The sequence below is a fragment of the Myxococcus sp. CA056 genome (genome assembly GCF_013336715.1).
Classification (GTDB): Bacteria; Myxococcota; Myxococcia; order Myxococcales; family Myxococcaceae; genus Myxococcus; species Myxococcus llanfairpwllgwyngyllgogerychwyrndrobwllllantysiliogogogochensis.
In genome coordinates, this window is sequence record NZ_JABUMT010000014.1 from 1 (window position 1) to 56078 (window position 56078).

Consider the following 56078-nt stretch of genomic DNA (forward strand, 5'->3'; position numbering starts at 1 on the left):
CTATGTCGGAGGGGTCACACCCGTTCCCATCCCGAACACGGAAGTTAAGCCCTCCAGAGCCGATGGTACTCCGCGGGAAACCGCGTGGGAGAGTAGGTCGCTGCCGGATTCTTTTTGAGAGAAGCCCTCGTCGCCTCGTGTGACGGGGGCTTTTCGCTTTTGTGCGTCTGGAGTTTCCGACGCCGCGAGGAGGCCCCGTGCCCGCTTCAGCCACCAGGGCGTCCGCGGGCTTGCGGCCTGCAGCCACCCTCGAGGCCTGACGGCCCGCGCGACTTCAGGGCACTCGCAGCACCACCTTGCCCACCGTCGCGCGCGACTCCAACCGCTGGTGGGCTTGCGCGGCTTCCTCCAGCCCCACCACCAGCCCCAGCTTCACGCGCAGCTGCCCCCCCGCCAGTGCGCTTCCCAGCGCCTCGCGTGCCCGCCGCTGCAGCGCGGCCGGGTGTGGAGTGCGCAGCCAGTACACGCTGACTTTCAGCGACTTCGCGTACAGCGTCTCCACCTCCACCGCCGCAGGGGGCCCGCTCGCGCTCCCGTACGCCACCAGGTGCCCGAAGGCCGCCAGCGACTCCAGGCTGCTTGCCCATGTGCTGGCACCCACGGAGTCCAGCACCACCTCCACTCCAGCTCTACCGGAGCTGGGGGCGGCTGGGATTGCGGTACGCGGCTATATCCACTGGCGTTGGGGCTTGGCGGCGCTTCCGTACGCAACGCCTGGTGCCTGGGAGGGCGCCAGTGGCTGGCTCGATGATGCCTGCCGCACGCGTGCGCAGGCTCGACTCTCACTGGCGCGGTCTCAAATCCGGCGCGTGGCTTCAAACCGCTTGCCCACATGTTGGCTCCGCACGGGCCGGTACGAACTCTCCTGTTCCACCTGCGCCGGACTGCGTCGCTGGGTTCTACCCACGGATCCCAGGTGGCCTCGCGGGATGGTGGTCTGCTCCAGCGACGCCGCAGGCGCTCCGGTTGTCGCTGAACACCGTGAACGACAGGGGGCGATGTAGGGCTTCACCTCGCGGCTTGGGGCATGGGTCGTCCGGCATGTGACGCGCCGCCTCCTTCCCGCTCCTGCTTCCATGGGGCTCAGAAGCGTTCAAGCTCCCGAATTCCTTGAGGTTTCAGGGGTGTATGCATGTTTGACTCGCTATGAAGGCTGCGACTAGAGTCCAGTCCTCCGCCCGGTCTGCGCTCCGCCTGCCGCGGTGCTCCCCGGCCCCGGACCGCTCCACGAGATGAAGAAGCCGACCCTTTTTGGGAAGTACCTGCTCCTCGAGCGCATCAACGTCGGCGGAATGGCCGAGGTGTTCATCGCGAAGGCCTTCGGCGTCGAGGGCTTCGAGCGCATCCTCGCCATCAAGAAGATCCTCCCCACGATGGCGGAGGACGAGGAATTCATCACGATGTTCATCGATGAGGCGCGGATCAGCGTTCAGCTGAACCACGCCAACGTCGTGCACATCCACGAGCTCGGGAAGCACGACGACACGTACTTCATCGCCATGGAGTACGTCGCGGGCCGCGACGTGCGGACCATGCTGGAGCGATACCGGCGGCGTAAGGAGATCATGCCCACCGCGCAGGCGGTGTTCATCGCCTCCAAGCTCTGTGACGGCCTGGACTACGCTCACCGGAAGAAGGACGCACGCGGGCAGGACCTGCACATCATCCACCGTGACGTGTCGCCTCAGAACGTCCTCATCTCCTATGAGGGCGAGGTCAAGGTCATCGACTTCGGCATCGCCAAGGCGGCCAACCGCTCGCAGAAGACGCAGGCCGGCATCCTCAAGGGCAAGTTCGGCTACATGAGCCCGGAGCAGGTCCGGGGCATGCCCATCGACCGGCGCAGCGACATCTTCGCCGTCGGCGTGCTGCTGTACGAGATGCTCACCGGTGAGAAGCTCTTCGTCGGTGAGTCGGACTTCTCCACGCTGGAGAAGGTGCGCAACGCGGACGTTCCGCTTCCTCGCGAGTTCAATCCGAACATCCCGCCGGGACTCGAGAAGGTCGTCCTCAAGGCGCTCGCGCGTGAGACCGAGGACCGCTACCAGTGGGGTTCGGATCTCGCCGAGGACCTGATGCGCTTCCTCCTCGCTGGGGATGCCATCTACTCGTCGAAGCACCTCTCCTCCTACATGAAGGAGGCCTTCGCGGAGGACATGCTCCGCGAGGCGGAGAAGATGGAGCGCTACGCGGGAATCGAGCGCCCGGATCAGATCGAAACCTCGGGCGTCACCGTTCCCCCCTCGCCGCCGCGCCAGAGCACGAGGCGCCCGCCGCCCGCGGTGGTGGTGACGGGTTCTCCCGCAGGTCGCGCGCCCACGGCACCGGCTCATCCCGCCCCGAATTACATTCCGCCCCCCACGGCCGAAGAGCTGGAGGAGATGGACGGCGGTGGCGCCGACAAGACGCAGATCGTCGACTCGACCCAGACCTTCATGTCCCCGGAGACGCGCGTCGCCGAGAGCAGCGTGCTGGTGGACGACAGCATCACGGGGCGTTCGGAGATTCCGACCCTCCAGGGCAGTAGCACCGCCTCGGCCTACCCGTCGCGGGAGCCGGAGCCCTCGGTGCGCAAGGGCAAGAGCGGACCCAAGTCCCAGGTCGTCATCGCCAGCGAGGACGGTGAGGCCTACGCGGGTGCGACGATGATCGGCCCGGCGCCGACCGCGCCCCCCACGCGCTCGAAGGCCTCGGCGGAGCCGCCCGAAGAGACCACCGGCAACATCACCGTCTCGGCGAACGGGCGGAGCAATCGCGTTCCGCAGCGAGGCTCGTCACCCCAGCACCAGGATGCCGGGGGCTACGACGCACCCCAGGATGATGGGGGCTACGACACACACGACGGCTACGGCTCCGAGGACGGCGGGGGTTATCCCGACGACACCCAGGAGCGCGAGGAAGTCACCGGGACGCAGACGCCCGCGCCCGCGCCGAAGAAGGGCGCCAAGGCCACGGCCAAGCCCGTTCCTGTCGCGAAGCCCAAGACCAAGACCAAGTCCAGGCCCGCCGCGAAGGGTTCGCCCCTGCAGTCGCTGGCGAACCTTCCCAAGCCGGTGCTCTTTGGCTCCGCGGCCGGCATCGCCGTGGTGGTGCTGCTCCTGTTGGTCGTGTTGTTCGGCGGCCCTTCAGGGGAGCAGGTCACCTTCACCGTGCCGCAGGCCGGCGCCGTCGTCGAAGTGAATGGGCAGAGGGTCGAGCCCAACATGATGCTGGCCCTTCCGGCCGGCGACTACGAGGTCGTGGCCAGTGCTCCCGGGCACAAGCCCGAGAAGAAGTTCGTGACGGTGGTCGAAGGCCCACCCCTGGCCGTGTCCTTCAACCTGGTCCCGGAGGTCGTGGCGCAGGCTCCGCCGGAGGAACCACCCGCGAGGCCCTCGGAGCCCGTGGCCAACCCGGGAGGCCAGGAGCGGCCTTCGGGCACCATCGTGGACCCGGGGCAGACGGGGACTCCAACGCCCCCCCAGAACCCGGATCCTCCGACCGCCGTCGTCAACGCTCAGCCTCCCGACACCGCTCCCGCCCCAGGCACGGAGACGCCCACTCCGCCTCCCACGCAGAAGCCTCCTCCCGCGAACCCTGTCGTGGAGAACAAGCCCGTGGAGCCTCCGCCGCCTGCGCCCAAGAAGCTCGCTGCTGTCTTCGAGGGTGAGAGCGGCGCGGAAATCGCCGTGAATGGAAAGAAGGTCGGACGCACCCCGGCCGCGCGGCTCGCCAACCTGGAAGTGGGGAAGACCTACCAGTTCACCGCGAAGCTGGCGGGCTACAAGACCTACTCAGGAGAGTTCCTGGCCGAGGGTGATGGCGGTGAGCTGACCATTTCCTTCGACCTCACCAAGGAGGAGAAGCGCGTCGAGACGGTGAAGCCTCCTCCCGCGCCTCCGACCCCGCCGAAGCCGAAGGCCACGGGAATGCTGGCTTGCAGCACGAAGCCCGCAGGCGCCGAAATCCTCGTCGACGGCAAGAAGACCGGCCGTCAGACGCCGGTGACGCTCGGAAGCCCCCTCGTGCTCCCAGTGGGCAAGAGGAAGATCTCCTTCAAGCTCAATGGCAAGACGACCAAGCCCGTCGTTGTCTCGATCTCCGAGAACAAGATCGAAAAGCTGGTCAACTTCGCCATTGAGTAGGGAGCGGGCATCGGGCGTCGTCGACGATTTGTTGAATGAAGTGGTGCTGGGCGCGGTATGACGCCCGGCCCGCGACGCTACATGCTGAGGTGATGCGCCATGCAATCGACGCCCATCCGGGGCAAGGCCGAGGCCGGTCCCGCGCAACAGCCGTTTTCTTATCCGCTCCGCCGTGAGTTCGTGGAACCCGACTGGCGGCGCATCCCCGGCTACAAGGACGTCACCCAAGCGGAGTGGGAAAGCTCCGTCTGGCAGCGCAAGCACACCGTCAAGAACCTGAAGGAGCTCAGGGCCACCCTGGGTGCGCTCCTTCCGGACGACCTGGCGGAGAGCCTCGAGCGGGATCAGCGCGAGCGCGCGACGATGTCCATCCTCGTCCCGCCGCAGATGCTCAACACGATGGACTACCAGGACCTGTGGAAGGATCCGGTGCGGCGCTACATGCTGCCCGCCTTCGCGGACCGCCTCACGGACTGGCCCAATCACCCGAAGGCCAGCCGTGACAGCCTTCACGAGCAGGACATGTGGGTCGTCGAAGGTCTGACGCACCGCTATCCGACGAAGGTGCTCGCGGAGATGCTGCCAACGTGTCCCCAGTACTGCGGGCACTGTACGCGCATGGACCTGGTGGGCAACGACGTCCCCCAGGTCAGCAAGCACAAGTTCTCCATCGGACCGAAGGACCGCTACGAGCAGATGCTCGAGTACCTGCGCCGCACGCCCACCGTGCGCGACGTGGTGGTCTCCGGCGGCGACATCGCGAACCTGCCCATCCAGCAGCTGGAGCCGTTCGTCAGCTCGCTGATGGACATTCCGAACATTCGAGACATCCGGCTGGCCAGCAAGGGGCTGATGGCCATTCCCCAGCACTTCCTCCAGGACTCGGTCCTCCAGGGATTGGACCGGCTGGCGAAAAAGGCCGTGGAGCGGGGCGTGGACCTGGCGATGCACACGCACGTCAACAACGCCGCGCAGCTCACGCCGCTGGTGGGCAAGGCCGTGCGCAAGCTGCTGGACATGGGCTTCCGTGATGTTCGCAACCAGGGCGTGCTGCTGCGAGGCGTCAACGACAGCGCGCAATCGCTGCTCGAGCTGTGCTTCACGCTGCTCGACCACGCGAAGATCCTGCCGTACTACTTCTACATGTGCGACATGATCCCCAACAGCGAGCACTGGCGGCTCTCCGTGGATCAGGCGCAGCGGCTCCAGCACGACATCATGGGCTACATGCCCGGCTTCGCGACGCCGCGCATCGTCTGTGACGTGCCCTTCGTGGGCAAACGCTGGGTCCATCAAATCGCCGAGTATGACCGCACGCGCGGCATCTCCTTCTGGACCAAGAACTACCGGACGGGCATCGAGGCGAATGACCCCGAGGCGCTCGACCGGAAGTACGAGTACTTCGACCCCATCGACTCCCTGCCCGAAGAGGGCCAGGCGTGGTGGCGGGAGCAGACCCGGGCGGCGTGATGGACACCTCCGCGGTTGCGATGAATGGGGCGGCGGACTCCCTCACCGAGCGCTCCTCGCTCAGTGACGCGGGGCGCCGTCGCCTGTTTCCCCAGGCCACGGATGCGGAGTGGGGCGATTGGCGCTGGCATCAGCGCCACGCGGTGCGCGGGCTGGAGCAACTCGAGCGCTTCATCCCGTTGACCGCAGATGAACGCGCGGGCGTCCAGGAGACGTCCTCGCTGTTCCGCATTGGCATCAGCCCGTACTACCTGTCGCTCATCGACCCGGAGCATCCGTTCTGCCCGGTCCGCATGCAGTCCATTCCCGTGCGGGCCGAGGCTCGCGTACGCCCCGGCGAGCTGGAGGATCCGCTCGGTGAGGACAAGACGCGGCCGGAGGAGTGCATCGTCCACAAGTATCCCGACCGGGTGCTGTTCCTGGCGCTGGATACGTGCTCGGTCTACTGCCGGCACTGCACGCGACGGCGCATCACCCAGGGCGGCGTGGCGGAGCTGTCCAAGGACCAGATGCGCCGTGGCATCGACTACATCCGGCGCCACCCCGAGGTGCGTGACGTCCTCATCTCCGGCGGGGATCCATTCCTGCTCAGCGAGCAGCGCCTGGAAGAGCTGCTCGCGCCGTTGAGCGAGATTCCCCACGTGGAGATGATTCGCATTGGCACGCGTGTGCCAGTGGTTCTGCCCATGCGCGTCACCGATGCGCTGGCGAGCACGCTGCGACGCCATGCGCCCGTCTTCGTCGTCACGCACTTCAATCACCCGAAGGAAGTGACTCCCGAGGCGCGCGAGGCGTGCGAGCGACTGGTGGACCACGGCGTGCCCGTGGAGAACCAGGCCGTGCTGATGCGGCAGCTCAACTCGGACGCTCGCATCATCAAGGAGCTGTCCCACCTGCTGCTGCGCAGCCGCGTGCGGCCGTACTACCTGCACCAGATGGACGTGGCCGAAGGCTGTGAGCACCTGCGCACGCCCATCGCCAAGGGACTGGAGATCATCCAGCAGCTTCGTGGCCACACCACCGGACTCGCCGTGCCGCACCTCGCGGTGGATTTGCCCGGCGGCGGCGGCAAGGTGACGCTCCAGCCGGATTACGTCGTCGAGCGGGGCGAACGAGAGACCGTGTTCCGCAACTACAAGGGCGAGCGCTACGCCTACCCGGAGCCGGAAGAGACCGACTGCTCGTGCCCGTATGACGAGACCTGGCGTGCTCGTGCCCAGGAGTACGGCTACCTGCGGAAGGGCTGAGCGTCAGCGGCTCCCGGCAAGCGTGCTTCCGGGAGCGGACGACTTCGTCAGTCGTCGTTCGAGCTCCTTCTCTTCTTCGCCGCCTTCTTCTTCACCTTGGGCGACTGTGAGCTGGCGCGGCGCGCGGCCTTCTTCGAAGGCTTGTCGTCCCCACCGCCCATGATCTCCACGGGCACCTGATCCTCATTCGCGGCAGCGGCCTGGGCTGCCACCGCGCCCTCCGCGTTCGCGCCCTCGCCACCCTCGGCCCCCGCGCCACCTTCGGCTCCCTCTTCGTCCTCGACGGGAATGCCAATCTCGACGACGGGATTGTCGCCCTCGGTGGACTCCAGCTCGACGGGGTTGTCGTTGCTGAAGCCTTGCTGAATGGTGACTTCCTTCTCCTCGGCGGGCTTCGCCGCGGCCTGCTTCGCCGACTTGGCCTGCTCTTCCAGACGCTGCCCCTCGGCCTTCGCCCGCTCGTTGCCCTCGGGGCCCATCTTCGCGGTGAAGCGGTCGTACTCCTTCGCGGTGACGCCGTGCTTCTCCAACACCGACGAGGTGGCCGCGGACTGCTTCTGGATGGCTTGTCCGCGCTCCTCGTTGCTCATCTCCGAGGACTTGCGATTGCCGAACTCGTCGTCGACCTTCTTCATCGCCGCCGCTTCGTCTCGGCGGATGTGAGCCACCTTCTCGGGGGTCAGCTCGCCCCCTTCGTCCGCTCCGGCGATGCCCGGAAGGACCAACAGGGCTGCCATGAGCATGGAAATGGGACGGGACATGACGCGGCTCCTCGACGGTGGAAACCCGCGTATCTAAGCACGGTCCGCCGTCGGTGCGCATCGGTCGCGTTCCGTCCACTTCCCCCGGCGAGGCCTGTCGCTGAATCCGGTGATTCCCCCCGCGAGCCCGTCGTCGGCCCGGTCAGCCGTTCTGGCAACTCGCGCAGCTGTCCCTCGCGCTGGAGCACTGCTCGCGGCCCTGTGCGCAGCGCGGAGGGAGATCATCCCGGTCCGGGTTCCGGTCCACCAGGGAGCACTGCTCCTCGGCCACGCCGCAGGTCTGGTTGGCCACTTCACAGCGGTCCTGGCACGACAGGTCATCCTGGGCCGTGCGTGCCCTCAGTTCTTCGAGCCTCGCGGATGCACCATCGATGGCAGCGTCGTCATCACCGGCGACGCGTGTGTCCACGTTCTTCGAGCAACCCACGAGGAGGCAGGTGACCACGAGCAGCGGGAGGCCGACGAAGGGGACTCGCATGGGCCTCCCTTATTCGCGCGGACAGCACTTCGTCCAGCAAGGGCATCCGCGAGTGTCGGACGTTTGTTGGGACACAGTGGACTCACTGTTGTGGGGGACGCGCGACACTTGCTGGACGCGGCCGCGCCCGTCACCCGGCGTCAGGCGCCAACTGTTGTTGGGGCGGGGGGCGCGGGCGGCGGGGCGGCTCTTCCGGACGCGACAGGTACAGGTATGCAGTCAGGGCCAGGAGGGCCGCGACAGCCAGCCTCCGCATCCAGTCCTCGCGCTGCCGAACTGGCGAGGCCTGGTCTTCCCGCGTCGCGGCTTCGAGGCCCGCGGCCACCTCGGCACTCACGGCTCGCACCCGACGGCAGACCTCTACCACCGGCACCAGTCCCACGGGCACCGGTGCATCCTTCCGCTCCAACGCCGCCGCGAGCATTCGCGCCCAGGCCGCTTCCTCCTCGCCCTCCGTCGGATCCCTCGCTGCCGTGCCCGTCCTCATCGCCAGCAACACCGCGGCTCGCAGCAAGCGCACCGAAAGGGCCTGCTCCGACACCCCGTAGAAGCTCGCGCAGTCCTCCAGGGAGGCCCCCGAGACGAGCCGGCGGCTCAGCAGGGCGGCGGGACGGGGCTCCAGCCCCCTGAGGGCCTGGACGAAGGAGGAGGGGGGCAGACGGGAAATGGGCGGCTCGGAAGGTGTCACGGCCGCGCCATCCTCTCCCATCCTCTGGCCGTTTTCTTGAGGCACGTGGCCACGCTCCTACACTCCCAGGCCATGTTGCGACCTGTTGCACTGCTCCTGCTCCTGCTCGCTCCCCTGCGTTCACTCGCGGTGGAGACCCTGCGCATCGCCATCGAGGACACGGGAGTGGAGGTGCGCATCAGCGGGCGCGGACTTGGCTTCGGCGTGGACAGCGAGGAAGCCACCTTCGTGCCCATCCCCTCCGATGTCGCCACCATTCGTCGGAAGGCAGGCCGGCTCGAGGTCAACGGAGCACCCGTCATCGGAGACTCCGTGCGCTTCCGCGCGGGTCTGAGCCCCTCCGACGATGCGGGGAGCGCTCCGGGTGAACAGCCGCTCAAGGCCGGCAGTGCCCAGGTGCGTGGTGATGTCGTCGTGCGGCCATTCCGCGAGGGGCTCCAGCTCATCAATGTCATCTCCCTCGAGGACTACCTCGCCGCGGTGCTTGGCAGCGAGATGCCGGTCTCCTTCCCACCCGAGGCCCTCAAGGCCCAGGCCATCGCCGCGCGCACCTATGCCCTCCAGAAGAAACTGGAGAGCTATAGCAACGCATTTCATCTTGGCAGCAGCGTGCTCCATCAGGTGTATGGCGGCGTCAACCGCGAGGACCCCCGCACCCGCGCCGCCGTCGACGCCACCCGAGGGCAGGTGCTCACCTACGAGCTCGCCCCTATCGAGGCCTACTTCCACGCCTCCTGTGGCGGTCGCACCGAGTCCGGACAGGACGCCCTCCACCGCGACTTGCCCTACCTCCAGCCCGTCGACTGTCCGTGCGGACGCCTGCCCGCGAGCCGCTGGTCCGCCTCCATGTCGGACACCGAAATCAAGGCCGCCCTCAAGCGCCCCGCCCAGGGCATGAAGGTGTCCGCGCGCACGCCCACCCGCCGTGTCACCCGCATCACCATGGGCGATGGCAGCACGGTGGACGGCGTGGAGCTCCGCCGCAGGCTCGGCTACACGCGCCTCAAGAGTCTCGACTTCGAGGTGGAGCGAACCGACCACGGCTATGTGTTCTCCGGTCGCGGCTATGGCCACGGGGCCGGGCTCTGCCAGTGGGGCGCCAAGGCGCTCGCCGACAAGGGCAGGGGGTACCTGGAAATCCTCACCCACTACTACCCCGGGGCCGAGCTCCAACAGCTCTACTGACGTCCCCTTCGTCGGCGCGCTTTCCGCGGCGGCGCGGGGGCTGCTACAAGCGCCAACCCCGTGTCGTCCCGCCTCTCAGACTACGACTTCGAACTCCCCGAGTCCCAGATCGCCCAGGCGCCGCTCGCCCAGCGCGACGCCTCGCGACTGATGCTCGTCCGCCGCTCCACCGGCGACGTGAGCCACCGCCAGTTCTCCGACGTGCTGGAGCTCCTGCGCCCCGGTGACCTGCTCGTCCTCAACGACGCCCGCGTCATCCCCGCGCGCCTGCTGGGCCAGAAGGCAGGCACCGGCGGACGCGTGGAGCTGCTCGTGGTGCGGCCCGCCGCCTCCACGCTGACGTCGGCCGCGCTCGATGGCGCTCCCGAGTCGCTCGACTGGCTCTGTCTCGGTCAGGCCTCCAAGGGCCTCAAGCCCCCCCAGCGCCTCACGTTCGCCGGCGGCCTGGAGGCGGAGGTGCTGGAGGTGCTCGGAGGAGGGGAGTACCGCGTGCGCTTCCACGCGCCCCCGGGGGCCTCGCTGGCCTCGTTGCTCGACGCCGCCGGTCGCCTGCCGCTGCCGCCCTACATCACCCGCGAGCCCGATGCCGCGGACGCCGAGCGGTACCAGACGGTGTACGCGCGCGCCTCCGGCGCCGTGGCCGCGCCCACCGCCGGCCTGCACTTCACGCAGGACACCCTGGACGCGCTGGCGGCCAAGGGCGTGCGCCGCGCGCTGGTGACACTGGACGTGGGGCCGGGGACCTTCTTGCCGGTGCGCGAAGAGGAACTCGACAAGCACCACATGCACCCGGAGCGCTTCACCGTCCCCGAGGCCACCGCGCGCGAGGTGAACGCGGCGCGAGCGGAGGGCCGGCGTGTCGTCGCCGTGGGCACCACCGTGGTGCGCACGCTGGAGTCCGCGACGGACCCGACCACGGGCCTGCTGCGCGAAGGGCCGGGCGAGACGACGCTCTTCATCCGCCCGGGCTTCACCTTCCGCCAGGTGGACGCGCTCCTCACGAACTTCCATCTGCCGCGCTCCACGCTGGTGGTGCTCGTCAGCGCGCTTCTGGGGCGCGAGCGCACGCTGGCCGCATACGCGGAGGCGGTGCGTGAGGGTTATCGATTCTTCAGCTACGGCGACGCCATGCTGGTGTCGGAGTGAGTGCCATGAGTGAGCAGGACGCGGGAGTACGGGAGACGGCGCGCGAGAAGGGCGACACGCGGGTGGCACCGGGCCTGGTGCGCTTCGATTTGCTCCACGAGGACGCCTCTGGAACGAAGGCCCGCCGCGGGCGGCTGAACACCCCGCACGGCCCCATCGAGACGCCCATCTTCATGCCCGTGGGCACCGTGGGCAGCGTCAAGGGCGTGGGGCCGGATGACCTGCTCGCGCTCGACGCGCAAATCATCCTCGGCAACACCTACCACCTCATGCTGCGCCCCGGCGAAGCGCTGATGCGGGAGATGGGTGGCCTGCACCAGTTCGTCTCCTGGAACCGGCCCATGCTCACCGACAGCGGCGGCTTCCAGGTCTTCAGCCTGTCGGAGAAGCGCAAAATCACCGAGGAGGGCGCCGCCTTCCAATCCCACCTCGACGGCGCGCGTCACTTCCTCACCCCCGAGCGCTCCATCGAAATCCAGGAGACGCTCGGCGCCGACGTCATCATGGCCTTCGACGAGTGCCCTCCCTCCACCGAGGACCGCCCGTACCTGGAAAATTCCCTCGCACGCACCACGCGGTGGCTGCACCGCTGCGTGAAGGCGTGGAACCGGGAAGGCCGCTCGTCCCTCTTCGGCATCGTCCAGGGCGGCCTCCACGAGGACCTGCGCAAGCGCCACGCGGAGGAGGTGTGCGCCGTGGACCTGCCAGGGTACGCGCTGGGGGGGTACTCCGTGGGCGAGGCCCCCGAGGCGATGCATGCGGGCGTGGCCTACGCGGCGCCGCTCCTGCCTCGCGACAAGCCGCGTTACCTCATGGGTGTGGGCACCCCCGTGGACCTGGTCACCTGCGTGGAGCACGGGGTGGACATGTTCGATTGCGTGCTGCCGACCCGTTGTGCGCGCAACGGCCTGCTCTTCACCTCGGAGGGCAAGCTCACCATCCGCAATGCGGCATTCGCCAGGGACCCCAGGCCGGTCGACCCGGCGTGCTCCTGCTACACCTGCCGCAACTTCAGCAGGGCGTACCTGCGGCACCTCTTCGCCGCGGGCGAAATCCTCGCGATGCGCCTCAACACCCTGCACAACCTCCACTACTTCCTCGGGCTGATGGCGGATGTGCGCAAGGCCATCGCCGAGGACCGATATGCCGCTTTCGCGCGGGAGTTCCGGGAGAGGGCTCGGGCCCAGGAGGCCGAACGGACCCGTGGTCGCTGAGCGACCGGATGGAATCCCGAGTTCCCGCGTTCACTTGCTCACATGGGGACCCCTTGCTAAGAGGGCCCCCTTTCAGGATGGGTCCTTCGGGTAGTGTGGGGGGTCCCCCATCCCAAGCCTTCCTCAACCGACGAGGCAGTCTGTGGCTGAGAGCTTTTTGATGCTGGCGCAGGCCGGGGGCGGGACCAACCCGCTGAACACCCTGGCTCTGCTCGTGGGACTGGTGGCGATCATGTACTTCGTCATGATCCGCCCTCAGCAAAAGCAGATGAAGGAGCACCGCACGCTGCTCACGTCGCTCAAGAAGGGCGATGAAGTGGTCACCTCGGGCGGCATGCTCGGGAAGATCCACCTCGTCGAAGAGCGGACCGTGACGGTGGAAGTCGCCAGTGGCGTGCGCATCCGCATCCTGAAGACGTCCATCAGTGCCAAGGGCACGGTGGCTGAGGGGCCCGCGCAGGCGGCGCCCGCCGAAGAGAAGAAGAAGGAGGAGAAGTAAATGGACCGCGGCTGGTGGTGGAAGTTTGGACTGATTGTCGCGGTGACGCTGGGGACCATCTGGTTCCTGATTCCGTCGTACTACTCGCTGGTGGTCATGGACCGTGCCCAGCGCAATGACCTGGCGGCGCTGCAAGCGCGGCTTCCCGCCTGGGCGCCTCCCGCGAAGTACCGGCTCAATCTGGGCCTGGACCTTCAGGGCGGCATCCACATGGTCATGCGCGTGGACACCAAGACGGCGCTCCAGAAGCGGACCGAGCGCCGGGGCCAGCAGATCGCCACGTACGTCGCCGACAAGAAGCTCGGCGAGGTCACGGCGGAGACGGATCCAGAGAAGCTCCAGCTCACCTTGACCGCGAAGGACCCGGCGACCATGGACGCCATCGAGAAGGACGTCCTGGCGACCTTCGGGGACTTCAAGCGGGTCAACCGCGATGGCGCGACGCTGGTGCTGTCGCCCGACGAATCCCAGGTGAATCGCTTCCGTGAGGAAGCGGTCGACCAGGCGATGCTCGTCATCCGCCGCCGCATCGACAAGTGGGGCGTCGCCGAAGTCGACGTGCGCAAGCTCGGCACCGACTCCATCCAGATTTCGCTGCCCGGCCGCAGCAACCCGGAGCAGGCCAAGGAGCTGGTCGGCACCACCGCGCAGCTCGAGTTCCGGATGGTGGACGACACCAACCCGCAGTTCTTCGCGCAGCTGTTCCAGTCCAACCCGCCTCCGGCCGGCAGCGACATCACCGTGTCGGAAGAGGGTGGCTTCCCGCAGCTGCAGAGCGCCTCGCGTGACGCGCTCCTGAAGTACACCGAGGGCAAGGTTCCGGAGAACCGCCAGGTCGTCACCGAGTGCATCGCGAACCCGCTGAAGAAGAATGAGTGCTCGTCCTACCGGACGTACCTGCTGGACAAGGTCGTGCCGCTGACGGGCGAGAGCCTGGCGGGCGCGGACGCGTCGGTGAACCAGATGAACGAGCCGGAGGTGAACATCGCCTTCGACCCGGCGGGCGCGCGCGAGTTCGAGAAGCTGACCGAGGCGGGCGTGGGCCGTCGCATGGCCATCGTGCTGGACGACAACGTCCACACGGCGCCGAACATCAACGAGAAGATCGGCGGAGGCCGTGCCCGCATCACCATGGGTCGCATGGGGGCTCGCTCCCACGACGAGTGGCTGGGCGAGGCGCAGACGCTGGCGCTGGTGCTCAAGGCGGGCGCGCTGCCCGCGCCGGTGACGGTGGGTGAGATTCGTCAGGTGGGCGCGAGCCTGGGTGACGAGCTCATCAAGAAGGGCGGCCTCGCGGTGCTGGTCGGCCTGGGGCTCGTGCTCCTCTTCATGGGGCTGTACTACCGCAAGGCGGGGCTCATCGCGGACGTCGCGCTGCTCTTGAATGGTCTGCTCATCCTGGCGGGCCTGGCGTTCTTCAACGCGACCCTGACCTTGCCGGGCATCGCCGGATTCGTGCTGACGTTGGGCGTCGCGGTGGATGCCAACGTGCTCATCAACGAGCGCATCCGCGAGGAGTTGAGTCACGGCAAGACGGCCAAGGCGGCCGTGGACCAGGGCTATGACCGCGCCTTCTGGACCATCTTCGATGCGCACGTGACGGCGCTCATCGCCGGCTTCATCCTGTTCTTCACGGGCACCGGACCGATTCGGGGCTTCGCCACCACGCTCATCGTGGGGCTGTTGGCCTCGCTGTTCACGTCCATCGTGGTGACTCGCGTCATCATGACCTACTTCGTCCACGGCCGTAACGCGCAGTCGGTGTCGGTCTGAGACCGGCGGGAGCCCGGTAAACTGCCATGCAGATCCTCAAGAACAAGACGAACATCGACTTCATCGGCAAGCGCAAGCCGGCCATCTTCATCTCCACCCTCGTCAACCTCGCCATCCTGGTGGGCATCGCCACGGTGGGGTTCAACTACGGCGTGGACTTCGCCGGCGGCACGGTGGTGGAGCTGAAGTTCGACCACTCCATCAGCGCGGCGGAAGTGCGTGAGCGCGCCCAGAAGGGCGGCCTGCACGACGTGAGCGTGCAGAACATCGGCGGCGCCTCGGAGAACGCCTTCCTGCTTCGCATGGGCGGCGTCACCCAGCTCAACGAAGAGAACGCCGCGAAGGCCAAGACGGCCATCGAGGCCCTGGGCACCGTCCGCAACGTCTACTCGGACCTCGCCAACGGCATCATCAACTTCCGCTCGGCCACCCCGCTGACGGCGGAGCTCATCAAGAGCGCGGTGGAGGGGTCTGGCACCGGCGTGCAGGAGGTCCGTGTCCTGGGCGAGTCCCAGGGCGGCACCGGCGTCGACTACCAGGTCGTCGCCAGCGGCATGGCGGACAAGGTGAACTCCGCGCTCAAGGCGGGCCTGGAGAAGCCGGACTTCGAGCAGCGCCGCGTGGACTACGTGGGCCCTCAGGTGGGCAAGCAGCTGCGCAACCGCGGCGTCATGGCGCTGCTGTACTCGATGGTGGCCATCCTCATCTACGTGGCGTTCCGGTTCGACTTCAAGTTCGGCCCGGGCGCGCTGCTCGCCATGCTCCACGACGTCATCATGGTGGCGGGCTACTACCTGGTGAGCCGCCGCGAGTTCAACCTCACGGCCATCGCCGCGCTGCTGACCATCGTCGGCTACTCGGTGAACGACACCATCGTCATCTACGACCGCATCCGCGAGGACATGGCCAAGTACAAGGGCAAGCCGCTGGCGGAGGTCATCAACATCGCCATCAACGACACGCTCGGCCGCACCATCCTCACGTCCGGCACGACGGCGCTGTCGCTCATCGGTCTGCTCATCTTCGGCGTGGGCGAAATCTTCGACTTCGCCATGGCGATGCTCGTAGGCATCCTCGTCGGCACCTACTCCTCCGTGTACATCGCCAGCCCGCTCACCATCTGGCTGGACGAGCGCGCGGCGGCGAAGGAAGGCCGTCACGGCGACGGCATGAAGCAGGAGCCGAAGGCGGCGTGACGTACCCCGCCTGACTCCCGCTCGCGGGAGCCGGACGCGACGAGGGCCCTGGTCTCCCACGTGGAGGCAGGGCCCTTGTTGTTTTTCAGGCGGGTGCGCGTGTCAGAAGCGCGCGCCCAGCGTCACCGAGGCGTCGAGCAGGCCGCCGTCGGTGTCCTCGTCCAGCGCGTCATTCGCGAAGCCGTTGTCGAGCAGCACGCGCCAGGTGGCGCGGACGCCCGCTGTCAGCGCTCCGCTGTTGAACTCCACGCCCGCGGCCAGCGGCACTTCTTCCATGGTGTCGGAGTCGTAGAGGCCGCCGCCGATGCCGCGCACGTCCACATACGAGAGGCCGAAGCCCGCGCCCACGAAGGGCCGCACCGCCGTGAGGAAGGGCGGGGAGACCTTCACCAGCGCGCTGCCGCCCTGCCGGACGATGGAGGGGCCGTCATCCAGCAGCCGGATGTCGTCGATGCCGTTCTGCGAACCCTCGTAGCCGAGCTCGAACCCGATGAACGTGGTGGGCTGCACGTTGAGTGTGAGACCCCATGCCGGACCGGTGTTCGTGAGATCTCCCAGGTTGCCCGTGTAATCGCCCAGGCCGCCCTTGAGGAACACGTTGACGTCGCCTCGCTTGCCCGGCTTGCGTTCTTGCGCGGAAGCCGTGCCAGCGGCGAGCAGCGCGAGCGCCAGCGCGCCAACCTGGATACCCTTTGCAGCCATGCGGTCCTCCCTGTCAGGTGGTGTGCAATCAAGCTGTGCACCGGGTGGCCGACGCGCTCCCCACCGGCAGACGACAGGGCAAGCGCACGCCTGAACGCCTGAGCAGGAAGGGAAATGTCGTGCCCAAGGTTGGACTTTCCTCGTCAGACGTCTGAGGTACTGTCGGACTGTCAAGATTTCGTCCCGGCCACGGAGGAGTCCCGGTGGCCGAGGAGGGGAGCTGCGAGTGCGGTGGTTGCTTCCAGACGTGGTCGAGGAGGAGGTGGGGTCGCTCGCTGGGGAGCTGTCGCTCCATCCGCTCGCGGCGAGGGTGCTGCTGCACCGCGGTTACCGGACGCCCGAGTCGGCCTCCGCGTTCCTGTCGGACCGTCTGGCGGACCTGCCAGACCCCTTCCGGATGAAGGGCATGGTGGCTGGCGTGGAGCGGCTGGTGCGTGCGCTGCACCGGCGCGAGAAGGTGACGCTGTACGGCGACTATGACGTGGACGGGGTGTGCTCCACGTCGCTGATGTTCCTGTTCCTGAAGGAGCTGGGCGTGCCGCCGGCCACGTACATCCCCCACCGGCTGGACGAGGGCTACGGCCTCAACATGTCCGCGGTGGAGCGCATCGCCGCGGATGGCACGCGGGTGCTGGTGACGCTGGATTGCGGCATCACCTCCGTGGCGGAGATCACCCGCGCGAAGGAGCTGGGGCTGGACGTCATCGTGGTGGACCACCACACGGTTCCTCCCACGCTGCCTCCCGCCGTCGCGGTGCTCAACCCGCATCAGCCCGGCTGCGAGTACCCCACCAAGGCCCTGTGCGCCGCGGGCGTGGCCTTCAACCTCTGCATGGGCCTGCGCAAGCGGCTTCGCGACGATGGCTACTTCGCCACCCGCAAGGAGCCCAACCTCCGCGCCATGATGGACCTGGTGGCGATGGCCACCGTCGCGGATGTGGTGCCGCTCACCGGCGCCAACCGCATCCTGGTGACGCACGGCCTCCAGGAGCTCACGGCCGCCCGCCGTCCGGGGGTGCGCGCGCTGAAGGAAGCCGCGGGCATGGACCCGGACACGACCATCACCGCGGGCCAGGTGGGCTTCCGCCTGGGGCCTCGCATCAACGCCGCGGGACGGCTGCATGACGCGTCCCTGGGCCTCCAGTTGCTCTGCTCGGAGTCCTTGGAGTCGGCGCGCTCACTGGCCTCGGTGTTGGACCGGGCCAACGCGGAGCGGCAGGGAATCGAGAGCGGCATCCTCACGCAGGCGCTGGCCCAGGCCGAGGAGCGCAAGGACGCGCGCGGCTTCGTGCTCTACGACGAGGGCTGGCACCCGGGCGTCATCGGCATCGTCGCCTCCCGCGTGGTGGAGCGCTACCACCGGCCCACCGTCATGGTGGGCGTGAAGGACGGGGTGGGGAAGGGCTCGGCGCGCAGCATCGAGGCCTTCCACCTCTACGACGCGCTCAGCGGGTGCTCGGAGCTGCTCACGAAGTTCGGCGGCCACAAGCACGCCGCCGGCCTCACCATCGACGCGGACAAGCTGCCCGCGCTGCGCGAGGCGTTCGAGAAGATCGCCTGGCAGCGCCTCACCCCCGAGGACCTCATTCCCCGCTGCCGCGTGGACGCGGTGGTGAGCGCCCGGGAGCTGGATGCGACGGCCGTGGAGGCCCTCCAGCGCCTCGGCCCCTTCGGCCAGGGCAATCCCGAGCCGGTGCTGGTGCTGCGCCACCAGGTGGCCCGCTCACGCGTGCTGCCGGCCAAGGCGGCGGGTGGCAGCGGTCACCTCAAGCTGGCGCTGGCGGACGCACCGGAGCTGGACGCCATCGGCTTCGGCATGGCGGACCGCGTGAGGATGGTGGATGGGCCGGTGGACCTGGCCTTCCAGGCGGGCTTCGACACCTTCCGAGGTCAGCGAAAGCTGTCGCTGCGCCTCAAGGACGTGCGCGTCGCCGCGTAATCTGTTCGTCAGTGAGTGAGGGCCCGCGGTGTTTCACCCGCGGGCCCCGGAAGTCCTACGCCAGTCCCCAGCGCACCCGGCCCGGCGTCATCAGCGCGCCGACGCGGGCCAGCTCGTTGAGACGGAAGCGCTCGGCTTGTCGCTCGAAGGCATGGCGGCACCGTTCCGAGCAGAAGAAGTAACGGCGCTTCTTGTACTCCGAGGATGGCTGGCCATCCGGTGTCTCCAACTGCTTGCCGCACACCGGGTCCCAATGCTTGCCCTGGCCTTGGCCCTGTCCCTGCCCCTGCACGCCCTTCATGCCTCGCCTCCCCGCCCTGGGGCCCCACGCCCATTCCCGACGGTGGCTACAAGCAGGGCATATGCCAACCCCCAACTCCCCGGAATGCCGAGGAGCGGAGGGCCGCACGAAGGGCCGGAAGCGGAAAAACTTCCACCCGTTCACGCTCCTTGCGGGGAAGGAGCGGTCGGGAAGTGTTCTTCAGAAGGTGGCGCCGACGCTGCCACCCAGGAAGAAGTCGTTCATGTAGCCCCGGCGGTAGCCCATGGCCTCCAGGCGGAAGGACAGCCGGAAGTTGCTGCTGCTGGACAGTCGGGGACGGCCCCGGAGGCCCACGCCGTACTGGAGGAGGGGCTTGAGGCCATTCACCTTCGTCTCGTTGGCGTCCACGGTGATGGAGGTCGTCTGGTAGGCGACGCCGCCACCCACCTGGCCGAAGAAGCCGAAGTCGGACTTGCCGAACTTGAACTCGTAGGCCGGGGCGATGGTGAAGTAGTGCTGGCTGGTGCTGCCGCGAATGAAGTCGGTGCCGTCGCTGCTGTTGCCGTACGTCCAGCGCAGGTCCGCCCAGAGGTTCTCGCGAAAGGGCTCGAGGTCGAACGTGCGGCCGAACTCCCACGTGGTGCGCACGCCCAGGCCCAGCACGGTGTCGGCGAAGCGGCCCCGGGGGCTCTCCAGGAGGAGCGCGCCGGCGAGGAGCTCCACGCCCACGCCCAGGTTGGGGTCGTCCAGGCCGGCGAGCTCCTTGAAGTCGCCTTCCTCGCCCTCCTGCTCTGACGCGTTCCGGAACTCGTCGGCCTGGTCCACGTTGCGACGGCGGCGCTCGGCGGCCTCCTCCTCTTCAATCTGCTCCTGGCTGGGGCCCGGCTCGTCCTCGGGATAGGCGTACGGGTCGTCGTCATCCTGTGCGAAGGCGGGGGGCGCTACGAGCAGGCCGCCGACGAGGCAGCGGGTGAGCCAGTTCTTCACGGTGGCGGTCCTCATCAGTCGGCGCTCAGTCGGGGGCAGGTGGTACCGCCAGCGGCGCTGGCCGGGCAGAGGTTGGGATTCGTGGTGCCCACGAGCAGATCTCGGGGAATCTGCAGGTGGTCCATCAGCTCGTTGCAGACGGCTTCCTTCAGCCGCAGGTCCGTGATGTGGCTGATGATGGCGCTCGACGCCACGGCCAGCGTGAAGTTCGTCTGGTCGGAGGTGTACTGCTGGGTGAGCTGGAGCAGGCCGGGAGTCGCCGTCGAGGTGTCGCTGTAGCCGGTGACGATGGAGCGCAGCAGGATGTCGCGCTGCCCGGTGGCCTCGCCGGCCTGGTACAGCGCGCTGGCGAGCAGCGTGCCCACCCGGTACTCCTTGCCGCTGAACTCGCTCAGGCTGTTGTTCCGGATGCTGTCGCGCAGGGACGCGTCCATGCAGCGGTCCGTCTTCGCCAGGTCCCGGTCGGCCGGGATGGAGCCGTACTCGGGGCCCTCGAAGGACGTGGAGAGGAAGCGGGTGTCGCAGCCGTTCTTGGAGCGGCAGGTGGCGCCGTATGCGTGCAGGTCCGCGAGCCCCTCGTCGAACGCCTTGAGGATGTTGGCGCCGGGGCTGGGGCCGCCAGTGCTGGCCCACGCGGTGAGGGCCGCGGGGAAGGCTTGTCCGGCGTACACCTTCAGGTTGAAGATGCGGTGCGAGTACTCGTGGGTGATGACGCCCGCGTTGATGGCCAGGGGCGCGCGCTGGAGTTCATCGAAGGGCAGCACGAGGAAGGACTCCATCGCCGAGAAATACAGGGCGTTGTCCTTCAGCGAGTCGCGGCTGACGTCGGTGATGGTGAAGTCGGGGAAGTAGTACGTCTTGACGGGCTTCTTGAAGTCGGCCGTCGGGATGTTGGTGACGTCGTGGAAGTAATCGAAGGCGCGCTCGAGGTTGTAATACGTCGTCACCATGTTCCAGGTGTGGAAGTCCGCCGGCCAGAGGACGTCATCCTGGGAGATGTAGCTGGCGGTGACGTCGCGGCCTTCGCCCTTGAGCAGGGCGTTGGCGAAGGCCTCGGGCGTGGTGGCGGTGGCGAGGTCCTGGTCGTTGGAGTCGTAGACGATGCGCGCGCCGCCGTGCAGGTCGGCGACGCTGCCGCTGAGACCGACGACGTCGGCGACCGTCTTGAGTTCGACCTCCTCGGGGACGTACTGCCCATTGCTGGAGAGCACCAGGGCGCGAATCTTGACCGGGGCGCTCGTGTCGGGCGCACAGCCGGCGGCCAGGCCCAGCACGGCGGTGGTGGCGATGACTGTTCGGAGCATGGGGGCCGTTTTACTCCGGTCCGCTCAGAACGTGTATTCCCCCCCGAGCGTCACCAGGCCGGAATGGACCGGGGAGGGGGTTTCCGGGTCCGCCGCCGCCTCCAGGTGGTCCTGCTGGAGCGCCACGCTGGCCCACACCCTCAGTGGCGTCCCCAGTCGCACCGTCCACCGGGTGGCCAGCAGGTGGGACCACCCCTCGCCCGAGACGTAGCGGGTGAAGGCGTAGGAGAGCTGCCCCCGCACGTCCCGTCCGGGCTTCCAGGTGACGGAGGGCCTGACGTCGAAGCGCGCGGGCGCGGTGGGGATGCCCGCGGTGGCGTTGACGTCCGCCATGCGTCGGGCCAGGACGGTGCCCAGGTCCCTGTTGACGCGGGCCTGGTAGCGGCGCAGGGCCCGGCGCGCCTCGACGGCGTTCTCCACGCGGCGCGCCATCGCCGCCTGTTCCTCCTCGGTGAACTGGCCGGCGGAGAGCGGGTTCTCGCTGTAGAGGGAGAGGCTGCCGCGCGCGCCCAGCTCCCAGCGCGTTCCCAGGAGAAGCCGGAGGCCCAGCCCCGGCCGCGCGGCCCACAGGGTGTCCTCGCGGGTGTAGCGCGTGGTGTTGCCCTGGACGTGGGTGACGAGCAGCGCCCGGCTCAGCGGGTGGCGGGTGAGGGCGAGGCTCGCGTCGGCGCCCGACTCCACGTCGGAGAGGCCCGCCGAGTCGTAGGACACCGACAGGAGCGCGCCCTGGCTGGCGTAGCCGGTGCTGGCGTCGACGGCGGGAAGGCGGCGCGCGGGTCGCTCGGGGATGAGCTCGACGCGGGTGGACTTGGGCAGGCCCGTGCTGACGATGGCGGACAGGAGCCAGTGCTCGCCCAGCACCTGGTCGGCGCCCAGGCTGAGCTGGTGGGTGAGGGCGGTGCCCGCTTCGGGGCGGGCGCCCGTGTAGCCGAGCGTGAGGAACGTGGCCCCGTCGCGCAGCTCCACGTCGCCCAGGAGGCTCCAGGCGCGGAAGTCCTTGCCGACGGTGGTCTCCACGCTGACGGTGGTGTCACCGGACTCCGCGCGGGCGGTGAGCAGGGGGGCGAGCAGTCCGAGCAGGACGCAGGCGTGGCGAAGAGGGCCCGAGGGCCTGGGCGTGCGCGTGCTGGGCTCCCCCTTCATGAGAAGGCCAACACGGAAGGCGGCGGGAAGTTGCACTCGGGTGGGGCGGACGTCAGGAAGCCCTCCACGAGTCGACCGTTTGAGAGCAGTCAGCACGGCGCGGACTCCTTGACGCACCGTTTCCACGGTCCCTATGGTGCCGCGCCTTTTCCTTCTACGAACCACGCAGGCGGTCTCCATGGCGGTCCCGTTCATCTCCGAGGTCAAGCGTACCCACACGTGCGGTCAGCTCACCGCGACCAATGTTGGCGAGGAGGTCGTCCTCTTCGGCTGGGTGCACAATCGTCGAGACCACGGCGGCGCGGTCTTCATCGACTTGCGGGACAGGGACGGGTTGACGCAGGTGGTGTTCGAGCCGGACCACGCCGAAGCGCATGGGTTGGCGGGCAGCCTTCGGTTGGAGTTCTGCATCGGCGTGCGCGGCAAGGTCGTGTCGCGTGGCAAGAACGTGAACCCGAAGATGAAGACCGGGGAGATCGAAATCAAGGCGACGGATCTCACCATCTTCAATCGCTCCGAGCCAACCCCGTTCCCCATCGAGGACTCGATTGACACCTCGGAGGAGAAGCGGCTGGCGCATCGCTATCTGGACCTGCGCCGGGCGCCGCTCCAGAAGTCGTTGATGACGCGCTCGAAGATGCACTCGCTGACGCGCGCGTACATGGTGGACCACGGCTTCCTGGATCTGGAGACGCCGTTCATGGGCAAGTACACGCCCGGCGGCGCGCGCAACTTCCTGGTCCCCAGCCGCATGAACGCGGGCAAGTTCTACGCGCTGGCGGAGAGCCCTCAGCTCTACAAGCAGCTCTTCATGGTCGCGGGCTTCGACCGGTACTTCCAGATCGTGAAGTGCTTCCGTGACGAGGACCTGCGCGTGGACCGGCAGCCTGAGTTCACGCAGATCGACGTGGAGATGAGCTTCGTCAGCCAGGACGACATCTTCACCATCATCGAGGGGCTCATCAAGAAGCTGTGGGGCGAGGTGCTCGGCATCGACGTGCCCACGCCCTTCGCGCGGATGGACTTCTACGAGTCCATGGCGAAGTACGGCAACGACAAGCCAGACCTGCGCTTCGGGTTGGAGCACACGGTGCTCACGGACCTGATTCGCGAGCACGGTGACGCGGGCGGCGTGCCGATGATGTTCGAGGCGGTGCAGAACAAGGGCATCGTCAAGGCGATGGTCGTCCCCGCGGAGAAGGCGATGAGCCGCGCGGAGAGCGACAAGCTGGAGGAGTTCGCCAAGCAGGCCGGTGCGAAGGGCCTGGCGCGCGCGAAGGTGGCCGAGGGCGGCGAGTGGACGCAGTCCCCGCTGTCCAAGACGATTACCCCGGCGCTGCGCGCGGCCATCAACCAGGCCGTGGGCGCGAAGACGGGCGACCTCATCCTGTTCCAGTTCGGCAAGGAGTCGCTGGTCCACACGGTGATGGCGAACCTGCGCGTGCACGTCGCCAAGAAGCTCGGGCTGATTCCTGAGTACGGCAGCGGTGGCCAGTGGAAGTTCCTGTGGGTGGTGAACCCGCCGCTGTTCGAGCACGACGAGGACTCCAACACCTGGGTGGCGGCGCACCACGCCTTCACGCGTCCGCACGACGAGGACGTGCCGTTCCTGCTCAGCGACCCGGGCCGGGTGAAGTGCCACCGCTACGACGTGGTGCTCAACGGCTTCGAGATTGGTGGCGGCTCCATCCGTCTGCATGACCCGAAGGTCCAGGCGGAGGTCTTCAAGGCGCTGGGCATTGGCGAGGAGGAGGCGCAGACGAAGTTCGGCTTCCTGCTGGACGCGCTCAAGTTCGGCGCGCCTCCGCACGGTGGCATCGCCCTGGGCATGGACCGGCTCGCCTTCCTGCTGACGGGCGCCGAGTCCCTGCGCGACGTGATTCCGTTCCCCAAGACGAAGACGGGCACGGACCTGATGACGGGCGCCCCCGGCGATGTGGACGACAAGCAGCTGCGCGAGCTGCATGTCCGTCCGGTGCCGCCTCCGCAGAAGTAGTCAGACGATGGAGGCGAGGGGCTCCGGCCCCCCCTCCAGCGTCTCTCGCAGTCGATGCAGGCCCTTCTCCAGCGAGGCGCGGGTGCGCGGGGTTCCCAGGCACACGCGCACCGCCGCTGGAGCGGTGGCCGGGCCCACGGTGAACAGCTCGGCGGGCATGACGAGCACGCCGCGCCGCCGGGCCTGGGAGGTGAACGCCTCCGCGCGCCAGGTCGAGGGAAGCTTCAGCCACAGGTGGTACGTGGTGGCCTTGCCTGGACGTGGCATCAGGTCCCCGAGCACGTCCTTCGCCAGCTCCAGTCGCTCGTGTGCTTCTCGGCGTCGGCGCACCACCAGCTCGTCGGCGGTGCCATCACGCACCCAGCGCGCGGTGATGTCGGCCGTGAGCGCGGGGGTCATCCGCGCGGCGAGGGCTGCTTCCTCCGCCAGTCGCTCGGTGCTCGGTCCCGCTGGCGCCGCGAGGTATCCGATGCGCAGCCCCGGGGCGAGCAGCTTGGAGACGCCCGCGATGAACCATCCGGACTCCGGCAGGAGCGTGCAGAGCGGTGGGGGGCGCTTGTCGAGCAGCAGGCCGTAGGCGTCGTCTTCCACCACCGTGAGACCGTGTCGTCGGGCCACCGTGGCGATGCGGCGACGGCGCTCCTCGGGCATGACGGAGCCGGTGGGGTTCTGGAGATTGGGCAGGCAGAAGAGGACCTTCGCGCCGGTGCGGCACGCGGTCTCCAGCGCGTCGGGGAGCAGGCCGTGTTCATCCATGGCCACGCCGTGCAGTCGCAGGTGGAGCCGGTTCGCGAGCACCTTGAGGCCGGGGTAGGTGAGGGCCTCGCAGAGCACCGTGTCACCGGGGCGCGTGAGGGTGCTGAGGGCCACTTCCATCGCGTGCTGCCCGCCGGAGCACACCATGACTCGCGAGGGTTCGACTTCCAGGCCGAAGCGGGACATCCACTCGGCGCCGGCCTCGCGGTGCGCCGGGTTTCCCGCGGGGGGTTGGTAGTCGAGCAGCTCCGCGAGGCGAGGCGAGCGTTGCAGGGCGTCCAGCGACTTCTTCAGCGCGGAGCCGGCCGGGTCTCCGGGGGGGGGGGCTGGCCAGTTGAGGCCCAGGTCCACGAGCGAGTCGTCGCCCGAGTCCTGGGCGGGGGGCGGGAGCTGTCGAGGGGCATCCCGGTGGCGCACGAAGGTGCCTCGACCGACTTCGCCGCCGATGAGGCCCCGACGCTCGGCCTCCGCGTAGGCACGCGTCACCGTGCCCACCGTGACACCCACCTTCTCCGCCAGCTCACGGTGCGTGGGCAGGCGGATTCCGGCGGCGAGGCGCCCTTCCTCGATGTCCGCTCCGAGCGCATCCGCGAGGATTCGATACAGCGGCCCCTCTCGGCCCCGGAGGTTGGGCGTCCAGATTGTCATGGTGACAATGCATACAGTTGACGGGCGCCTCCGCGCAATGCATCGATTGTGTCGATTCTTGAGCTGGATTGTATCGGTACACTCGAAAGACGGTTCGGGCCCTGGCCCGGTTCCGTGGATGGGAGACGCACGCCATGCAGGTGACCATCGTCGATGCCTTCACGCAGACCGCTGGGGCTGGCAATCGCGCGGGAGTGGTGCTGGACGCCGCGGGACTGAGTGTGGAGGCCATGCAGCGCATCGCGACCGCGGTGGGAGCATCGGAGACGGCGTTCGTCATCTCCGGCCCCACGGCGCAGGGCGTGCGGCTGCGCTACTTCACTCCCACGGTTGAGATTGATTTCTGCGGCCACGCCACGGTGGCGTCGTTCCACCTGATGGCGGAGCGGGGGCTGGTGCCTCGCTCGGGAGCGCTCAAGTTGGAGTGCGCGGCGGGTGTGCTCGACGTGGAACTGGAGGCAATGGGCACGCGAGGGAGTCGGGCGTGGATTGTCACCCCTCGGCATCCGTGGCTGGAGGCGCCGGTTCCGCTGGCGCAGGTGCTCGCGCTCGTGGGCGGGACGGTGGACATGGTGGATGGCTCGTTGCCCGTGCGGCGCAATGCGCACCGGGTGATGGTGCCGTTCCGACGAAGAGAGGACGTGTGGGAGCTGGCGCCTCGCTCGGGTGCGTTGGATGCGCTGCTGCGGCCCCATGGAGTGAGCGGCGTGTACTTCTTCACGCGCGAGACGCTGGAGGCGGGCAGCGTGGCACACTCGCGATACTTCGTGCCCGGCATGGGCGTGGCGGAAGACCCCGTGACGGGCTCGGCGGCCGGGCCGCTCGGCATGTACCTGGCGATGCACGGCGTGCTGCCGCTGCCGGCGGAGGGTGGCACGGTCCGCGCTCGCATCGAGCAGGGGGATGCCATTGGCAAGCCTGGGCGCATCGAGGTGGAGGTCACCGGCCGCGCCGGGCAGCCCGAGCGGGCGCGCATCGGCGGAGTGGCGGTAACGGTCCTCGACGGCACGCTGCACGTGTAGACCGGCCTACGGTCCCCGGGTGGCGCCTTCCATGGACCCGCCACCCGGAACGGGGCCCCACCGTGCGGTGCGTCAGCGGTGCGCGGGGTGGCGGGAGACCTGGACGACCCTGGAGGTGCGTCGCGGAGTGGAGTACCGAGCCACAACCGCGTAAACAGGGGCGTTACAGGGAGGGGTAGGTGCCGATGAAGACGTTCCTCGTGGTCAATCCGCGCAGCGCCAATGGCCAGACCGGGAAGCGCTGGGTGGAGATTGCCGCGCAGGTGGGAAAGGTGCTTGGCGAGTTCGGGCACGGTTTCACCCAGGGCGGGATGGATGCCGCGCGCATCGCCCGCGAGGCGATTGACCAGGGCTACGAGTGCATCGTCGCGGTCGGCGGCGACGGCACGCTGAACGAAGTCACCAACGGCTTCTTCCGCGACGGCAAGGCCATCAACCCCAACGCCGCCCTCGGCCTCATCCCGCGAGGCACCGGTGGCGACTTCCGCCGCACCTTCGGCTGGGGGCTGGACCTGGAGTCCTCCCTGGAGCGGCTCCGCTCGGACACGACCGAGCCCTTCGATGTGGGCCGCCTCGACTTCATCGACAACGACGGCAACCCCGCGACGCGCTACTTCGCCAACATCGCCTCGCTCGGCGTGAGCGCGGTGGTGGCTCGTGAGGTCAACAGTGGCAGCAAGGCGCTCGGCGGCAACTTCAGCTTCGTCTGGGGCACGCTGAAGGGCCTCGTGAAGTACACCGAGCGCAAGGTCCAGCTGTCGACTGATGGTGGGCCCCCGGAGACGCTCGACGTCACCGCCGTGGCGGTGGCCAATGGCCGCTACTTCGGCAGTGGCATGTTCGTCGCCCCCGAGGCCGTCACGCACGATGGGCTGTTCGACATCACCATCTGGTCCGGTTACGGCCTGAGCGACTTCCTCCTCAAGTCCAAGGGTGTCTACAACGGCTCGCACGTCACCTGGAAAGGTACGCGTCGCTTGCGCTGCCAGACGGTTCACGCGGAGTCCGTGGATGGCCAGGAGGTCTACCTGGACGTCGACGGAGAAACGCCGGGTCGACTGCCCGCGACCTTCACGCTCCTGCCTGCCGCCATCCGCATCAAGGTGTAGCGGGTCTGCGGCTCCAGCGGTCCTGCTGCTTTTCAGGCCCGTGAAAGTCGCGTCCAAACCGTGCCGGTGAAGTGGAAGTTTGTGCGGGCGCTGTGTCTCGCGACGGTGATGCGTGTCGATTCTCGCGCGCATTCCTCGACTGGAGCGTGCGCCGCCGCGTGGCTGGGTTTATCCGGCGAGCATGCACAAACCCACCCTGTCCACACCCCTGGCTCGTGGTTCCCTGTCGTCGCGGCTGTTGTCCTCGCTCGCGGCGCTCCTGCTCCTCCCACTCCCCACACTCGCGGCGCAAGTGCCTGTCGCCTGCAACAACACCGTCACCGATGACGAGACGCTGAACGCCGCCGTCGCCGCCAGCGCGGTGGGGGACGAGTTGGTCATCTCCGGGCCCTGCCTCATCAACTCGACGGTGCGTCTGCGTGGCCAGCGCGCGTATCGGGGCGGCGAGCCCTCGGGCACCGTCATCCGTCAGGCGAACGGCGCGAACCTCGCGGCGCTGCTGGCCAGCGACACGTGGCTGGATGTGGCGACCTTCACGGGCGACCCGGTCAGCGTGAAGAACCTCACGCTGGAGGGGAACCCGACCAACAACACCGGCCGTGCCACGGACGGCATCGTGCTGATGTCGTGGAACTCCACCGTGGAGAACACTCGCATCAACAACATGCGCGGCTCGGGCATCCGCCTCACGAACACCAACAGCGCGGGGACGCCCATCGTCAACACGCAGGTGAACGGGCGCATCGTCCACAACTTCATCAGCGACTCGGGTGTCCACGGCGTTCACGTCCAGGACTCGGGCAACTCCGTGACGGACTGGGACCTCATCGACAACTGGATCGCCGACTCGGGTGTTAGCGCCATCCGCCTGGAGAACTCCGCGGGCTGGAAGGTGCGCGGCAACCACCTCTACGGCGTGGGCCAGACGGCCATCGTCGCGCAGCGGCTGTTCGGCACCACCATCTCCGACAACTACATTGAAGGCTTCGGGGAGGGCACCACCGCTGGCACCTGGGCGGGCATCGGCGCCACCGTGCAGGGTGACGCGGCGTCGGTCATCTCCGACAACAAGATCTTCAACTTCGGCGGCGAGCCCAACACCGCCTCGCGCTACCACTACCTGTCCATCAGCCAGGTCAACTACGGCACGGGCTTCGTCTCCGTGACGGGCAACGCCATCCGGGGCATCGGCAGCACGCGCAGCACCGGACTGAACTACGAGAAGGGCGGGGGCACCGCGCTGACCGTCACGTCCACGGGGAACCTGGTGACGGGCGTCACCACGGCGCGGAACGTGGGCACGGGCGTCACCGTCACCGCGGGACAGTAGTCGCCCCTGGGGCTCGCCTCGGTCCTGGTGGCCGAGGCGGCCTCCCTGGTGTCGCGGCACAAGTCTCGAACGAGCGGCCTCAGCGGCCACGGTCAGGAAGCCACGCTCGAGTGCGCTCCAGCGGCCGGCGCCGGGGCGCGTTCGGGACGCGGGCTCCTGGCCTTGGCCGCGAACTTCCCCTGGTAATAGCGCTCCCACAGCTTGAGTCCCGGAACGCCCACCAGCGTGGGGCCGAGGAACACCGCGAGCTGCATGCCCTCGATGCCCAGGTGCCTCGCATTGACGACCAGCACGGCCGTCAGCGTGGCGATGCCCGAGCCCACCATGGCCCCCATGTGCTGGAACCACCAGTGCATCCGCTCCTGGGGCGGGCGGAGCCAGTACCGCAGCGATGCCGCGCCCTGGAGGATTCCCACGGGCGCGAAGCCCCACAGGAGCGGTACGTCATTCACGAGGCCCCACGCTCCGGTGAACAGGCCCAGGCCCAGCGTCAGCGCGGAGAGGCCCAGGTCGAAGGGGTGACGATGCGCCGTCGTGCGAGACTTCGTGCGCAGCACACGCACGCCCATGGATGCGGAGCTTCCGCTCATCACGCTCAGGAACATGAAGAACAACGCATGGGCCTGATGCTCCGGCCCCTGCAGGAATCTCCAACTGGAGATGATCAACCCGGTGATGGCCACGACGCCCATCGCGACCACGTAGACCCAGCCCACGCGCCGGTGGAGTGAGCCTCCCTTGCGCGCCACCAGGGGCAGCCACAGCGAGGTGAAGCCGACGACACCCGCCATGATGTGAATCGCGCGAGCGAGATAATAGAAAGACATGCAGGACTCCGACGTGTTGCGAGACGGAGGCCAAGGTACGCAAGCGCTCCAGGGCCCACATCGGCTGGAAGTCACACGGGGGCACCATGACTTCCGGCATATGTCCCGCCGCCGAGGCGGGTCCTATGCTCCGCGCCCATGGCCTTGAAGCACGCCGCACGAAAGCCCGCATCGATCCGAAGACTGCTGCGCGTGGCGGGGTTGCTCACGTGGGCTGTTGTCGGCTCTCCCCATGCGGAGGACGTGCTGCGCGAGCCCTCGCTGCTCTCCACTCCGCGCGAGCTGGCGTGGTTGGTGGCCTTTCTCGCGTTCGGCCTGGCCTATTGGTGGAATGCACGGGCCGAGGTCGAGGACCGGCGCGGGATTCCGCTGATGGGAGTGCAGGCCGTCAGCGCGCTCGTCATCGTGGCCACCAGTCGCACGGGTGTGGACGGTGCGCTGCTCGCCATCGTCGCGGCCCAGGCGCCCGAGCTGCTGCCCCAGCGGCGCGCGATGCTCTGGGTCCTCGCGCAGTCGGTGGCCCTGCTGCTCGTCTTCGTCTCCATCTACCCGCTGTCGCGCGCGCTGCTCCAGGCGCTCATCTTCATCGGCTTCCAGGGCTTCACGTTGGGTTCGGCCGTCGTCATGGTTCGCGAGGCCGAAGCGCGAGGCGAGCTGGCCCGCCTCCACGCGGAGCTCCAGTCCACCCAGGTGCTGCTCGCCGCCAGCGAGCGGGAAGGGGAGCGGCTGCGCATCGCCCGGGAGCTGCACGACTCCCTGGGCCATCACCTCACCGCCCTGTCCCTCAACCTGGAAGCCGCCGCGCACACCGCGAAGGACACGCCCTCCGCCGAGCACCTGCGTCGCGCACGCGAGGCCGCCCGCATGCTGCTGTCCGAGGTTCGCGAGACGGTGTCGGCGTTGCGTGACACCCCCGCGCCGTTGCTTGCGACGCTGCGTCAGCTCGCGCACGACATGCCCGGGCTCGCGGTCCACCTCGAGGTCCCCGAGACGCTGGCCCTCGATTCGGCCGAAGCGACGCACTCGCTCATCCGCTGCGTCCAGGAGGTCCTCACGAACACGCTGCGCCACGCCCACGCGACGCAGCTCTGGATTCGCATCGTCCCGACCGAGGAAGGCGGCGTGCGGGTCATGACCCGAGACGACGGCCGGGGCGCGCGGTCGCCGATGCCTGGCGCGGGCCTCACCGGCATGAGAGAGCGCTTCACCCGCCTGGGAGGCCGCGTGGACTGGCGCGCGGAAGAAGGGAAGGGCTGGGAGTTGGATGCGTGGCTTCCGGCCGAGAGGAGGGCCGACGCGTGATTCGACTCGTCCTGGTGGATGACCATGCGCTGGTGCGACAGGGGCTTCGCGGCTTGCTGGACCTCACGCCCGACCTGCGCGTCGTGGGCGAGGCGGTGGATGGCGAGGAGGCGCTGCGCAAGGTGGCGGAGCTGAATCCCGACGTCGTCCTCATGGACGTGCGCATGCCTCGCATGACGGGCTTGGAAGCGCTGCGGGAGCTGCGGCGGGGGCCCGTGCATCGGCGCGTGGTGCTGCTCACCACCTTCGACGAGGACGCCGCCATCGTCGAAGCGTTGCGCGCGGGCGTGCAGGGCTTCCTCCTCAAGGACGTGTCGCTGGAGGAACTGGCCGACGCCATCCGTCGCGTCCACGCGGGCGAGACGCTGCTGCCCCCCGGTGTCGCCGAGCGCGTTGCCCGGGGGCTCCTGGAGCTGTCCCGAGACTTCGCGCACGCGGAGCTTCCCGAGGGGCTCACGCGGCGGGAAGTCGAGGTACTGCGGCTCATCGCCCGGGGACTGAGCAACCGGGAGATTGCCCAGGCGCTCGGGACGGCGGAGGGCACGGTGAAGAACCAGACCTCCAGCATCCTGTCGAAGCTCGGTGTCCGGGACAGGACTCGAGCGGTGCTCCGGGGCATGGAGCTTGGCTGCCTGTAGTTCGGACATCCCTCTTGGGTAGGCCCCGGGTTCTGAGGCAACCTCCTGAATCATGTGGCGCCCGGCGTTATCCCTGCCGGACGCGCGGCACCGTGCTTCGGTGTCCGCAGGACGCAGGAGATGCCCGATGGCCCAGCAGCGTGGACCCTCCCAGCTCGACCTCTTCACGGGCGCGCCCGTGGAGGCGCCCACCCGGAGCCGGAGCAGGACCCAGCCGGTAGCTCCCGCGCCCGTGGAGGAGTCCCTCGCGTCCCTCGGTCGCGAGCTGCCCACGGGCATCTACCTGGGCACCTCGTCGTGGACGTTCCCCGGTTGGTCCGGCCTCGTCTATGACCACGAGGCCGCCGCGTCGCAGCTCGCGCGCGAGGGACTGTCCGCGTACTCGCGCCACCCCGTGCTGCGCACCGTGGGCATCGACCGGACGTTCTACGGCCCCATCAACGCCGAGGCCTTCGCCGAGTACGCGGAGCAGGTGCCCGCGGACTTCCGCTTCTTGGTGAAGGCACACGAGGTCTGCACGCTGGCGCGCTTTCCCATGCACGAGCGCTACGGCGCGCATCGAGGCCAGCTCAACGAGCGCTTCCTTCACGCCGCCTACGCGGAGGAGGCCGTGGTGCGGCCCTTCGTGGAGGGCCTGGGCGACAAGGGCGGCCCGCTCGTCTTCCAGTTCCCTCCGCAGGACCCACAGGTGCTGGGCGGCCCCGCGCGCTTCGTGGAGCGACTGCACGCGTTCCTCTCCGCGCTCCCCAAGGGCCCGCTGTACGCGGTGGAGGTGCGCAACGAGGAGCTGCTGACGGAGGGCTTCGCGCAGGCGCTGGCGGACGTGGGCGCCTGTCCCGTCCTCGCGGTGTGGGCCCACATGCCCTCCATGGGCATCCAGGCCAGGCGCACCCGGGCGCTGGAGGCGCGAGCCCTCGTGGTGCGGTGGATGCTGCCGCCGAACCTCGGCTACGAGGAGGCACGTGCTCGCTATGCGCCGTTCAACCGGCTGGTGGACGAGGACGTGCCCACCCGGGATTTGCTGGCGCGAGCGTGCCTGGCCGCCCAGCGCCGCGAGCGCCCCGTCTTCGTCACCATCAACAACAAAGCCGAGGGAAGCGCGCCTCTGTCCGCCATCAAACTGGCGGAACGTATCGTCACGAGCAGGACGACGGAGGGGAGCCAGCGGAGCGTCGCGTCATGAACGAGACTTGCCACCGTGCACAACACTTGCTTACTTGAGGGGGCATGAAGTCCGTCCTGGTCGCCGCACTGGTGGTTCAAATGACGACAGCCGGAGGCGCGGGTGCGCGCGAGGAGCGTGCGAACGCGCGCGACACGGCGGCGGCGGACGATGTGGGCAAGCACCTCTCCGCGCTGAAGCAGGAGCTGGACTCGGTGTCGGAGCAGTACCGGCAGGCCCGAGAGCGGCGGCGTCAGGAGTCAGAGCGCAAGAAGCGCGAGTCGGGGGAATGGACGAATGAGCCCGCGACGTCTCCTCCCTCTCCCAGCAGGCGAGCCATCGCTCCCGCCGGAGGGGCCGGAACCCCCGCCCGCTGACGATGAAGTCTTCGAGTTGCCCATCGACGGCAACCTCGACCTGCACTTCTTCCAGCCTCGTGAAGTGAAGCCCCTCGTCATCGAGTACCTCTGGGCGTGTCGCCAGAAGGGGTTGCTCGATGTGCGCGTCATCCACGGCAAGGGCACGGGCGCGCTGCGGCGCACGGTGCACGCGCTGCTGCCCAAGCTGGAGGAGGTGGAGTCCTTCCGCCCCGCCTCCGAGTTCGACGGAGGCTGGGGTGCGACGTGGGTGCGGCTCAAGCCGCTCCCGCCTCAGGACAGCCAGAAGTAGGCGGAGGCGATGAGCGAGCGCTTCTCGTTCACCTTGGCCTTGTTGGCGAGCTCCGCGAGCTGCCGATCCTTGGCGGCGTAGCGCTTCTCCTCCTCGTTGCGCAGCGAGGACAGCTTGCGGCGGTACTCGCGCTCCATCCGGTCCGAGTTCGCCCGCGCCTTCGCGCGCTCCGCGATGTCTTCCACGGACGCCACCTGCTTGCGTGCGTCGATCCACTGCTGCCGGGCCGCCTCGACGCCCTCACGGGACTCCATCAGGCAGTCCTCGACGTAGCGGTCCGCGCGCTCCTTGGCCTTGTCCAGCTCCAAGGCATTGCGGCGCTCGGCGGCGCGGACGATTTCGTCCTTCGCCGTCACCAGCGACTGCTCCTGCATGAGTTGCACGGACACGGGCGCGGGCTGCCGGCGCTTTTCTTCCTTCGCCGCCAGCTTCACGAAGTGCGCGCCGTCCTGGAGGGGCAGGGCGCGGAAGTTGCCCTCGCGGTCCTTCACCAGCACCAGATGGACGAGCTTCTCCTCGGGCTTCAGTCCCGTCGTCTCGAACTTGTACGCGAACCACCAGCCCTCGCTGCCAGCCAGTCGCGCCAGGCGTGAGGGCAGGCCCGCGGCGTCGAGCTGGAGGTAGCTGACGGCGTCCTGCTTGCGCTCCTTGACGGCGTAGGCAGCCTTGGCGATCTCCAGCCGTCCCGAGGTGCGGCTGCCGAGCACCGAGCTGGTGAGGGCGCGCGCCTCCTGCTGCCGCTTCGCGAGGGCCTCCTTCGTCTGCTCACCCTGGCCGCGCAGGCGGCGGCGGACATCGCCGTCGAAGCGCTCCAGCACCACCGAGCGCATCTCCGTCATGCGCTGGCTGATGCGCCCTTCCATCTCCGAGCGCAGTTTGTCGAAGGCCGCGTTGATGTCCTCCACCTTGCGGCAGCCCTGGTAGATGTCGAGCACGCGGCGCTCGAAGTCCACGCCGCTCTCCAGCGCGCCCAGGATTTCGTCCGACGCGCCGAAGACGCCGTCGAAGAGGTTGAGTTTCTTCTCCAGCAGCTCGAACAGTCGAGCGTCCGCCGCGTTCATCCGGTTGAGGAAGTTGATGACCAGCACGTCGCGCTGCTGGCCATACCGGTGGCAGCGGCCAATGCGCTGCTCCACGCGCTGCGGGTTCCAGGGCAAATCGTAGTTCACCACCAGGTTGCAGAACTGGAGGTTGAGGCCCTCGGCGCCGGCCTCGGTGCAGATGAGGATCTGCGTCTTGTTGCGGAAGTCGTCCACCAGCGCGCGCCGGTCTTCCGGCGTCCCCGCGTCACCGGACAGCAGCGAAATCTTCCCCCGGTACCCGTGCTCCGACAGGAGGTTGAAGAGGTACTGCTGCGTGCGCTTGGACTCGGTGAAGATGAGCGCCTTCTCCGGCCAGCCGTGCGCGCGCATCACCGTGAAGGTCCGGTCCAGGCCCCGCTTGAGGGCCTCGCCCTTGGCGTTGACCTTGATGGAGTCCGCCAGGTCCGCGTACTGCCGAAGCTCCCAGACCTCCTGCTCCAGCGCGCGCACGTTGGGCGCCTTGGCCGGGTCGTCGGACCACTCCTCGCCCTCCTCGACGAACTGCTTGGCCTCCTCGGGCTCGAACATCGCGAGCGCCTGCTGGCCCAGCTTCGCCGCCGCGAGTCGCTTCTCCAGGTTGTCCGAAAGCCGCCGCAGCGTCGGGGCGATGGCGTACGTGGAGGACGCCAGGAGCTTGCGGTAGCACAGCGTCAGCAGCGTCTTCTTGCCGGGTTCAATCGCCGCGGCCTCCGAGCGCTGGAGGTACTCGCTGACCTTCTCGTAGAGGTCATGCTCCTCGGGCGAGGGCGTGAAGTCCTCCACGATGGAGCGGCGGTTGGTATAGCGCACGTACTCGCGCACCTGCCGGCGCAGCGTGCGTTGCACCACGGGGGCCAGCCGCTCCTTCAGCTCGCCCGCGGCGGCCTCGGACATGCCGCCGCCCTCGTCCACGCGGTAGCGGCTGCGGAAGGCGTGCTCGGGGCCCAGAATCTGCTCGTCCAGCAGCGACATCAGGCCGAACAGCTCCATCAGGTCATTCTGGAGCGGGGTGGCGGTGAGCAGCAGCTTGGGCTTGCCACCCAGGGACGCCTTGAGCGCCTGGCCCATCTTGTTGTTGGCGCGGTGCGCGTTGCGCAGGCGGTGGGCTTCGTCGATGACGACGAGGTCCCACGCGATTTCCGACGTCAGGTGCGCCTTGTTGGCCGCGAACGGGTGCGAGCAGATGACGGGGAAGGGCTGGTCGAAGCAGTTGCCGGTGGCGCGCACGGTGCGGCCGTCCACGAGCACGCTGTCCAGGTCGAACTTCTCTCGCAGCTCGCTGTTCCACTGCGCGCGCAGCGTGGCCGGCGCGAGGATGAGGATGCGCGTCTTCCCCTCGGCCATGAGCTGGGCGATGACGAGCCCCGCTTCAATGGTCTTCCCCAGGCCCACCTCGTCGCCCAGCATGCAGCCGCCCCGCGAAAGCGAGTCGAGCGCGAACATGGCGCCTTCGACCTGATGCGGGTTGAGGTCGACCTTCGCCTCGGACAGGGCTCCCGCCAACCGTTGTTGCGTATCACCACTGCGCGCCAGCAGCTCTTCCGCCAGCAGGCGCTCGTGGAAGGGGGTCAGCGTCGTCCGGGCGGGCGGCTCCGTGGCCTCCGCGCGGGCGGCGATGGCCGCCGCGTCTGCCTCCACCTCCAACCTCAAACCCCTTGCGACCTCCGCCAAGACTGTCTCCATCCGTGTTGTTTCGGGGCGCCCACCGACACAGCGGGCGAGAGAGACGGGCCATTTTGTTGACGGAGGCTCCGCTGTAAAGGGGGTCGTCTCCGAGGCCGAATTCTAGGCCTCCGCGCGATTGGCATGCTTCTTCGCGAGCGACGCGCGCGTACTCGATAAATGAGTGTCGCGCGAACTTTCCGCTGGACATCTTCGCGAGGCCTACAACAGCCCGCGAGACTTGACGTCCAGGTACACGTTGAGCGCGGCCGCGCCGAAACCCTGGGCCGGTGCGCGGACCACCAGGGCTCCCGCGTCGCGCAGGGTGCTGGCGGTGCGGCGGAACTCCGACTCCAGCCGCGTGGCGGCCTGTCGCGAGTACGCGTCCTGGGCTTCCACGGGCACGTCGGTGGCCGCGTCGCGCACGTCCTCGTCCAGCAGCGAGGCGACGACGGGGAGGTGTCGGGGGCGCAAGGCCAGCGTGCGGGTGAGCAGCCCCGCGGACGCGTCCGGGTCCACCAGGTCCGTGAAGAGGACGACGAGGGTGCGCCGCGTCTGCCGGGCGAACGCGAAGTCGTACGCGCGCCCGTAGTCGCTCTCTTCCAGCGCGGCCTCGGCGCGGTAGAGCGACTCGGTGATGAGGCGCAGGTGCTCATGGCCCTTGCGCGGTGGGAGGAAGGTGAGCACGTCGCTGGCGAAGGCCATGACGCCCACCACGTCGCCCGCGTCCAGGCCCACCCGCGCCAGTCGGAGCGCCGCGTCCACCGCGTGGTCCAGCTTGCGCCGGCCGTGCACCTTGCCCGCCATGTGCCGCCCGCAGTCGAGCAAGAGCAGCATGGGCTGGTGCCGCTCCGGCTGCCACGTGCGCACCAGGGTGTTGGCGTGGCGCGCGGACGCCTTCCAGTCGATGTGCCGGTAGTCGTCGCCGGGGCGGTACTCGCGCAGGGATTCGAACTCGCGCCCCTCGGCCGAGCGGCGGCGCAGGGTCCGTTCCGAGGGCGCGTCCGAGGAGCGGGCCAGGGCGAGGGCCTCGCTCGAGAGCGCGCTGAGGTCCGGATAGATTTTCACCGTCCGCGTCGCGGGCAGCCGCACCTGTCGGGCGCACAGCCCCAGCGGGCCGAGCAGCCGCAGGTGGAGGTCTCCGAAGCGCGCATCCCCTCGGGAAGGAGGGGTGACGAAGTACGTCAGCCGTGAGCGCGCGTGTGGCGTGGCACTCCGGGCTGGCACCTGGAGGGACTGGCGGTGGCCGGTGCTGGCGACGACGTCGGGAGGCTCGTCGCGGACCTCCAGGCGCAGCGGTGTAGTGCCCGCGTCGAGTCGCTCGAAGTCGAGGTGTACGGCGTTGCGAGTTCCCGAGGAGAGGATGGGCTCCACCTCGCGTGACACCTTCACGTCTTCGCCGCGGGGCGCGCGGAGGAAGTCCACGGCGCAGAGCGCGAGCACCGCCACGTCCAGGGCCAGTGCCAGCCAGCCGAACACGGGGCTGGCCACCGTCAGCGCGGCCGGGACGAGCCCCACCGCGAGCAGTGCGACAGCGAGGCCGGTGGGGACGGGACGGCCCAGGCTCACCGAGGGACCCGGACCCGCTCGAGTGTCTGCTTCAACACGTCGTCCGCGGTGACGCCTTCCACCTCGGCCTCGGCCTTGAGGAGCAGGCGGTGGTTGAGCACGCTGCCCGCCGCGCCCTTCACGTCGTCGGGGGTGACGAAGTCATTGCCCATCAGCGCCGCGCGGGCCTTGGACGCGGCGAGGAGCGCCTGTGCGGCTCGGGGGCTCGCGCCCAGGCGCACGCGGGGATTCGCACGCGTGTCCCGCACCACGGCGACCACGTATTGGAGGATGGACTCGTCGCAGGTGACGCGGGCCGCGCGGGCCTGCAGTTCCGCGAGCGTGGGCGCGTCCAGCACGCGGTCCACTGAGGGCGGCCGTCCCTCGCGCTGGTGGAAGGCGCGCAGCATGGTCGTCTCGGAGTCGGAGTCCGGATAGCCCACGCGAATGCGCATCAGGAAGCGGTCGAGCTGGGCCTCGGGCAATGGATAGGTGCCCTCCAGTTCCAGCGGGTTCTGCGTGGCGACGACGAAGAAGTGGGGCGGCAGTGGGTGGGTGACGCCGTCGATGGTGACCTGGCGTTCCTCCATGGCCTCCAGCAGCGCGGCCTGGGCCTTGGGCGGGGTGCGGTTGATTTCGTCCGCGACGAGCACCTCCGTGAAGATGGGGCCCTTCACCAGGCGGAAGGCGTTGTCCTGCGGCTGGAAGATGTTGGTGCCGAGGATGTCCGCCGGCATCAGGTCGGGCGTGAACTGGATGCGGGTGAACAGCAGCCCCAGCGCACCGGCCATGCTGCGCGCGGTGAGCGTCTTCGCCACGCCGGGCACGCCCTCCAGCAGGACGTGGCCTCGCGCCAGGAAGGCGGTCACCAGGTCGGCGAGCACGCGGGGCTGGCCGAAGATGGTGCCGGCGAGCGCGGCGGTGAGTCGGGCGAGGGGAGTGGCGTCGGACATGGTGGCGGGGAACGGTAGACCGCCGTCGAGTCGCGCGGCACCACTTTCGTGGCGCGCGCGCCGTGTCGTCAGTCGTTCTTGCTCTTGAGTCCGAGGAACGCGCCGATGAGCGCGGCCACCGAGCCCAAGAGGCCAATGAAGACGCCGAAGCTGGGCGACGAGTTCATCATCTCCGCGTTGCCGATGGGCGTGGGCACGAGCGTCGTGTCCGAGGACACCTTGATGAAGACGATGCACCAGATGAGGCACAGGAACGTGGTGAACAGCTGCGCCATCCACGGCACCACGGGGTTGAGGTTGGGGAACGCGCTGCGCACCCGGGCGCCGATGGCCACCATCACCATCAGCGCGAGCAGGAACGCGCCGAAGCCCGTGCTCATCAGTCCCAGGGCGTCACCGTCCGCCGCCGTCTCCTTCCACGGCGTGAAGCACGAGAGGACGACCAGCCCGGCGCCATAGAAGGCGATCTTGTCGCCGGCGCCCATCGCGCCCATCAAATCCCTGGCGTCCTGCATCAGCTCGTCGGGGTCGACGATGGCGCTGCCGTTGTTCTCGTCGTCGTCCCGGCCCCCTCTTGCCCACGGGTCCGCTCCAGACGAGGCCGGCGCGGGGGCGGGGGCGGCGCGTCGCGGAGCCGTGTTCGTCGCGGCGCTCTTCGCGGGCGCGGGACGGCTGGGACGCTGAGGTGCACCGCGAGCGATGTCCTGCACGCTCTTGACGTTGGTGGCGTCCCCGCTGGCCGGCGCCGGGGGCCTGGCGCCGGACTTGGCCGGTCGGGGCCTGGCGGGCGCGGGCTTCGGGGCGGGGCGAGGGTCTTCGCTCGCGCCCGTGGATTCCTCGTCGTTGTCGGAAGGCGGCTCCGCGGAGAGGAACGAGGTGTCGATGATGTAATCGCAAACAGAACAGATGGATGCGTTCGCGGCTACCTTCGAGCCGCAGCCAGGGCAGTTCAGGACCAGCGCTCCTGCTGAGAGATGCGAACACCCATCTTCGGAGCCCGGGGCCGGGTGTGTCAAACGGCATGCGGCCTAACCCCTGGATTTTCGCGGGGAATTGGCCTAGGCCCCAGCGCATGAGCCGCCCGAGCCCCGTCCGACTCCCAAGCGTCTGTCTGGCCCTCCTCGTCCTCGTCTCCGGGTGTGTCCGCTCCGTGCCGGGCCCTGATGTGGACCCTCCCGACGCGGAGGTGATGGCTCGAATCCGGGACTGGGAAGACCGGCGCTCACTGGGCGACGGACAGCTGGTGGCGCTCGTCACGGGCGCTCCGGATCCTCGCGTGCGGGCGCGGGCCCTGCGCGCGCTGGCCCGCATCCAGGACGTGGCCACGCTGGGCGCCATCGTCGCCGGACTGAAGGACTCCGAAGCCCTGGTGCGAGGTGAGGCCGCCTTCGCGGTGGGCGAGCTGGCGCTCTCCTGGGAGCCGCTCACGGAGGCCGAGCGGGCGAGCCTGGCGACGCCGTTGCTGGTGGCTGAGGCGGAGGAGCGCGACGCGGCGGTGCGTGCCGCCCAGCTCGACTCCCTGGGGCGTCTGGCGACGACGGACACGCTGGCGCGCCTCGTCCAGCGGCTCCAGGGCGACGACGTCGAGACGGCCGGGCGGGCGGCGCTGTCGCTGGGCGTGGCGGCGCGACGTGGAGGTGCCGTGGTGGTGAAGGACGTGCCCCTGGCTTCCGCGCAGGCGTTGATGGCGGCGGGGCGGCCGGTGGCGGCCCGGTATGGCGGCGCGTATCTCCTGGCCACGGCGAAGCGCGCGGAGAGCCTGCCGACGCTGCGCGCGTGTCTGTCGGATGAGGACGCGGACGTGCGTGGCCTGTGTGTGAAGGCCTTCGGCGATGTGGGCGGCCCGGAGGACGCGGTGGTGCTGGGCCGGTTGCTGGACGACACGGTGCCTCGCGTGGCCTCGGAGGCGGCGCGTTCGCTCGCGAAGCTCGCGGCCACGTGTGGTGGGCCGTGCGCGCCGCTGGAGGCCCTGGAGGCCCTGACGCCCCGGGCGAAGCGCGTGGCGCGGGGCATGGAGACGCCGATGCCCACGGGCGCGGCGCCGCGCGTGGAGTCGCTGGCGCGTTCCGCGGACGGTCACCCGCTGCTGGCCCTGGCGCAGCAGGGGCTGCCGGAGTTCGGCGCGCCGTTGCTCGTGTCGCTCCGGCTGGCGCTGGCGGACGCGGAGCGAGGCGCGGCGTCGGAGGTGGCTCGCGCGGACCTGGGCTGGCTCGACTGCCGGCTGGCGGCGGCGTTGGACCGTCAGCGCGGCATGGTGGCGGACACGATGAACTGTGGCTTCGGCCGGGTGTCCGACGAGCGCCGACTGGCCCTGGGCCTGCGTGAGGCCGCGCTCTCCCCGAAGAAGACTCCCGCCGACTTCGCGGTGGGCTACCTGCGCCACCCGTCGGCGCGCGTGCGGCTCACGGCGATGGAGGTCCTCGCGGAGCGCCCGGTGCTCCGGACCGCGACGGCGGTGGGTTCGCTCTTGCGGAGCGAGGACCTGGTGGTGGCGGGCGCCGCAGCCGCGACGCTGGGCAAGCTGAAGGCACCAGGGGCCCATCCGGACCTGGAAGCGCTGGCCGACCGCGTGCCCTCCGAGCCGGACCTCGCGGACCCCGTGGGCGGTGCGCTCGTCGCGCTCCAGATTCCGGGCACCGAGGCGCGCATGAAGCAGTGGTTGACGCTGCCGCACGCCAACGTGCGCCGCGTGGCCGCAGAGGCCCTCACCCAGCTCACCGGCCAGCCCGTGCGCTCCGAGCGCGTGGAGCTTCCTCCCTACTCCTTCCGCCCGGAGCCCGCGCCCAGGGACGCCGCGCTCGTGTTGCGCACGGACAAGGGCGACATCACCGTGCGGCTCGACGCCGACGAGGCGCCGCTCACCTCCGGCAACCTGTTTGCCCTGGCGCGCAAGGGCTACTTCAACGGCATCACCTTCCACCGCGTGGTGCCGGACTTCGTCGCGCAGGGCGGAGACCCGCGTGGGGACGGGGAGGGCGGCCCGGGCCACTCCATCCGCTGCGAGATGACCCGGCGGCCGTATCTGCGCGGGGTGCTCGGCATGGCGCTGTCTGGCAAGGACACCGGAGGCAGCCAGTTCTTCTTCACGCACGCGCCGCAGCCGCACCTGGATGGCCGCTACACGGCCTTCGGTGAGGTGGTGTCGGGTCTGGACGTGGTGGATGCGCTGCTGGAAGGCGACGTCATCCGCGAGGTCAGCGCGGTGACGCTCACCCCGTGAGGTGACTTCAGGCGCCGCTGGCGCGCGTCAGCGGTGCCTGGGGGCCCAGCGGGTGGCTTCGCCAGCGCTGGCTCTCTTCTTCCTCCAGCGCCTCCACCTGGTTGCGGATGCGCTGCCACTCCGTCTCCGGAATGCGCAGGAAGGCGTCCGCGAGGTTCGGGTCGAACTGCGTGCCCGAGCAGCGCCGAATCTCGTCCCGGGCCACGCTCATGGGCCGACCCTTGCGATAGGGGCGGTCCGACGTAATCGCGTCCACGGTGTCGGCGATGCAGAAGATGCGCGCGCCGATGCAGATGTCCTCGCCGGCGAGCTGCTGGGGGTAGCCCTTGCCGTCCCAGCGCTCCTGGTGCTGGAGGACGATGAGCGCCGCCTCGTGCAGGTAGGGCATCTTGCCCATCATCCGGTAGCCGAACTCCGGGTGCTTGCGCATCTCCACCCATTCGTCCGGCGTCAGCGGCCCGGGCTTGAGCAGGATGGAGTCGCGCACGCCAATCTTGCCGATGTCGTGCAGCAGCGCTCCCTGCTCCACCACGTCCAGCGCGGCCCCCGCCAGCCCCACCTCCTCCGCCAGCCGGCGCGAGTAGAGCGCCACGCGACGCGAGTGCCACTGCGTCTCCGTGTCGCGGTAGTCCAGCGCGCTGATGAGACCATCCAGGAGGCCCGTGGTGCGCTCCACCACCCGACGCTCCAGGTCCTGGTTGATGGCGACCAGCTCCGCGTTCTTGTCCGCCACCTCGCGCGTCAGCCGCTCGTTGGCCTCCACCAGCCGGTAGTGCTCCACGGCCTGCCGCACGCTGCTCGTCAGCTCGCTGAGCGACCAGGGCTTGCCGAGCAGCCGGAACACCTCGCCCCGATTGACGGCCTCGGACGCGGTGCGGAAGTCCGCCGCCGCCGTCAGCATCAGGCGCACGGCCTTCGGGTTCTTCTCCCGGAGTACGCCCAGCAGCTCGATGCCGTTGAGGTACGGCATCATGAAGTCCGTCAGCACGACGCTGAAGCCCACCTCGCGAGCGGCCAGGGCCGGGTCGCTGTAGGTGACGACGTCATAGCCTTCCGTCTGGAGGATCCGGGAGAGCGCGGCGAGGATGAGCACGTCGTCATCCACCACGAGGATGCGGTCCATGTTGGAGGTCTCCGGGAGGTCGCGGGCCTGTCTTTCGTTATACACGCCTTGCCTTGCACCCAAACAGGGCCCCCCGCAGGTTTTGCGCCTGCAAGCCCCGGAAATCCTTGGAGGTTCTTCCTTTGTGCAAGAGTGGTAGAACCAAGTCATGCTTGCCTGCTCGCCAAGGTGTGATTTATGGTGCGCGGCAAGGCTGCGTTTCAACGCTAACCCCTTGGAATCCTGGAGCAATCTCCGATGGCTAGAGCCCCAGCAGGGCCGGTGCCGGTGGTGGTGATGGGGCTGGGATTCATCGGGCAGGAGATTGCCAGAGCTGCCCTGTCCTGCCCGGAAGTGGAATTGATTGGGGCCGTGGATACCCACTCCTCCCTGGTCGGTCGTCCGTTGGGAGACGTGCTGGGCGGGCCCGCGCCGCGCGTCAAGGTGATGGACTCGCTGGAGAAGGCCGTGGGCCGCCGCAAGGGCGCGGTGCTGCTGCATGCCACGGGCTCCCGACTGCCGGCGGTGATGGACCAATTGCTGGCGGCGCTGAAGCTGGGCCTGCCCATCGCGAGCACCTGTGAGGAGCTCGCCTTCCCGTACCTGAAGTACCCGGAGCTGGCGGACAAGCTGGACCGCGCCGCTCAGCGCGCCGAGGTCTCCATCGTCGGAGCGGGCGTCAACCCGGGTTTCGTTCTGGACAGACTGGTGGCCACGGCGGGGCAGGTGTGCGGCCCGGTGCGGCGCGCGACGGTGACGCGGGTGGTGGACGCTCGCACCCGCCGGGAGGCCCTGCAGCGCAAGGTCGGCGCCGGTCTGACCGAGGAAGAGTTCTTCGAGTTGGTGGATGGTGAGCAGCTCGGCCACGTGGGGCTGGTGGAGTCGGCGGCACTCGCGGCACTGGGCCTGGGGTTGGATTGTGATGACTACGAAGAAGAGGTAGCCCCCGTGTTCGCCGAGGAAGACATCTCGGGCGGTGCGTTCGCCGTGAAGAAGGGACGGGTGGCGGGCATGTTCCAGTCGGTGGTCGGGTTGGAGGACGGGCAGGAGCGGGTTCGACTGGAACTGACCATCGCCGTGGGGGCTGACGACCCGAAGGACCGCATTGAAATCGATGCGGATCCTCGTTTGGTGTTGGAAATCCCGGGGGGAGTGGCAGGCGACCGGGCCACCGCGAATGCGCTGGTGAATGCCGCGCCACGCTTGACGGCCGCCGAAGCAGGGCTCCTCACGGTGCTCGAGCTTCCGGCCGGACGTTAGAGTCAGGAGAGGGATAATGCTGGACAAGAATGCGATCGGCCGTGCCTCGCCGCCGACGCTCAACGAAGTGGAGAAGGGTGCCATCCGCCGCTTCGCGGAGGCCATCGGAGACTACAACCCGATCTACTACGACGAGGAGTACGCTCGGGCCTCCGGATATCCCACCATCATCGCGCCTCCCACGTTTCCCGCGTCCTTCCATTCGGCCGCGGACTTGAGGGAGCTGCTTGGCGTGGGCATCAAGAGCCTGCTGCACGCCGAACAGGGCTTTGACTACGAGCGGCCCATCTTCGCCGGGGACCGCATCTACGTCTCCACCCGCGTCGCGGACGTCTCCGAACGACAGGGCATGTCCGGCAAGATGGACATCGCGGTCATCGAGGATGAAGGCCGCGACGAGGAAGGCAACCTGGTGTTCCGAGCCCGCCGGACGTTGGTGGTCCGCGCCTCCAAGGAGACCCCGTGATGCCCGCGCGCAAGCTCTACTTCGAGTCCATCCGCGTCGGAGACGAGCTGCCGGCGCTGGCCAAGGCCCCGGTGGACCGTGTCCAGCTGTCCCGGTACGCCGGCGCCTCTGGCGACTACAACCCCGTGCACGTCGACGAGCTCTACGCCAAGAGCGTGGGCATGCCGAGCGTGTATGCCCCCGGCATGCTGGTGATGGGCATGCTCGGCCAGCTCATCAGCGACTGGGCCCGGGGCGGGCAGATGCGGCGCTACAACGTGCGCTTCATCAAGATGGTGTGGCCGGGTGACACCGTCGTCTGCAAGGGCCGGGTGAGCAACCGCCACGGCACCGCGGGCCGTTACTTCGTGGACATCGACCTGTGGGCGGAGAACCAGCGCGGTGAGCTGGTGATGAAGGGCGGCGCGCAGATTCAGCTCTTCTACTCCCTGGAGGACGAGAACCGGCAGCGCTCCGGCCAGTCCCCCATCGTCATCGAAGTGCCCCGGGAGAGCCTGGCCGCCACCCCCACCACGTCCACGGGCGGAGGCTCGAGCGAGGCCTCGGCCGTCGACGAGGAGGCAGACGAGTCGGACGAGCGCCGCACTGGCGCCTCGTCCAAGAAGACCGTCCCCCGGGAGAAGCCCGCTGCCAAGACGGCGACGCTTCCCTCGCCCAAGAAGGCGAAGAAGTAGCGGTTTCATGGCCTGCGGTGAGGGGCGGCCTGGGTGGCCCCTCAACGCAGGGTGTCATTCAGGGTTGACTCAAAAATCAGTCGCCGCCACACTTCCTGTGTCTCATTCGCGCCGCTGACCCGAGGCCTTCCCATCCGAAGGCGGGCAGCGAGCCGTCACGCAGGAGTGGCCATGTCCGCCGGCATCAACACCTACAAGACCGACCTTCGAGAGATTTTCTTCGCTTTGTTCGAGCAGTTCGGCTTCGGCCAGGTGGCCGGTCAGGCCCCGTACGACGCCTGGGGTCCGGATGAGGCCAAGGCGGTGTTGTCGGAGACGTACCGCTTCGCGCGCGAGGTGCTCGGGCCCCTCAACTCCGTGGGAGACCGTGAGGGCTGTCGGGTGGAGAACGGCTCGGTGCTCACGCCCACGGGCTTCAAGGACGCGTGGAAGAAACTCTACGAGCAGGGCTTCAAGACGGTGGCGGTGAGCCCGGAGCACGGTGGCCAGGGCGCGCCGATGATGCTGCAGGTGACGGTGGAGGAGCTGCTATCGGGCGCCAACACGGCCTTCAACATGTACCCGGGCCTGTCGTTCGGCGCGGCGGAAGTCATCGCCGAGTGCGGGACGAAGGATCAGCAACACCTCTTCGTGGAGCGCATGCTCAACGGCACGTGGGGCGGCACCATGTGCCTCACCGAGCCGCACGCCGGCTCCGACGTGGGCGCGGCGAAGTCCACCGCCCGCCGCAACGCCGACGGCACGTACAACATCCGCGGGACGAAGATCTTCATCTCCGGCGGCGACCACGACATGGCCCAGAACGTCATCCACCTGGTGCTCGCGCGCATCGACGGCGCGTCGCCCGGCACCAAGGGCCTGTCGCTGTTCATCGTCCCCAAGCTGCGCATCAACAAGGACGGCAGCTCCGGCCAGCCCAACGACGTGTCCGTGGGCTCCATCGAGCACAAGATGGGAATCAACGGCTCGGCGACCTGTGTGCTGAACTTCGGTGAGAGCGACGGCTGTCTGGGCGAGCTCGTCGGCACCGTCGAGCACGTCGGCATGAGCCAGATGTTCAAGATGATGAACGGCGCGCGCATCGCCGTCGGCATCCAGGGCGTCGCGCTGGCGTCGGCCGCCTACTACAACGCGGTGGACTACGCGAAGGACCGCAAGCAGGGCTCCCACTTCACCAAGTGGAAGGACCCCACCGCGCCGCGCGCCGCCATCATCGAGCACCCGGACGTCCGCCGCATGCTGCTGGACATCAAGTCCCACGTGGAGGGCATCCGCGCGCTCATCATCAAGCTGGCCATGCACCTGGACAAGGCGCGGCAACTGGCGGGCAAGGACGACGAGGCGGCCACCTACCACAAGGGCCAGGTGGAGCTGCTCACCCCGCTGGTGAAGTCCTACGGCTCCGACCAGTCCTTCCGTCTCTGCGCGCAGGCCATCCAGGTGTACGGCGGCGCCGGCTACATCCAGGACTACCCGGTGGAGCAGTACACGCGTGACTCGAAGATCTTCTCCATCTACGAGGGCACCAACCACATCCAGGCCATGGACCTGGTGGGCCGCAAGCTGGGGCAGGCCGGTGGCATGCACTTCCAGCAGTTCATGGGTGACGTGGGCGCCTTCGTGGAAGCGCACCGTGAGCACGCCGTCTACGGCGAGGCCGTGAAGCTGCTGGCGAGCGCCCAGGAGGCCCTCATGTCCAGCGCGATGACGGTGTTCAGCTGGTCGCAGGACGGCGGCAAGTTCCCGCTGATTCCGCTGTCCGCGAACCGCTTCCTCAACATGATGTCCGAGGTCGCCGTGGGCTGGCTGCTCCTGGACGCGGCGCTCATCGCGGACAAGGCGCAGGGCGCGCTGTCGGCGGACCACCCGGACCGCGCGTTCTACGAGGGCAAGAAGTACAGCGCCCTGTACTACGCGCGCAACGTGCTGCCCAACGTGGAGCAGGCCGCGCGCCTCATCGCCCTCGAGGACACCTCCCCGATGGAGATCACCGACGCCGCGTTCGCGTCCGTCTGAGTCGCGACATCGTCTGACGGGGCGCCCTGACAGAGGGGCGCCCTCCAGAAACACCGAGGCCACCTGGGGATTCGCTCCCGAGGTGGCCTTCGTGTTTCAGCGGCGGCCGTGTGACGGGAAGGGTGCTACTCGCCCTCGCGCACGCCGATGGCGAGCTGACCCAGGCCCGCCTTCTTCGCCAGCTCCATCACCTGGACGACGGTGCCGTGCGGGACGCCCTCATCGGCCTGGACGATGACGACGGTGTCCGGGTCCTTCACCTTGGCGGCGTCGAAGGCCTTCTGGAGTTCGTCCTGGCTGACGACGTTTCCGGCGAGCACGAAGCGGCCGTCGGCGAGCACCGCGACGGACATGTCCGTGGTGCGCGCGGTGACGTCCGCGGCGCCGCCCTTGGGCAGGTTCACCTTGAGGCCCGACTTGGCGCCTCCTCCGGGCCCCTGCTGGACGATGACGGAGCTGGTCACCATGAAGATGATGAGCAGCACGAGGAAGATGTCGGTGAGCGGGGTGATGTTGATTTCGGCGAAGACACCTTCTTCGCCTTCGTCACCGGACCCCGGTGTCTTGCCCATGGCCATGGCGCTCGGTTCCCTGGGACTAGGCGGGCTGCGTGTCGACGCGCGCCGGAGAGGTGGGGGGCTGCTGTGAATCGACGCGGGGCGCGGGCTCGGGAGGAAGGCCCGAGGCGCGCTCCTTGAGCAGCTCCGCGAACTCGTCGCCCATCAGCCGCAGCTCCACCAGCACGCGCGACAGGCGGGCCTGGAAGTAGTTGTAGAAGACCATGGCCTGCACGGCGACGAGGATGCCCACCGCCGTGGCGACCAGGGCCTCGGAGATGCCCGTCATCACCGCGCCGGTGCCGCCGGTGCCGCCGGCCTCCACGTCCAGGCCCAGGTCCTTGAACGAGCGCATGATGCCGGCCACGGTGCCGAACAGGCCCACGAAGGGCGTAATCGAGCCGATGGTGGCCAGAATCCAGAGGTTGCGGCGCAGCTTGAGGCCCACCTGGGCGCGCTCGCGCTCCACGGCGGCCTCCACGCCCGCGCCGCCTGAGCCGCGGGTGCGCTCCCACCGGTCGAACCCCGCGAGGAAGATGTCGGCGGCGACGGAGTCGGAGCGCTCGGCGGCGGTGCGGGCCGCTGGCACGTCGCCACGAAGCAGGTGCTTGCTGACCGCCTCGCCCAGGAGGCGGGAGCGCTCGCTCACCCCCCAGAGGGCGATGATGCGCTCGACGGCCACGACGAGCGCGCCGACGGAGGCCAGCAGCAGCAGGGCCAGGGTGACTCCGCCGAGGCGGAGGTAATGCAGGATGTCGTTCAGGCTCATTGGTGGGTGACCCGGCAGGGCGCCATGGCCCAGACTAGGAGATATGAACCGCGCAGCCGCCGCAATCTTCCTGGCAGTGCTCTGTTCGGCCTGCCCCAAGCGCATCGAGTTCGGGCCGGAGGGGCAACTCACCGACGCCGAGGTCGTCTATCAGCGTGTCCGGCAGAACCAGGACAACGTCGTCTCCCTCGAGGGAGACGCAAAGCTGCGTGTCGAGTCTCCCCAGCAGAGTGGCACCATTGGGATGTTCCTTTCCGTCACCCGCCCGGCCCTCCTGCACCTGGAGACGTTCGATTTCTTCAACCGGCCCCTCGCCTCCCTCGTCGCGGACGGGACGCGCTTCGGCCTGTACCAGACGGAGACGCACACGTACTACCAGGGGCCGGCGAGCCCGCAGAATGTGTCGCGCTTCCTGCCCGTGGTCCTGCCGGGCGAGGAACTGGTGGCCATCATGCTGGGCCAGGTACCCCTCATCCCTCCGGAGCGCATGACGCTGGAGCTGGACACGAAGGAGGGCGTCTACGTGCTCACCCTCCATCGGGGGACGGCCCGCCAGGTGCTCCAGGTTCACCCAAAGTATCTGCGCGTGGTGAAGAGCCAGGTGCATGGCGTCCCCGGCTATGACCTGGCCTTCGACGACTTCCTCGAGCGGGGAAACCTCATCTTCCCGGGCAAGGTGGAGCTCATCGCGAAGCAGGCGGGGACGAAGCTCCAGCTTCGCTACCAGCAGATCAAACTCAATGGCCGGCCGGACCTCACGCTCTACGAGCTGACGCCCCCGGAGGGGGCCAAGGTCGTGGAGGTGGATGACTCGGGGCGGGAGCTGCCGGCCGGTGCCCCCGAGTCGCCGGCGCCCCCGGTGCCGGGTTCCTGACCGGGCAGGCACGGAAGAAGAAGCGCAGCGGCTGGAGTCGGGTAGAGTGGCGCCCACGACATGGCACAGATCAAGCTCGGAGAACTGCTGATCAAGGCGAATGTGCTCCAGGAGAGCCAGCTCAAGGCCGCGCTCGCCGAACAGGCGAAGTGGGGCGGCAAGCTCGGCGAAATCCTGGTCCGGATGAGCCTCGTCTCCGAGGACATCCTGGTGCGGGCGCTGTCCAAGCAGCTCGGCATGCCGGCGGTGAACCTGGACGCGGTCCAGATGGTTCCCCCGCATGTGAAGGCCAAGATTCCGCCGCAGACCGCCCGCGACTTCTCCGTGCTGCCGTTGCAGCTGCGGGACGAGGGCAAGACGCTCGTGGTGGCGATGTCGGATCCGCTCAACATGCGGATGCTGGACGAGCTTCGGGCCGTGACGAAGTGCCGCATCATCCCCAACGTGGCGGGGCGCACCTCCATCGCTCGGGCCTTCGCCCGCATGTACGAAGAGAACATGGAGCTGGAGGACGCGGACACCAACTTCAAGGTGGTGGACGCCCAGGGCCGCACGGTGGTGAAGAACCTGAAGGACCTGGATCCGGCCGCCGCCGCGGTCATCTCCGCGCCCAAGCCCGCGCCCCCAGTCGCGCGTCCCGCGCCGCCGGTGCCAGAGGCCCCTCGCAGCACGGCGGGCACTGGCAGCCCGGCCGACCTGTTGCGCAGCGTGGAAGAGGTACAGCGCAAGGAAGTCGCGGCCCTCAAGGCCATGGTGGAGCTGCTCATCGAGAAGGGTGTGTTCTCCCGCGACGAGTACCTCGCGAAGGTCAAGCGGTAGCCCGGCCTTATGCGCAAGAAGATTGGTGAGCTGCTCGTCGAGGCGGGGGTGGTGACGGAGGAGCAGGTGCGGGTGGCGCTCGGGCGTCGAGGCGCTCCGGGGAACCTGCGGCTGGGCGAGACGCTGGTGGCGCAGGGGCTGTGCGCGCCGCTGCATGTGGCTCGGGCGCTGGCGGTGCAACACGGGCTGCCCTTCGTGGAGCTGCCCGAGGAGATTCCCCCGGCGGTGGCCTCGCTGGTGTCCCTGGACTTCCAGGCGGAGCATCGCGTCCTGCTCTTCCGCATGGAAGTGGAGGGGCGCAGCGAGCGCATCCACGTCGCCGTGGAGGACCCGGGGGATTTGACGTTGGTGGACGAGCTGCGCTTCCAGCTCCGCAAGCAGGTGCGGGTCTTCGTCGTCGCGTCGGACGACCTGGACGCCGCGCTGGCCCGGGCGCGGGGAGAGCCGCTGGACATCGTCGAGGCGGAGCCGCTGTACGAAGAGGATGGCTCCGGCCCTCCTCCCGTCGCCGCGGGGACGCCACTGGAGTGGGAGATGCCGGAGACACCGAAGCCCCCCGCAGCGAGACCCCCTGCCGCCGCCGCGGCTCCCTCGGCCCGTCGGCCCGGGACGCCGCCACCCCCGCCCGCGGAAGCCCTGCGGCCGGGGGCTGGGGGAGATGCGCTGGATGATCTGCTGGGCGTGAAGCCGGCCGCTCGGCCACCGCCGCCTCCTCCGCCCATCTTCGAGGCGGACGAAGAGGAGAAGCCCCGAGTGCCGGTGGTGATGTTCGGTGGGGCCGCGAAGGGTTCGCAGCCCGCGCTGGCGCTCACGCCGCCGCCTGACTTCTCCGACGATGATCTGGCCATCCTCGACGACCTGGAGCGCATGTCCCGGGGCGACGAGGCGGTGCTGGACACGGAGAAGGTGAAGCCCGCGCGCATGGTGGCCAGCCTCATCCGCCTGCTCATCCGCAAGGAGATCATCCAGGAGGTGGAGTTCCTGGAGGAGCTGGCGAAGAAGTGACGCCCGGCGCGTCGCCCTCGGGGGACGGGCCCCTCCTGGACGTCCGAGGGCTCGCCGTGGAGCTGTCGAGGGACGAGGGCATGGTGCGCGCGGTGGACGGTGTGTCCTTCGCGGTGCCTCCCGGCGGAACCCTGGGCGTGGTGGGGGAGAGCGGCTGTGGCAAGAGCCTCACCGCGCTGTCCCTGTTGCGGCTGGCGCCCCGACCTCCCGTGCGAGTGGCGGCGGGCGAGGTGTTCTTCCAGGGCAGGGATTTGCTGAAGCTCTCCGACGAGGAGCTGCGGCGCGTGCGCGGACGCCATGCGGCCATGGTGTTCCAGGAGCCGATGACCTCGCTCAACCCCGTCTTCACCGTGGGGGAGCAGATCTCCGAAGGCGTGCGGCTCCACCTGGGGGCCTCGCGCTCGCAGGCTCGGGAGCGCGCGGTGGAGATGCTGCGCCAGGTGGGCATCCCCGCGCCGGGTGAGCGCGTGGACGCCTGGCCTCATCAACTGTCGGGCGGGATGCGGCAGCGGGTGATGCTCGCCATGGCGCTGGCGTGTGACCCGTCGCTGCTCATCGCGGACGAGCCCACCACCGCGTTGGACGTCACCATCCAGGCGCAGATCCTCGACCTGCTCAAGCGCCTGCAGGCCGAGCGCGGCATGGCGGTGATGCTCATCACCCATGATTTGGGCGTGGTCGCGGAGAGCTGCGACACGGTGGTGGTGATGTACGCGGGGAAGGTGGTGGAGCACGCTCCGGTGCGCGAGCTGTTCGCCCGGCCCGCCCATCCCTACACGGCGGGCCTGTTGCGCTCGCTTCCGGCGCTGGGGGGCGAGGTGGAGGAGGGACGAGCCGGGCCTCGGCGTCGCCTGCGCGCCATCCCCGGCATGGTGCCCGCCCTGGGGCGGTTGCCGTCGGGCTGTGCGTTCCGCGAGCGGTGCGAGCGGGCCCAGGAGGCATGCGCTCGCGTGACGCCCGTGCTCGAACTCAAGCGGGGCGGGCAGCTCGCGGCCTGCCATCATCCGGTGCCCGCGCCATGAGCACCGAGCCGCTCCTCCAGGCGAAGGATGTCGAGGTCCACTTCCCCGTGCGCGGGGGCTGGTTGGGTCGCTCGCGCGGCGCGGTGAAGGCGGTGGACGGCGTGACGTTCGACGTCTTCCGGGGGGAGACGTTGGGGTTGGTGGGGGAGAGCGGCTGCGGGAAGAGCACCCTGGGGCGCGCGTTGCTGCGCCTGGTGACGCCCACCGCGGGCTCCATCCACTTCGACGGACAGGACCTCACGGGGCTGTCCCAGCATCGCCTCCGGCCGCTGCGGCGACGCATGCAGCTCGTCTTCCAGGACCCGTATGCCTCGCTCAACCCGCGCATGACGGTGCGGGATATCCTAGGCGAGCCGTTCGACATCCACGGTCTCGCCCGAGGGCCCGGGGAGCGTGAGCGCGAGGTCGCCGCGTTGCTGGATGCGATGGGCCTGCCGCGCGAGGCATTGGGGCGCTACCCGCACGAGTTCTCCGGAGGGCAGCGTCAGCGGCTCGGAATCGCTCGGGCCATCGCCCTGCGCCCGGACCTGGTGGTGGCCGACGAGCCCATCAGCGCGTTGGACGTCTCCATCCAGGCGCAGATCGTGAATCTGTTGGTGGACCTGCAGCGCGAGCGCGGCCTCACCTATGTGTTCATCGCGCACGACCTGAACATCGTCGAGCATGTCTCCACTCGCGTGGCGGTGATGTACCTGGGGCGCATCGTGGAACTGGCGCCCTCGGACTCGCTGTACCGGCGACCGCGCCATCCGTACACGCAGGCGCTGCTCGCGTCGGTGCCGGTGCCGGACCCTGAGCGGGCACGCACCCGGCTGCTGGTGCCCGGAGAGCCGCCCTCGCCGCTCGCGCCACCTCCGGGCTGCACGTTCCACCCGAGGTGCCCTCACGCGATGGAGCGGTGTCGACGCGAGTCGCCCCCGCTGTATCCGCTGGGCTCCGGGCATTCCGCCGCGTGCTTCCTGGCGGAAGGGGAGTCCCACCAGTCCTCGACCGCCCCGCGGTCCGGAGGTGCCGACGGTGTTCTGGCTCAGTCACCATCATCCGGATGAGTACAACCGCACGTACCGGCTCGGCGGGCTCCGCGTCTGCGCGCGGTGTCTGGGGACCTATCCGGTGCTGATGGCCACGCTGGTGGGGCTGTTCATCGCGCGCGCCCCGCTGGGTTGGCCCTGGGATGTTCCCGCCGTGCTGCTGCTCACGCTGCCGGCGCTGGTGGACTGGGCGGTGGGGCGCTTCCGCCCGGCCTCCGGTTCCAACGCGGTGCGGACGGCGACGGGCGTCCTTCTGGGGATGGCGCTCGGCCGGTCGCTGTACGTCCACGTCCAGCGCCCCTTGCCGGGGGTGCTGCTGGCGCAGGCCGCACTCGTGACAGCCGTCGCGCTCCCTGTCATTCTCGCCACTTACCGGAAGCCACGTCCGGATTAGACCCTGGTGGCCCGTCGCCCGTTAAGAGGGCACGGGTTGAGGGTGGGCCGGAGTGAACGTGGCTCCACGAGCGATGGGGGAGTGTTGGGACCGGAGACCTCAGACGAGCGATTGATGCTCGCCTTCCAGGCGGGGGACGCTCGCGCGTTCGAGGCGTTGGTGCGAAGGCACCGGACACCGGTGTTCAACTTCATCCTTCGCTTCGTCGGGCAACGGGCACGGGCGGAGGACGTGCTGCAGGAGACATGGCTGAAGGTGGTACGCAGCGCCGGCGAATATCAGGCGAAGGCCCGGTTCACGACCTGGGTCTACACCATCGCGAGGAACCTCTGTGTGGACAGCGCGCGCAAAGAGAGCTACCGCCAGGCCGCGTCCCTGGAGTCTCCGGTGAGTGGCGTGGACGGCGAGGAAGGCCGCGCGCTGGCGGATGCGCTGCCGGACTCCGGCGCCAGTCCGGAGCGGGGCGCGTACAACGCCCGGCTGCGTCCGCTGCTGGAGCGCGCCCTGGCCTCCCTGCCAGAAGAACAGCGTGAGGTGTTCATCCTCCGCGAGTACAGCGGCATCCCGTTCAAGGAAATCGCCGACGTGACGGGCGTCTCGGAGAACACGGTGAAGAGCCGGATGCGCTACGCGCTCGACGGCTTGCGTCGCCGACTGGCGGAGCTGGGCGTGGATGGCGATCTCGCCGAGGACGGAAGGACGGTGGTGGGATGAAGCCGCAGAACCTCCATGCGCACGAGGACCGGCTCCTCGACTTCGCCTATGGCGAGCTGCCCGCCCCGGATGCCCAGGTGGTGGAGTCGCACCTTCAGGGATGCGCCCGCTGCACCCAGGCCCTGGACGACATTCGTGGCGTGCGAGTCACCATGGGCCATCTCTCCGAGGAGAGCGCGCCCGACGCGGGGCTGGAGTCGCTGCTGGCGTATGCGCAGCAGTCCGCGCGCAGGGCCAGCGCGGGGCCCGCGCCCAAGCCGTCGCGCTGGCGCCGCTGGCTGCTTCCCGTTGTCGGGCTCGCCTCGGTGAGCACGCTGGGAATCCTCACGTTCTCCGCGCAGTCCCCGGAGCTGACCCAGGCCAATCTCGCGGCAGCCGAAGTGATGCCGAGCAAGAAGGCCGCACCCGTACCGTCCGCTTCGGCACGAAGCGCCGAGCCCTCCGCCGCGCCGGCTCCGGCCGCCGCCGCGGAGGCTCCGCCACCTCCTCCGGAGATGCGTGACGATGATGCCGCGTATGCCCCCAAGGACGCGGCGAAGACGCGAAGCGCGGAGGTTCAGCGCGCGGAAGGCTGGGCGCTGGCGGGGAGCGGAGGCGACGTGGGGGGCCGAGGCCGTGCCGATGAGCTGAAGGCGAAGGTCAAGGGCGCGGAGTCGTTCGGGGGCAAGCAGAGCCGCTCGAAGACCGCCCCCGCCGAGAAGTCCCAGCGAGAGGTGTCGAACCTCGATGAGGAGGCCCTGGCGGAAGCCGCTCCGGCTCAGGCCGTTGCATCCAGCAGCCCTCCCAGGGATGGGCTGCGGCTGGGGGGCCCGTACGCGAAAAAGGAGGCGAACAAGCCCAGTGCGGATGACCTGGCCAAGGACGGCGCATGGGACGAAGGCCCGGGGGCGCCCGCCCTGGAGGCCGTCACCGAGCCCCTGGCGCAGGGCACCGTGGTCAGCGCCCCCGCGCCATCCTCCGCCAACGAGAGCCGTGGAGGCGTGGCCCAGCAGCCGTCCGATGCGCGAGAGCAGTTGGAGCTGGAGCGCGCTTCAGCCTCCCGGGCGAAGTCCCCGATGAAGGCGACGAGGAAGGCGGATGCCGTCCCCGAAGCCCCGATGCCGCGCCCCGCTCCGGTCACCCCCGCGGCGGTGGGGCGCTCCGAGGCCGAGGATAAGACGTCGGGTTCCTCCGTGGCGGAACTCTCCCGCCAGGCCCAGTCCGCGAACCGGGCAGGGGACAGGAGCCAGGAGGCGAGGCTGTTGAGACTCGCCCTGGCCGCCGGGGCATCTGGAACCGAGCGTGCGGGACTGCTCAACCGGCTGTGTGACGCGGAGCTGGCCCTGGGGCGTCGACGCGAGGGGCTGGCGGCGTG

General features: G+C 68.9%; 51 protein-coding genes and 1 rRNA gene (1 of these 52 running past the window's edge). 34 read left to right on the top strand and 18 right to left on the bottom strand.

Annotation, left to right across the window (positions count from 1 at the left end):
- Positions 1 to 109, top strand: a 5S ribosomal RNA gene (gene rrf / locus HUA76_RS35960); the annotation flags it as partial.
- Between the two features lie 165 nt (positions 110 to 274).
- Here rrf and HUA76_RS35965 read toward each other — a convergent pair.
- Positions 275 to 622, bottom strand: coding sequence for a zinc-binding dehydrogenase (locus HUA76_RS35965; protein WP_371823563.1), 348 nt, complete (start codon positions 620 to 622; stop codon positions 275 to 277).
- A 610-nt stretch (positions 623 to 1232) separates the two neighbouring features.
- On the opposite strand from HUA76_RS35965, the gene HUA76_RS35970 reads away from it, so the two are divergent.
- The 3 genes from HUA76_RS35970 (at position 1233) to HUA76_RS35980 (ending at position 6841) form a co-directional block, all read left to right on the top strand.
- On the top strand, positions 1233 to 4124 hold the full coding sequence (locus HUA76_RS35970; protein ID WP_174463421.1) for a serine/threonine-protein kinase: 2892 nt from the start codon (positions 1233 to 1235) through the stop codon (positions 4122 to 4124).
- A 99-nt stretch (positions 4125 to 4223) separates the two neighbouring features.
- On the top strand, positions 4224 to 5594 hold the full coding sequence (locus tag HUA76_RS35975; RefSeq protein ID WP_141643228.1) for a KamA family radical SAM protein: 1371 nt from the start codon (positions 4224 to 4226) through the stop codon (positions 5592 to 5594).
- Positions 5595 to 5614: 20 nt separating this feature from the next.
- Positions 5615 to 6841, top strand: a complete 1227-nt coding sequence (locus tag HUA76_RS35980; RefSeq protein ID WP_246137223.1) for a KamA family radical SAM protein — start codon at positions 5615 to 5617, stop codon at positions 6839 to 6841.
- Between the two features lie 47 nt (positions 6842 to 6888).
- On the opposite strand, the gene HUA76_RS35985 is transcribed toward HUA76_RS35980, so the two are convergent.
- From HUA76_RS35985 to HUA76_RS35995, 3 genes are all read right to left on the bottom strand, one after another.
- Positions 6889 to 7602, bottom strand: a complete 714-nt coding sequence (locus HUA76_RS35985; protein ID WP_174455874.1) for a hypothetical protein — start codon at positions 7600 to 7602, stop codon at positions 6889 to 6891.
- A gap of 142 nt (positions 7603 to 7744) precedes the next feature.
- A complete protein-coding gene (locus tag HUA76_RS35990) occupies positions 7745 to 8080 on the bottom strand; it encodes a hypothetical protein (RefSeq protein WP_174463422.1) in 336 nt (111 codons plus the stop codon).
- 130 nt (positions 8081 to 8210) lie between these two features.
- Positions 8211 to 8813 carry a hypothetical protein gene (locus HUA76_RS35995; protein ID WP_371823564.1) on the bottom strand — a complete coding sequence of 201 codons (603 nt, stop codon included), beginning with the start codon at positions 8811 to 8813 and terminating at the stop codon, positions 8211 to 8213.
- A 27-nt stretch (positions 8814 to 8840) separates the two neighbouring features.
- Between HUA76_RS35995 and HUA76_RS36000 the strand changes: the two genes are divergently transcribed.
- The 6 genes from HUA76_RS36000 to secF all read left to right on the top strand — a co-directional run bounded on the left by HUA76_RS36000 (position 8841) and on the right by secF (position 15781).
- Positions 8841 to 9953, top strand: coding sequence for a SpoIID/LytB domain-containing protein (locus tag HUA76_RS36000; protein ID WP_174463423.1), 1113 nt, complete (start codon positions 8841 to 8843; stop codon positions 9951 to 9953).
- A gap of 60 nt (positions 9954 to 10013) precedes the next feature.
- Positions 10014 to 11099 carry a tRNA preQ1(34) S-adenosylmethionine ribosyltransferase-isomerase QueA gene (gene queA / locus HUA76_RS36005; protein ID WP_174463424.1) on the top strand — a complete coding sequence of 362 codons (1086 nt, stop codon included), beginning with the start codon at positions 10014 to 10016 and terminating at the stop codon, positions 11097 to 11099.
- Between the two features lie 5 nt (positions 11100 to 11104).
- Entirely contained in the window at positions 11105 to 12313 is a 1209-nt protein-coding gene (tgt, locus tag HUA76_RS36010) for a tRNA guanosine(34) transglycosylase Tgt (protein WP_141643231.1), read from the top strand.
- 142 nt (positions 12314 to 12455) lie between these two features.
- Positions 12456 to 12812 (top strand): preprotein translocase subunit YajC, encoded by a 357-nt coding sequence (gene yajC, locus HUA76_RS36015; protein ID WP_141643232.1) that lies wholly within the window; start codon positions 12456 to 12458, stop codon positions 12810 to 12812.
- Entirely contained in the window at positions 12813 to 14585 is a 1773-nt protein-coding gene (gene secD, locus HUA76_RS36020; protein WP_174455870.1) for a protein translocase subunit SecD, read from the top strand.
- Positions 14586 to 14611: 26 nt separating this feature from the next.
- Positions 14612 to 15781 (top strand): protein translocase subunit SecF, encoded by a 1170-nt coding sequence (gene secF, locus HUA76_RS36025; protein WP_141643234.1) that lies wholly within the window; start codon positions 14612 to 14614, stop codon positions 15779 to 15781.
- Positions 15782 to 15883: 102 nt separating this feature from the next.
- On the opposite strand, the gene HUA76_RS36030 is transcribed toward secF, so the two are convergent.
- Positions 15884 to 16483 (bottom strand): outer membrane beta-barrel protein, encoded by a 600-nt coding sequence (locus HUA76_RS36030; protein WP_174455869.1) that lies wholly within the window; start codon positions 16481 to 16483, stop codon positions 15884 to 15886.
- 226 nt (positions 16484 to 16709) lie between these two features.
- Here HUA76_RS36030 and recJ point away from each other — a divergent pair, with 226 nt between their 5' ends.
- A complete protein-coding gene (gene recJ / locus HUA76_RS36035) occupies positions 16710 to 18422 on the top strand; it encodes a single-stranded-DNA-specific exonuclease RecJ (RefSeq protein WP_141643236.1) in 1713 nt (570 codons plus the stop codon).
- Positions 18423 to 18477: 55 nt separating this feature from the next.
- On the opposite strand, the gene HUA76_RS36040 is transcribed toward recJ, so the two are convergent.
- The 4 genes from HUA76_RS36040 to HUA76_RS36055 all read right to left on the bottom strand — a co-directional run bounded on the left by HUA76_RS36040 (position 18478) and on the right by HUA76_RS36055 (position 22118).
- The gene (locus tag HUA76_RS36040; protein ID WP_141643237.1) at positions 18478 to 18723 is read right to left on the bottom strand and encodes a YHS domain-containing protein; all 246 of its coding nucleotides are present in this window, start codon (positions 18721 to 18723) and stop codon (positions 18478 to 18480) included.
- A gap of 180 nt (positions 18724 to 18903) precedes the next feature.
- Positions 18904 to 19686, bottom strand: a complete 783-nt coding sequence (locus tag HUA76_RS36045; RefSeq protein ID WP_141643238.1) for a hypothetical protein — start codon at positions 19684 to 19686, stop codon at positions 18904 to 18906.
- On the bottom strand, positions 19686 to 20975 hold the full coding sequence (locus HUA76_RS36050; protein ID WP_174463425.1) for a hypothetical protein: 1290 nt from the start codon (positions 20973 to 20975) through the stop codon (positions 19686 to 19688). The genes HUA76_RS36045 and HUA76_RS36050 overlap by 1 nt, the downstream gene beginning before the upstream one ends.
- A gap of 24 nt (positions 20976 to 20999) precedes the next feature.
- Positions 21000 to 22118 (bottom strand): hypothetical protein, encoded by a 1119-nt coding sequence (locus tag HUA76_RS36055; RefSeq protein WP_174463426.1) that lies wholly within the window; start codon positions 22116 to 22118, stop codon positions 21000 to 21002.
- A 178-nt stretch (positions 22119 to 22296) separates the two neighbouring features.
- On the opposite strand from HUA76_RS36055, the gene aspS reads away from it, so the two are divergent.
- A complete protein-coding gene (aspS, locus tag HUA76_RS36060; protein ID WP_141643241.1) occupies positions 22297 to 24114 on the top strand; it encodes an aspartate--tRNA ligase in 1818 nt (605 codons plus the stop codon).
- Here the strand turns inward: aspS and HUA76_RS36065 are convergent, their stop codons facing one another.
- A complete protein-coding gene (locus HUA76_RS36065; RefSeq protein WP_174463427.1) occupies positions 24115 to 25518 on the bottom strand; it encodes a PLP-dependent aminotransferase family protein in 1404 nt (467 codons plus the stop codon).
- 134 nt (positions 25519 to 25652) lie between these two features.
- Here HUA76_RS36065 and HUA76_RS36070 point away from each other — a divergent pair, with 134 nt between their 5' ends.
- The 3 genes from HUA76_RS36070 to HUA76_RS36080 all read left to right on the top strand — a co-directional run bounded on the left by HUA76_RS36070 (position 25653) and on the right by HUA76_RS36080 (position 28979).
- Positions 25653 to 26540, top strand: a complete 888-nt coding sequence (locus tag HUA76_RS36070) for a PhzF family phenazine biosynthesis protein (protein ID WP_174463428.1) — start codon at positions 25653 to 25655, stop codon at positions 26538 to 26540.
- A 185-nt stretch (positions 26541 to 26725) separates the two neighbouring features.
- Positions 26726 to 27649, top strand: coding sequence for a diacylglycerol kinase family protein (locus HUA76_RS36075; RefSeq protein ID WP_141643244.1), 924 nt, complete (start codon positions 26726 to 26728; stop codon positions 27647 to 27649).
- A gap of 181 nt (positions 27650 to 27830) precedes the next feature.
- Positions 27831 to 28979: a right-handed parallel beta-helix repeat-containing protein gene (locus tag HUA76_RS36080; RefSeq protein ID WP_174463429.1), complete on the top strand. Its 1149-nt coding sequence runs from the start codon at positions 27831 to 27833 to the stop codon at positions 28977 to 28979.
- 92 nt (positions 28980 to 29071) lie between these two features.
- On the opposite strand, the gene HUA76_RS36085 is transcribed toward HUA76_RS36080, so the two are convergent.
- Positions 29072 to 29806 carry a DUF2306 domain-containing protein gene (locus tag HUA76_RS36085; RefSeq protein WP_174463430.1) on the bottom strand — a complete coding sequence of 245 codons (735 nt, stop codon included), beginning with the start codon at positions 29804 to 29806 and terminating at the stop codon, positions 29072 to 29074.
- Between the two features lie 138 nt (positions 29807 to 29944).
- Here HUA76_RS36085 and HUA76_RS36090 point away from each other — a divergent pair, with 138 nt between their 5' ends.
- From HUA76_RS36090 to HUA76_RS36110, 5 genes are all read left to right on the top strand, one after another.
- Positions 29945 to 31108, top strand: coding sequence for a sensor histidine kinase (locus tag HUA76_RS36090; RefSeq protein WP_174463431.1), 1164 nt, complete (start codon positions 29945 to 29947; stop codon positions 31106 to 31108).
- Positions 31105 to 31746, top strand: coding sequence for a response regulator transcription factor (locus HUA76_RS36095; RefSeq protein ID WP_174463432.1), 642 nt, complete (start codon positions 31105 to 31107; stop codon positions 31744 to 31746). The genes HUA76_RS36090 and HUA76_RS36095 overlap by 4 nt, the downstream gene beginning before the upstream one ends.
- A 127-nt stretch (positions 31747 to 31873) precedes the next feature.
- Positions 31874 to 32929 carry a DUF72 domain-containing protein gene (locus HUA76_RS36100; RefSeq protein WP_141643248.1) on the top strand — a complete coding sequence of 352 codons (1056 nt, stop codon included), beginning with the start codon at positions 31874 to 31876 and terminating at the stop codon, positions 32927 to 32929.
- Between the two features lie 44 nt (positions 32930 to 32973).
- A complete protein-coding gene (locus HUA76_RS36105) occupies positions 32974 to 33285 on the top strand; it encodes a hypothetical protein (RefSeq protein ID WP_141643249.1) in 312 nt (103 codons plus the stop codon).
- Positions 33206 to 33577, top strand: a complete 372-nt coding sequence (locus HUA76_RS36110; protein ID WP_174463433.1) for a Smr/MutS family protein — start codon at positions 33206 to 33208, stop codon at positions 33575 to 33577. Before HUA76_RS36105 ends, HUA76_RS36110 begins: the two co-directional genes overlap by 80 nt.
- Here HUA76_RS36110 and HUA76_RS36115 read toward each other — a convergent pair.
- The 4 genes from HUA76_RS36115 to HUA76_RS36130 form a co-directional block, all read right to left on the bottom strand.
- A complete protein-coding gene (locus HUA76_RS36115) occupies positions 33559 to 36321 on the bottom strand; it encodes an SNF2-related protein (protein WP_141643251.1) in 2763 nt (920 codons plus the stop codon). The genes HUA76_RS36110 and HUA76_RS36115 overlap by 19 nt on opposite strands.
- Positions 36322 to 36522: 201 nt before the next feature.
- On the bottom strand, positions 36523 to 37869 hold the full coding sequence (locus HUA76_RS36120) for a DUF58 domain-containing protein (protein WP_174463434.1): 1347 nt from the start codon (positions 37867 to 37869) through the stop codon (positions 36523 to 36525).
- Entirely contained in the window at positions 37866 to 38801 is a 936-nt protein-coding gene (locus HUA76_RS36125; protein WP_141643253.1) for a MoxR family ATPase, read from the bottom strand. The genes HUA76_RS36120 and HUA76_RS36125 overlap by 4 nt, the downstream gene beginning before the upstream one ends.
- A gap of 68 nt (positions 38802 to 38869) precedes the next feature.
- Positions 38870 to 39511 carry a hypothetical protein gene (locus HUA76_RS36130; RefSeq protein WP_254614709.1) on the bottom strand — a complete coding sequence of 214 codons (642 nt, stop codon included), beginning with the start codon at positions 39509 to 39511 and terminating at the stop codon, positions 38870 to 38872.
- On the opposite strand from HUA76_RS36130, the gene HUA76_RS45825 reads away from it, so the two are divergent.
- On the top strand, positions 39501 to 39692 hold the full coding sequence (locus tag HUA76_RS45825) for a hypothetical protein (protein WP_246137222.1): 192 nt from the start codon (positions 39501 to 39503) through the stop codon (positions 39690 to 39692). The two genes, HUA76_RS36130 and HUA76_RS45825, sit on opposite strands and share 11 nt — an antisense overlap.
- Positions 39693 to 39873: 181 nt before the next feature.
- The gene (locus tag HUA76_RS36135) at positions 39874 to 42021 is read left to right on the top strand and encodes a peptidylprolyl isomerase (protein ID WP_174463436.1); all 2148 of its coding nucleotides are present in this window, start codon (positions 39874 to 39876) and stop codon (positions 42019 to 42021) included.
- Between the two features lie 7 nt (positions 42022 to 42028).
- On the opposite strand, the gene HUA76_RS36140 is transcribed toward HUA76_RS36135, so the two are convergent.
- A complete protein-coding gene (locus HUA76_RS36140; protein ID WP_141643256.1) occupies positions 42029 to 43144 on the bottom strand; it encodes an HD domain-containing phosphohydrolase in 1116 nt (371 codons plus the stop codon).
- A 237-nt stretch (positions 43145 to 43381) separates the two neighbouring features.
- On the opposite strand from HUA76_RS36140, the gene HUA76_RS36145 reads away from it, so the two are divergent.
- The 4 genes from HUA76_RS36145 (at position 43382) to HUA76_RS36160 (ending at position 47539) form a co-directional block, all read left to right on the top strand.
- Complete coding sequence (locus tag HUA76_RS36145) at positions 43382 to 44383, top strand: dihydrodipicolinate reductase (RefSeq protein WP_141643257.1); 1002 nt, start codon at positions 43382 to 43384, stop codon at positions 44381 to 44383.
- 16 nt (positions 44384 to 44399) lie between these two features.
- The gene (locus HUA76_RS36150) at positions 44400 to 44849 is read left to right on the top strand and encodes a MaoC family dehydratase N-terminal domain-containing protein (RefSeq protein WP_141643258.1); all 450 of its coding nucleotides are present in this window, start codon (positions 44400 to 44402) and stop codon (positions 44847 to 44849) included.
- Positions 44849 to 45523: a MaoC family dehydratase gene (locus tag HUA76_RS36155; RefSeq protein ID WP_141643259.1), complete on the top strand. Its 675-nt coding sequence runs from the start codon at positions 44849 to 44851 to the stop codon at positions 45521 to 45523. The genes HUA76_RS36150 and HUA76_RS36155 overlap by 1 nt, the downstream gene beginning before the upstream one ends.
- A gap of 171 nt (positions 45524 to 45694) precedes the next feature.
- Positions 45695 to 47539 (top strand): acyl-CoA dehydrogenase, encoded by a 1845-nt coding sequence (locus HUA76_RS36160; RefSeq protein WP_174463437.1) that lies wholly within the window; start codon positions 45695 to 45697, stop codon positions 47537 to 47539.
- A gap of 125 nt (positions 47540 to 47664) precedes the next feature.
- Here HUA76_RS36160 and HUA76_RS36165 read toward each other — a convergent pair whose 3' ends face one another.
- Together HUA76_RS36165 and HUA76_RS36170 are read right to left on the bottom strand one after the other, a co-directional pair.
- Complete coding sequence (locus HUA76_RS36165; RefSeq protein WP_141643261.1) at positions 47665 to 48117, bottom strand: biopolymer transporter ExbD; 453 nt, start codon at positions 48115 to 48117, stop codon at positions 47665 to 47667.
- Between the two features lie 19 nt (positions 48118 to 48136).
- Positions 48137 to 48865 (bottom strand): MotA/TolQ/ExbB proton channel family protein, encoded by a 729-nt coding sequence (locus HUA76_RS36170; RefSeq protein WP_141643262.1) that lies wholly within the window; start codon positions 48863 to 48865, stop codon positions 48137 to 48139.
- A gap of 43 nt (positions 48866 to 48908) precedes the next feature.
- Here HUA76_RS36170 and HUA76_RS36175 point away from each other — a divergent pair, with 43 nt between their 5' ends.
- The 8 genes from HUA76_RS36175 to HUA76_RS36210 form a co-directional block, all read left to right on the top strand.
- Positions 48909 to 49739 (top strand): DUF4292 domain-containing protein, encoded by an 831-nt coding sequence (locus HUA76_RS36175; RefSeq protein WP_174455855.1) that lies wholly within the window; start codon positions 48909 to 48911, stop codon positions 49737 to 49739.
- Positions 49740 to 49799: 60 nt separating this feature from the next.
- On the top strand, positions 49800 to 50558 hold the full coding sequence (locus HUA76_RS36180; protein ID WP_141643264.1) for a general secretion pathway protein GspE: 759 nt from the start codon (positions 49800 to 49802) through the stop codon (positions 50556 to 50558).
- A gap of 9 nt (positions 50559 to 50567) precedes the next feature.
- A complete protein-coding gene (locus tag HUA76_RS36185) occupies positions 50568 to 51563 on the top strand; it encodes a general secretion pathway protein GspE (protein ID WP_174463438.1) in 996 nt (331 codons plus the stop codon).
- 80 nt (positions 51564 to 51643) lie between these two features.
- Positions 51644 to 52585, top strand: coding sequence for an ABC transporter ATP-binding protein (locus HUA76_RS36190; protein WP_254614727.1), 942 nt, complete (start codon positions 51644 to 51646; stop codon positions 52583 to 52585).
- Positions 52582 to 53634 carry an ABC transporter ATP-binding protein gene (locus HUA76_RS36195; RefSeq protein ID WP_174463440.1) on the top strand — a complete coding sequence of 351 codons (1053 nt, stop codon included), beginning with the start codon at positions 52582 to 52584 and terminating at the stop codon, positions 53632 to 53634. Before HUA76_RS36190 ends, HUA76_RS36195 begins: the two co-directional genes overlap by 4 nt.
- Positions 53603 to 54010: a DUF2085 domain-containing protein gene (locus HUA76_RS36200; protein ID WP_174455851.1), complete on the top strand. Its 408-nt coding sequence runs from the start codon at positions 53603 to 53605 to the stop codon at positions 54008 to 54010. The genes HUA76_RS36195 and HUA76_RS36200 overlap by 32 nt, the downstream gene beginning before the upstream one ends.
- A gap of 81 nt (positions 54011 to 54091) precedes the next feature.
- The gene (locus HUA76_RS36205) at positions 54092 to 54724 is read left to right on the top strand and encodes an RNA polymerase sigma factor (protein WP_141647175.1); all 633 of its coding nucleotides are present in this window, start codon (positions 54092 to 54094) and stop codon (positions 54722 to 54724) included.
- Positions 54721 to 56078: the 5' portion of a zf-HC2 domain-containing protein gene (locus HUA76_RS36210; protein ID WP_174463441.1), read on the top strand. 118 nt of this gene lie beyond the right edge of the window; the window shows 1358 of its 1476 coding nt (coding positions 1–1358); it begins with the start codon at positions 54721 to 54723; its stop codon lies beyond the right edge, outside the window. The genes HUA76_RS36205 and HUA76_RS36210 overlap by 4 nt, the downstream gene beginning before the upstream one ends.

What these genes read in the sequence shown, in the direction of transcription:
- HUA76_RS36075 (WP_141643244.1), top strand. Translation starts at nt 26,726, where the DNA reads ATGAAGACGTTCCTCGTGGTCAATCCGCGCAGCGCCAATGGCCAGACC.
- HUA76_RS36155 (WP_141643259.1), top strand. Translation starts at nt 44,849, where the DNA reads ATGCCCGCGCGCAAGCTCTACTTCGAGTCCATCCGCGTCGGAGACGAG.
- HUA76_RS36185 (WP_174463438.1), top strand. Translation starts at nt 50,568, where the DNA reads ATGCGCAAGAAGATTGGTGAGCTGCTCGTCGAGGCGGGGGTGGTGACG.
- HUA76_RS36110 (WP_174463433.1), top strand. Translation starts at nt 33,206, where the DNA reads ATGAGCCCGCGACGTCTCCTCCCTCTCCCAGCAGGCGAGCCATCGCTC.
- HUA76_RS36080 (WP_174463429.1), top strand. Translation starts at nt 27,831, where the DNA reads ATGCACAAACCCACCCTGTCCACACCCCTGGCTCGTGGTTCCCTGTCG.
- HUA76_RS36135 (WP_174463436.1), top strand. Translation starts at nt 39,874, where the DNA reads ATGAGCCGCCCGAGCCCCGTCCGACTCCCAAGCGTCTGTCTGGCCCTC.
- HUA76_RS36050 (WP_174463425.1), bottom strand. Translation starts at nt 20,975, where the DNA reads ATGCTCCGAACAGTCATCGCCACCACCGCCGTGCTGGGCCTGGCCGCC.
- HUA76_RS36125 (WP_141643253.1), bottom strand. Translation starts at nt 38,801, where the DNA reads ATGTCCGACGCCACTCCCCTCGCCCGACTCACCGCCGCGCTCGCCGGC.
- HUA76_RS36040 (WP_141643237.1), bottom strand. Translation starts at nt 18,723, where the DNA reads ATGAAGGGCGTGCAGGGGCAGGGACAGGGCCAAGGCCAGGGCAAGCAT.
- HUA76_RS36190 (WP_254614727.1), top strand. Translation starts at nt 51,644, where the DNA reads ATGGTGCGCGCGGTGGACGGTGTGTCCTTCGCGGTGCCTCCCGGCGGA.
- HUA76_RS45825 (WP_246137222.1), top strand. Translation starts at nt 39,501, where the DNA reads ATGTCCTGCACGCTCTTGACGTTGGTGGCGTCCCCGCTGGCCGGCGCC.
- aspS (WP_141643241.1), top strand. Translation starts at nt 22,297, where the DNA reads ATGGCGGTCCCGTTCATCTCCGAGGTCAAGCGTACCCACACGTGCGGT.
- HUA76_RS36105 (WP_141643249.1), top strand. Translation starts at nt 32,974, where the DNA reads ATGAAGTCCGTCCTGGTCGCCGCACTGGTGGTTCAAATGACGACAGCC.
- HUA76_RS36085 (WP_174463430.1), bottom strand. Translation starts at nt 29,806, where the DNA reads ATGTCTTTCTATTATCTCGCTCGCGCGATTCACATCATGGCGGGTGTC.
- HUA76_RS36115 (WP_141643251.1), bottom strand. Translation starts at nt 36,321, where the DNA reads ATGGAGACAGTCTTGGCGGAGGTCGCAAGGGGTTTGAGGTTGGAGGTG.
- HUA76_RS36100 (WP_141643248.1), top strand. Translation starts at nt 31,874, where the DNA reads ATGGCCCAGCAGCGTGGACCCTCCCAGCTCGACCTCTTCACGGGCGCG.
- HUA76_RS36175 (WP_174455855.1), top strand. Translation starts at nt 48,909, where the DNA reads ATGAACCGCGCAGCCGCCGCAATCTTCCTGGCAGTGCTCTGTTCGGCC.
- HUA76_RS36030 (WP_174455869.1), bottom strand. Translation starts at nt 16,483, where the DNA reads ATGGCTGCAAAGGGTATCCAGGTTGGCGCGCTGGCGCTCGCGCTGCTC.
- HUA76_RS36180 (WP_141643264.1), top strand. Translation starts at nt 49,800, where the DNA reads ATGGCACAGATCAAGCTCGGAGAACTGCTGATCAAGGCGAATGTGCTC.
- HUA76_RS36000 (WP_174463423.1), top strand. Translation starts at nt 8,841, where the DNA reads ATGTTGCGACCTGTTGCACTGCTCCTGCTCCTGCTCGCTCCCCTGCGT.
- HUA76_RS35990 (WP_174463422.1), bottom strand. Translation starts at nt 8,080, where the DNA reads ATGCGAGTCCCCTTCGTCGGCCTCCCGCTGCTCGTGGTCACCTGCCTC.
- HUA76_RS35970 (WP_174463421.1), top strand. Translation starts at nt 1,233, where the DNA reads ATGAAGAAGCCGACCCTTTTTGGGAAGTACCTGCTCCTCGAGCGCATC.
- HUA76_RS36170 (WP_141643262.1), bottom strand. Translation starts at nt 48,865, where the DNA reads ATGAGCCTGAACGACATCCTGCATTACCTCCGCCTCGGCGGAGTCACC.
- HUA76_RS35975 (WP_141643228.1), top strand. Translation starts at nt 4,224, where the DNA reads ATGCAATCGACGCCCATCCGGGGCAAGGCCGAGGCCGGTCCCGCGCAA.
- HUA76_RS35980 (WP_246137223.1), top strand. Translation starts at nt 5,615, where the DNA reads ATGAATGGGGCGGCGGACTCCCTCACCGAGCGCTCCTCGCTCAGTGAC.
- HUA76_RS36140 (WP_141643256.1), bottom strand. Translation starts at nt 43,144, where the DNA reads ATGGACCGCATCCTCGTGGTGGATGACGACGTGCTCATCCTCGCCGCG.
- HUA76_RS36090 (WP_174463431.1), top strand. Translation starts at nt 29,945, where the DNA reads ATGGCCTTGAAGCACGCCGCACGAAAGCCCGCATCGATCCGAAGACTG.
- HUA76_RS35985 (WP_174455874.1), bottom strand. Translation starts at nt 7,602, where the DNA reads ATGTCCCGTCCCATTTCCATGCTCATGGCAGCCCTGTTGGTCCTTCCG.
- secF (WP_141643234.1), top strand. Translation starts at nt 14,612, where the DNA reads ATGCAGATCCTCAAGAACAAGACGAACATCGACTTCATCGGCAAGCGC.
- HUA76_RS36045 (WP_141643238.1), bottom strand. Translation starts at nt 19,686, where the DNA reads ATGAGGACCGCCACCGTGAAGAACTGGCTCACCCGCTGCCTCGTCGGC.
- HUA76_RS36195 (WP_174463440.1), top strand. Translation starts at nt 52,582, where the DNA reads ATGAGCACCGAGCCGCTCCTCCAGGCGAAGGATGTCGAGGTCCACTTC.
- HUA76_RS36145 (WP_141643257.1), top strand. Translation starts at nt 43,382, where the DNA reads ATGGCTAGAGCCCCAGCAGGGCCGGTGCCGGTGGTGGTGATGGGGCTG.
- HUA76_RS36055 (WP_174463426.1), bottom strand. Translation starts at nt 22,118, where the DNA reads ATGAAGGGGGAGCCCAGCACGCGCACGCCCAGGCCCTCGGGCCCTCTT.
- HUA76_RS36160 (WP_174463437.1), top strand. Translation starts at nt 45,695, where the DNA reads ATGTCCGCCGGCATCAACACCTACAAGACCGACCTTCGAGAGATTTTC.
- secD (WP_174455870.1), top strand. Translation starts at nt 12,813, where the DNA reads ATGGACCGCGGCTGGTGGTGGAAGTTTGGACTGATTGTCGCGGTGACG.
- HUA76_RS36165 (WP_141643261.1), bottom strand. Translation starts at nt 48,117, where the DNA reads ATGGCCATGGGCAAGACACCGGGGTCCGGTGACGAAGGCGAAGAAGGT.
- tgt (WP_141643231.1), top strand. Translation starts at nt 11,105, where the DNA reads ATGAGTGAGCAGGACGCGGGAGTACGGGAGACGGCGCGCGAGAAGGGC.
- HUA76_RS36065 (WP_174463427.1), bottom strand. Translation starts at nt 25,518, where the DNA reads ATGACAATCTGGACGCCCAACCTCCGGGGCCGAGAGGGGCCGCTGTAT.
- HUA76_RS36070 (WP_174463428.1), top strand. Translation starts at nt 25,653, where the DNA reads ATGCAGGTGACCATCGTCGATGCCTTCACGCAGACCGCTGGGGCTGGC.
- HUA76_RS36150 (WP_141643258.1), top strand. Translation starts at nt 44,400, where the DNA reads ATGCTGGACAAGAATGCGATCGGCCGTGCCTCGCCGCCGACGCTCAAC.